The sequence below is a fragment of the Pedobacter sp. genome (assembly GCF_035317785.1).
Taxonomy (GTDB): Bacteria; Bacteroidota; Bacteroidia; order Sphingobacteriales; family Sphingobacteriaceae; genus Pedobacter.
Genome location: NZ_DATHGC010000382.1, coordinates 1 through 57,671, shown reverse-complemented (window position 1 = coordinate 57,671; position 57,671 = coordinate 1). Strand labels below are relative to the sequence as shown.

The window sequence follows — 57,671 nt, the reverse complement described above, 5'->3', positions numbered from 1 at the left end:
ACAGACCATCACGGTTTATCCTATTCCATTGGCAAACTATACCAGGGATGTATTTATTTATGCAGGAGAAAAAAAACAGCTGGACCTCTCGGCAACAGGCGCTGACCTCACCTACAAGTGGGAGCCGGCGATCAACCTGGATAAAGACAATGTTCAAAATCCTGTGGTCACCGCAGACAGGGAGCGAACCTATACGGTGACCATCCGCTCATCACAGGGTTGTGTCATCATAGAGAAAATTTATGTGCATGTGATACCCGAGGTCGACACCCATAATGCCTTCAGTCCAAACGGAGACGGTATAAACGATACCTGGGTATTAAAAAATATTGAGATCTATCTCAATTCTACCGTAGAGATCTTTAACAGATACGGGCATAGGGTATACTACAGCAAGGGCTTCTACAAACCATTCGACGGAAATTATAAAGATCAGGCTTTATCTGTCGGAACTTATTACTATATTATCAATCCAAATAACGGAAGGAAAATTTTAACCGGCTCTTTAACACTAATCAGATAACGTGAGAACACCTGTATACCTAACTTTGGCGCTTTTAATACTGGGATTATCAATAAAGGCCCAGCAAAGGCCACAGTACACACAATATATATTTAATAATTACCTCTTAAACCCGGCCTTGAGCGGGATAGAAAATTATACCGATGTGAAAATTGGATTCAGAAAACAATGGACGGGGATCAAAGATGCGCCTCAAACCTCTTTTATTTCTGCCAACTGGAAATTTGGTGATGATTATTTATGGAGAAACCCCCTTTCACTGCCAGACCACGGAGATGACCCCATGAGCAGGAACTATATGCAAAATTACACCGCTTCCCCTGCGCATCATGGAATGGGCGTTACAGCCGTTGTCGACGATGTTGGACCGCTCTCCAGAGTAGATGCTAATTTAACGTACGCCTATCACCTGCAGATGGCCAGTCAGCTGAATTTGTCAGTGGGCGTAGCCGCCGGAATATCCCGTATAGGACTGGATCTGAATGCACTTGACTTCGGAACGGACAATCCCAATGATCCGTCTATCCAAAACACGATTGTGAGCCAGGTCAAGCCTGATCTGAGTTTAGGGATCTGGCTATACGGAGCGAATTTTTTTGCAGGAACATCGGTTCAGCAGATTCTTCCGCAGAAACTAAAGTTTACAACTGATCCTCAATACAATACCGGTAAGAATGTACCCCATTGGTTTATGACTGCCGGATACCGCTTCTTCGTGTCTGATGAGATAGCGGCTACGCCCTCCGTAATGTTTAAACAAGTCAGTCCTGCGCCGCTGTCATTTGACGCCAATTTGAAGTTTGCTTTCAAGGACAGATTTTGGGTAGGAGGCAGTTACCGCAGAAACGATTCTTTTTCTGCAATGGCAGGAGTAAATATCAGCAAACTGATCAACCTTACCTATTCTTATGATTTTGTGACCTCCGAACTGAATACAGTAAGCAACGGGAGTCATGAGATTGTGCTTGGTTTGCAGCTGAACAATTTTTATGAAGTATGGAGTACGACCAGAATGTGGTGATGGATCTACAATTCTTTTCTTAACCTGGCTACCGGAATATTCATTTGTTCCCTGTATTTGGCCACGGTTCGTCTTGCAATGTTATATCCGCGTTCCTTCAGGATTTCAGTAAGTTTTTCATCAGCCAGCGGTTTACGCTTGTCTTCATTGCCTATACAGTCTTCCAGTATCTTTTTTACCTCCTTGTTAGACACTTCTTCGCCGCTTTCAGTCTGGATGGCTTCAGAAAAGAATGATTTCAATAAAAATGTTCCAAACTCTGTTTGTACATATTTAGAATTCGCCACACGCGACACCGTAGATATATCCATGTCGATTTTATCTGCAATGTCCTTGAGGATCATAGGACGCATTTTGCGTTCATCTCCGGTCAGCAGGTATTCGTACTGGTATTGCATGATGGCATTCATCGTTTTAAGCAGCGTTTGCTGCCTCTGTTTTATGGCATCAATGAACCACTTTGCGGAGTCAAGCTTTTGCTTTACAAATTGAACCGCCTCCTTCATTTTTTTATCTTTTTGAGCGGTCTTGTCATAATGATCAAACATGTCGATGTATGAACGGCTAACCCTCAGCTCAGGAGCATTTTTTGAATTTAAAGTCAGTATCAATACGCCGTCATTATTAGATACATGAAAGTCAGGAATGATCTGTAATTGTTTGGTGGTCACCTGGTTTGAATCGCCGGGTTTAGGGTTTAACCGCAGAATCTCGGCGATGATCTCCTTCAGGTCTTCACTGTTCAGACCTAAACTCTTTTCGAGCTTATCGTAATGCTTTCGGGTAAACTCGTCCAGGTAATCTGCGACTATTTCAATGGCTTTCTGTATAATCGGATTGGCGGGGTCTTTGCGTTTTAACTGTAAGGTTAGGCACTCCTGCAAATCTCTTGCTGCGATTCCGGGAGGATCAAAGCTTTGTATCACCTTGAGCATTTCCAGTACATCTTCCTCCTCAACCATTACATTCTGAGAAAAGGCCAGATCATCGATCATTGAGGTGATCGGACGACGCAAATAGCCATCATCGTCCAAACTGCCGATGATTTGTTTTCCTATGATAAAATCCGAATCCGAAAGCGGTACCAGGTCGAGCTGTTCCTGTAAACTTTCGAAAAAAGTACTTTCAATAGCTATTGGGGTCTCTTTCTTCTCTTCGTCATCATCATTGTTGTTGTATGATGTGCTGTAATCATTTACACTGTCATCTTGTAAATAGTCATCAACATTAAACTCATCTGTGCTTTCTTCCTTTGATCCTGCGTCATAGTCTTCCGGTGTATCATTCAGGTCATCATACTCACTTCTGGGTTCTTCAGCTATCATTAGACTAGGGTCTTCAAGCGCTGGATTTTCCTCCAGTTCTTCTTTGATCCGGGTATCTAATGCAACGGTTGGCACCTGCAGCAATTTGATGAATTGTATTTGCTGTGGCGATAGTTTTTGAAGTAACTTTTGTTGTAAATGTTGTTTCAGCATAAGGAAGCTCGCAGGTATTTTATATACACGTCTCAAAAATACATAATTTGTATGTATAAGTAGTAATAACGGAAATACATTCTGGCAATTGCTTGCAGTTCAATAAGGAAAAAGTGATTAATCCGATCAATTCGGATTCACTATCGCAGTACACTGCGTCTATATTTGTGCTAATATCAGTCCTTGTAAAATACAACTAAAGTGAATGTTTAGTCCATATTTTTCTAACAAAAGCTGGACTAATGTTGGACTAATCCTGGACTAATGTTGGACTTTAAGTTCCGACACCTACCAGGCAGGAGCACGGGATAAGTTCAACAGGGGCTGGTGCTATAATCAGGATCTTGCCTGACGACTTAATGTACAGTCGCTATGTATGACCGGTATGTCTTGAGGATTCGAAAACTTCCCTGGCTGCTTTTAACCATTCAACACATTGCTGGTGCAAAAAGAAGATGGTGAAGGGGTCCTCAGGGCCATTTGGATTTTTATCGGTGAAGCATTTACGCTTAGAAAGCAGTTGAAAGTGACTTTCGTCTGCCGGGGTTTTACGGGGAAAAATACTTTCGAGTTGATTTGATAAAATATTACAAAGCGGCAGAAGATAAGTCAGGTCACTGCGTTTTGGCTGATAATCGAGGCAAGCCTGAAGTAAGCCGGTGCAGGCATGTTCAAGGCTTTCAATGATCAGGTAAAGGGAAGCAGAATTGTCGTCTATTCCGAGCAGGTTACCTGCTGATTCCTGAAATGCGGTGGCTTTTTGGTAGTGGTCCTGCCAAAGCATCAGTGCATTTGCAGGGTCGGCGACCGGGGAATTACAAAATTGCGTTTTAAAATGCGAATGCAGGTACATTTGATCTGCTTTTTGAAATATTTTGTGAAAGAACCGGCTGCCGGCAGCCAGGGCGTGTGCGATTTCATCTTCTGTATGAACCAGCAAACTAATGGAAACAGATTTGTCCATCTGGCCGTTAAGCTCGTCCTGCAATTGCAGGATGTCCCTGACCTCTGTTTCACTAATGACCGTCAAATAGTAATGCTGCCTGCTTTGAATGAGTGCTGTTTGCTGAAAAATACTATCGTTCACGGACCTCCAGGAGCGTTCGCCAAAACAGAGGATGTTATCAACTTTTAGGAGTCTATTAATTATTTTTGAGGCGTCCTGTAAATTTTTGTCTTTGTTTAATTCCATTATGATCAGTTAGTTTTAATTAGCTGATATTATGGAATTTGTAAATCCATCAGGTATTCCAGGTAGTGCACCCTGGAATTTTTTTCGTTATGTAGTTGAAATTCAGCAAAACCCTAATATTAGCCTCTTGTTTTTATAATGCTGCAAATATATACAGGTTTTGATGCCCAACGTTAAACCCTTTGCTGATTTTAATTTAAAATGCTGTAATCGTGAATGTTAGGTTAAATGAAGTTGTGTTTTCTTTATTCAGGCCAGACAATTCGTTTGAAATGTATATTGTTTTACTTAATTTTAAGTGAATCTTAACTATGATATTATGGGCTTTGTAAAAGAATTTAAAGAATTTGCCGTTAAAGGAAGCGTGATGGACCTTGCTGTCGGTGTGATCATTGGAGGTGCATTTGGTAAGATCATTGACAGTGTGGTAAAGGATCTGATCATGCCGCTGATCTCAGCAGTGATCGGTTCTGTAGATTTTAGTAACCTCTATGTGGTGCTAAAAGGAAATGTAGAGGCAAAGCTGGCGCTCGAAGAGGCTAGAAAAATACCGGATACCGTGATTTTTGCTTATGGAAATTTCATTTCTGTAGCCATCAATTTCCTGTTGCTTGCTTTTGCTGTATTTCTGCTGGTAAAAGGCATCAACGCGATGAAACGTAAGCAGGAAGCAGAACCGGCAGCTCCGGCGGGACCGTCTAAAGAAGAGGTGCTGCTCGCCGAGATCAGGGACCTGCTAAAAGCAAAATAACATTCAGTTTATATAGCAGCTAAATTAATTTGAAAAGCATCCGGACGAGAATCGTCCGGATGCTTTTTTTTACCGATAAAAAGATGTGGTTTGCCGACCTTTTTCTGATACACGGGCTGTTTGGGTTGATAGGAGAAGGGAATCTGTATACATTTGATCATGCAATTCGTGTAGCGTTTTGCTGTATGACAACGATTTAGAAATAACACAAATGGAAAACTGTAAAAATAAACATAACAATACCAGCAGGATTTGGAGCGGGTTGATCATTTTGGGTGTGGGATTGGTGTTTTTCCTGAGAAATGTGGGGATACATATTCCCGGATGGGTGATCAGCTGGCACACTTTGCTGATCGTGATTGGTTTACTGGTCGGTTACAAACGTAATTTTAATGGCGGTGGCTGGCTGATCATGGTACTGATTGGCGGTTTTTTTACTATGGAGGATATCACAAACAGTGATTTTTCGAAATATTATTTTGCGATAGGATTCATTGTCCTGGGGTTGTTTGTAATTTTTAAACCTAAGAATACCCATCACAGGTGGCATGGTAAATGGAAAGCAAAGCTTCGTGACCGGGATAATTTTAGTAAATCTGCTGATTTTGATGATGCCTCCTCAAAGGCCGAAGATACTGGCTATAATTATACGGACAAGGAAGATAACGATGTACTGGATTCGGTAAATGTATTTGGCGGCAGTCATCAGAATGTATACTCTAAAAACTTCAAAGGAGGAGATGTGATTGCAATATTCGGAGGCTCGGACGTCAACTTAACCCAGGCAGATTTTCAGGGCACTGTTACACTGGATGTCGTGGCGATTTTCGGTGGTATGAAGATCATTATTCCGCCGAGCTGGGAAATAAAATCGGAAATAACGGCCATTTTTGGCGGTATGGATGATAAAAGGGCAGTCAGCCCGGTAGCCGATGCTGAGCGCAAAATATTGGTCATCAAAGGAGTCGCTTTGTTTGGAGGTGTAGATATCAGAAATTTTTAAACCCTATGTTATGAAATGGTTCTTAGTAAAATATATTTATCAGATCGTTAGCGGAGAAGGAAACTATAACGCTCAGTTTGATGAGCAGCTAAGGCTGATGCAGGCGGCTAACGTCAACGATGCACTCAAAAAAGCAGAAGAACAGGCTGATGGCTTTCAGCCTCCATTTAAAAACTGTATGGGGGAAGTGGTGAGCTGGAAATTCATCTGTATTGCAGATCTCCATGAGATACAGATGCCGGAGGATGGTGCTGAGATAACTTCCATATTGCATGAACCCAATGATGTGCCCGCTTTTTTAAATACGATTGAGCAGCGTAAGCTCTTTTTACAGCAGCATATTCAGTGTGAAAATGAAACTATTGAGATCCAATAAATAAAAACTTTTGACAACCAGGCCCTTATCCATCCCCAAAATACAAAACATTGCCTCAGTGATACTGCTGGTATGGGTATGCGTGTTCGTGTTTTTATATTATTATTCACTGAATTTCAGTATCCAGGTTTCAGTAGCTGATAGTGTGATCACAAGCGCCCTGCTGGCGGCAGGATGCATCTGTCTGAGCAACCTGTTAGGCTATTATCAGCCCAAGAACGAGACCATATTATTTATACTGGTGCTCACGGTGATGCTCGCACTGATCATTACTTTCATCAGCAAATTCATGCTGCACCTGCTGTTTGCAGAAGACAAAACCTATATGAATTTTTTAAATCTTTCCTTATTGGTCCGGTTTATTATATTATTTGTTTTTTTAGGCTGGTGTGCACTGGCCAATATTTTATGGTACAGGCTTGAAGAGCAGTCTGCAACTCAGGACCGGCTCCTGGCTGCTCAAAATTTATCTAAAGAAGCTGAGCTAAATAAGCTAAGACATCAGCTGCAACCGCATTTTTTGTTTAATAGTTTAAACTCAGTTTATGCCCTTACGATTGTAAATCCTAAGGAAGCAGGCACGATGATCACTAAGCTGGCTGCTTTTCTGAGGGGAACGCTAAAAAGAGATGACGAGGTATGGGTGAGTGTAGAAGAAGAGATGGAGTACATACAGCTTTATCTGGATATTGAAAAGGTAAGGTTTAGCCACAGGTTAAACATAGACGTGGCGATAGCCGCGGAAAGCCTGAAGATGAGTTTGCCGGGTACCCTCCTGCAGCCAATAGTCGAGAATGCCATTAAGTTTGGATTGTACAATACATCTGCTGCAATCACGATCACTATGCGGGTAACAGTGGACAATAACGTGCTGAAAATCTGCGTGCAGAATCCATATGATCCGGAGATGAAAGCTGCAGGCGGGACAGGATTTGGCTTGTCTGCCATTAAAAGAAGATTATATTTGTTATTTGCAGACGAAAGTCTTCTGCAGGCACAGGCCATTGAAGAAAATTTGTTTAGAACAACGCTGAAGATACCCCAAACCATACAAGGAAATGATAAGGACGATATTAATTGATGATGAATCCCTGGCCAGGGACATTGTAAAGCATTATTTAAATGATTTCCCCGATATAGAGATTGTAGCAGAATGCAGCGACGGTTTTGAAGGTATAAAAGCCATTACCCAGCACCAGCCCGATTTTATTTTTCTGGACATACAGATGCCAAAGATCAATGGATTTGAAATGCTGGAACTCGTGGAGAACCCACCTGCGGTGATATTTACTACAGCCTTTGATGAATATGCCATAAAAGCTTTTGAAGTAAACGCAATAGATTATCTGCTAAAGCCGATAGAAAAGAGCCGGTTTGACCAGGCAGTACAAAAAATTGCATCCAGACTCAGCAATCTTGAAGCGGTAACTACTCAGGAATTACTGGATTCAGCTGCGATGAGCCCGGCCCAGCACAATAGGGTAGTGGTGAAAAAGAACGGAGTGATCAAGATCATCGCAGTAGCGGATATTCATTACCTGGAGGCAGATGACGATTACGTGAAACTGAGCACGACGGAAGGAATATTTCATAAAAATAAGACCATGAGTTTTTTTGAGCGTACGCTCGATCCTGCACAATTCATCAGAATTCACCGTTCATATATCATAAATCTGGCCCAGGTCACGCGGATTGAGCTAAAAGAAAAAGACAGTTATATTGTACTTTTAAAATCAGATATTTGGTTGCCGGTAAGCAAAACCGGGTATGTAAAATTGAAAGCTGCACTGGGTATGTAGAAAAAACCAATATCTATTTGCAAATAGAAAAAAATCACACTATATTTGCACCTCTTAATTAAAAAAATAGTCTAAGATATAATACAGTTATGAAAAGAACATTCCAACCTTCGCAAAGAAAGAGAAGAAATAAACATGGCTTCCGCGAAAGAATGGCTACAGCAAACGGTAGAAGAGTATTAGCTTCACGCCGTGCAAAAGGAAGAAAAAGATTATCAGTTTCTGACGAGCGTCGTCATAAAGCATAATTTTTGATTGCAGCACTTTAAGTGTTAGCAGATCAGGACAGTCTGCAAATTTGCGATCAAAAAGATGAACACATTTAATAAAGAAGAACGGTTATGTAGCAGGAAGTTGATCGACTTGCTGTTTAAAGACGGTTCTTCTTTTTTATTATACCCTTTTCGGGTTTCTTATCTGCTTGCAGATACCCCATCTAAATTTCCTGCGCAGGTGGTCATTAACGTCTCTAAAAAAAGATATAAGCGTGCTGTGGACCGCAACCTGGTAAAAAGACGCTGTCGTGAGGCTTACCGCCTTCAGAAACAAATACAGCTCTATCCTTTTCTTTCCGGGCAAGAGAAGCTGCTGCTGCTCTCTGTGCAGTTTGTGGGTAAAAAGATCTATGAATATTCTTTTTTTGAAAAGAAGCTGGCTGCTGTCTTTACGAAGCTGGTTTCTGCTTTGGATACAGGACATAAAGGAGTTGAGGCAGATGATGGGGCTCATTAATACTTTCATTGGCTGGATATTCCTGGGTCTGATCAGGCTCTATCAATGGTTGCTGTCTCCATTGCTTGGTGCAAGCTGCAGATTTACACCTACCTGCTCTCAGTATGGCATAGAAGCCATAAAAAAACATGGTCCGTTTAAAGGAGGATGGCTAACTTTAAAACGTATCGGCAGGTGTCATCCCTGGGGAGCACACGGCCACGATCCTGTTCCCTGAATATTTAATTTATATAATGGCTACTATACTCCAAATCGAAACCGCTACACAGGTCTGCTCTGCTGCAATCTCAAAAGATGGTCATACCATAGCTTTAAAAGAGCTGATGGCAAGTAATATTCATGCAGGGAGCCTGACCTTATTTATCCAGGATGTAATGGCTCAGTCAGGATTGCAGTTTGCGGAGCTGGATGCTGTTGCGGTAAGTAAAGGACCCGGCTCTTATACGGGTTTGCGCATTGGCGTGTCTACTGCCAAAGGACTTTGTTATGCACTTGATAAGCCTTTAATTGGCATTGATACGCTGCAAATGATGGCAGCTGGTTACCTGTCTTCAAATCCTGATTGCACCGGATTGATTTGCCCCATGATAGATGCACGGAGGATGGAAGTCTTTACTGCTGTGTTTGATCAGGAACTGACCGAAGTTGCACCTACTGACGCAAAGATAATTGATCCTGAAAGTTTTAAAGACCTCCTCTCTAAAAATGAGCTTGTTTTTATTGGTGATGGCGCCTCAAAATGCGCTGATATGCTCAGGAATAAAAATGCGGTATTTTCTGATCTGAATTTCAACTCTGCTGCGCATATGAGCAGGCTGGCAGATGTAGCATTTGCTGCAGGCAGATTTGAAGATGTGGCTTATTTTGAGCCCTTTTACCTGAAGGACTTTGTACTGACCAGTCCGAAAAAGAAATAATTTACTTTTTACCGTTCTTGAAAAGACTGAACATTCGCTTGAAGAAGCTTTGTTCGTCATCGCCCACACCCGGCATATAGCTGCTGTTTTGCGGATGTTCTACCACATAACCAAATTTTATGCTTGCGCCCAGGTAAACAGACGCACTGTTATAGGCTTTACTGACTCCGCTATTCGAATCATTCTTTCCTACCAGGAGAGAAGTTGTCTTAAACAGGTTGTCTGACCCAAGAAAGACCTCAAAATTGGGCGTTTGGTACATTCCCTGCATTCCCACCTGCAGGAAGTTGTAGAGGTTATATGCGGGTACGACATTAACCGAGAAGTTTCTGTTATAAAATCTGTTCACCATGGCCACTTCACCTCCTTTATGGAAGATGTTTTTTGAGACAATCAAACCCGGTGTATAAAAGCCATAGGTTTTGGAGATCATAAAGTCGGCCTTTGCGTTAGTAGCAGAATAAAATGCATAGTTCTTGCTCCCTTTGGTTAAAACTCCGGTGATTGCATTTTCAATATCTCCGGGAGCCATTTCATCAAGGCTATCCAAAACAAGAGGATCATTGAGGTTGTTGAAGTTATTTACATAAGAACTTTTGCTCCACCTGATCAAACCCAGGTCTTTAATGTTGGCCATGATAAATATCCCGCTTTTTGCGCTATACGAAGTGCCCAGGCTAATTGCCGCACCGGGATTTTTGAAGAACGGAGCAATACTTTTGCCCAATTGTTTTCCGGTTTGAAAATTGGTGGCATAGCTGCCTTTAAGGCCTACGATCATAGGACCGTTTCCTGATTCCAGGGTAAGAAAAGAATTGTCAATATTGATCTTATTGTAGCTTATCCCGCTTAGTAGACTGAGTTTGACGCCAAATGCCAGCTTTTTGTTGTAGTTTTCCCTGTAACTCAGACTAAACTGGTGATAGGACTGGGAATAACCCCTGTCGTTCAAAGCATTGTTGAAGTTCTTGTTGTTTTCGTCATAAAAGCGCAGGTAATTGTCAAAGATTGCTAAGGTCTCATTGGTGTAATCTACCTGTGCATCGGCGCGTAGCTGCCAGGAAAGACCAATTTCCTTATGGTATTTATAAGATTTAAAAAGCTTGAAGTTGAGCAAATAGATATTGGTGTGCTGAAAGAGGCTATTGACTTTTCCGGTGTTCAGAGGAACATCGGCTGTGGTATAGACTCCCTCTTTTAATAAAGTGCGCAGGACATTCTCGTTGCCTCTGACTACCGCATGAATACCAAAATAAGGCAATAGAAAGTTTGAAGCAAATTGCCTGGACGAATCCAGAACAAAGGTCTTTTGCGCCGGGTTTTCAAAGCCATCAAACAGCGTTTTGGTATTGAATAAGCCGTATTGCTGCGCTTTAAGCTGATTAAAACAGAGCAGTAAAAAACAAATTGTTAAACATTTTCTGATCATCATACACATAAACGACTAAATCTAATGATTTTAATTTGTTTGTCGGAGGCCGATTGTTAAAGAATCAGCATCAATCTCCAATGAATCAGGTTTAAGTGCTTCTTCCTTTTTATTGAGCAGAATATTGGTCTGGAACTTTCCCTGTTCGGCGCTCAGCTGATAAATAAAAGAACTGTAATCCCTAAGGCCTTTTTCACCCGTAATGTGTCTGTAGTAAGGCAAGTATACATTTTGCAGCAGCAGGTCTGAAGAATTTTTGAAATTTATAAAAAAAGTAATGCCTGAGGTATTTGGGAGCTGACCAACAGAATAAATATAGTCTGTGTTGTTGATCAGTAAACGGTTGCCCTTATAACTGTTTAGAAATGATTGCACAGTACTTGCATTATTGGCGAATACCATGTAATTGTCAATGATGGCATAGTATGGCTTCCTGAATTTTTTAAAAGGTTCGCCAAAATAGCAGTAAAGCAGATCTGGCTCATAGAAAGCTTTTATGTCATCACTATAATTTGAGCTGAGGTCCAAAAGCAGTTGCTTGAGTTTATCGCCATTAGTCAGTTCAAGGGCGCCGATCTTTTCAGCTGTACTGAGCTGAAAAGTTATGAGCTGATTTTTAAAGTATCTGGGGAATGTTTGTTCAGGGTCCAGGTGATATTTCGTGTTGATGTGGTTAATTATCTTGTTTATTTTTCCGGATTCTTTCTTTGAGTTGAACCAGGTGCTCAGTGATTTTCTCCAATTCTCATAATCTGCTATGGTATAAATTGTATAACTGGCAGTGTTTTGAGGCAATATCCTATTGATGGTGACCTTTTGAGCAGAAAAACCCACAAATAGCTGGTAATAACTTGCCGGATCATTGATCTGGGTGTTGCCGTTAAACAGTATTTTTTCAGCGCTGTAGTTATATACCAGCGATGCAAAAGCATTTTGATGGTTCAGCACTGAAAGTTCTCCGTTCAGGTTTCCCGGCATGGCAGCCTGCAGGAGTTTGGGCAGTTTTGAATAATTGATATATATTTCTGCAAGACTGGTTTTGCTTAGTCTGCTCGTAGACTCAATGTATTCCGTAAATCTGTCATCCTTTCCCGGTACTGCTGATAATCCGTTCTGAACAAGATTGGCAGCGCTTGAAAGCAGCAGCAGGTTGTCTTTGAGCGCAAGATAAAAAACCGTGCTGTCTGCCAAAATCAATTTGCTGAGACTTTGACCAGAGCTGGTACTGATCCCCGCAGACTTTAATGCATTCATCAACTGACCTGGTCCGGATCCGGTATTGAGCTGTGTGCTGTAAAGAAAATCGATACCGTGACCTGCTCCGGGGTACAGACTGACATAAATATTTTGTTTATCTGCAAGCGTGCTGATCGCCGGTTTACTGAGCAGGTACTGGTACAATATCCGGAGTTGTTCAGATTTTTCGTCTCCAATGATCTCTTTGAGCAGGCTCTGGCTGCTGAGAATGTCCAAAATGCTCTTTTCGTTCTGGAACGCGAAGATGAAAGCTGAACCGGACGCTGCCGCGTACAGGGCATTGTCATTATTTTTTTTATCTGCTTTGAGGCCAGTAAAATAGAGGTAAGCCATTGTTACAATGGCAGTAAGCAAAACAATAATTAAGACGAGAATCCTTTTCATTTGATGTATGTACAAACTTAGATAAAACTGGCTAAGCATTCACACATAGCAGTAAAAAAATGTTAATTTTGTTGTAATAAAAAGCTGGTCTAATATGAATAAACGGATATTGATAACTGCATCTTTACTTGGAGCCATAGCTGTAATACTTGGTGCTTTTGGGGCGCACGGGCTAAAAAAAGCAGTGGGTGCGGGAGACCTTGAAATATGGGCGAAAGGAGTAGAGTACCAGTTTTATCATGTGTTTGCCTTACTTTTTCTGGCCCGGTTCAAGATTGGGAACAGGCTGGTCAAACTGTCTTATGGCTTTTTTACATTTGGTATCCTGCTGTTTTCCGGTTCCCTGTATCTGCTTGCCACCCGAAGTCTTCTGAATGCCGGCTTTGTGGATTACATTGGTCCTGTTACTCCCATAGGCGGTCTGCTGTTAATACTCGGTTGGTTATCTATGTTTTTAGCTGCCTTAAAAGAATAGCTGATGCTTGATTTTCATCCTGTGGATTTCGAGGAAAGGGAAACCCTCTTTATAGAAGTGGTATTGCCGCTTTCTCTGGCTAAAAACTATAGCTATCGTGTACCTTTTGACCTGAATGATCAGGTAGAGGTCGGAAAACGCGTGGTGGTTCAGTTTGGGAAAAATAAGATCTATACGGCGCTGATTAAAAATATCAGTACCCATGCCCCTGAAGTGTACGAGGCAAAGTACATTATTGATGTGGTTGATGTGCATCCTGTAATTACAGAAGAGCAGCTTGCCCTATGGGAATGGATGACCACGTATTATTTATGCAATGAAGGTGATGTCATGTCAGCTGCTCTGCCGGCGGGATTAAAACTGGCCAGTGAGACCATTGTTGTGCTGAAGGAAGACGCAAATCCCGGCGGAGAAATTTTTACAGAAAAAGAACAAACTATTCTGGATGCCCTGCGCAGCAGGCCAAGACTTACTATAGATGATGTATCGGCATTACTGGGACAGAAAAGGGTATATCCGGTCATCAATTCCCTGCTCAGTAAGGGCATGCTTTACATCGCTGAGGAAGTAGTTGAAAAATATAAACCCCTGTTGAAATCGTTCATCGGACTGAATCCCTTTTATAAGGAGGAGGGGCACCTGAGAGAACTGTTTGAGATTCTCGAAAGAGCACCTAAACAGCTCAATGCGTTTTTAGCCTATTTAAAGCTTTCTAAGCAGCAAACTTTAATTTCTAAACAGCAACTGCTGGAAGAGAGCGGCTGCGGCGCAGCTGCGCTGAAAACCCTCGTGGATAAAGAAATATTTACAGTATCCAAAAGGCCTGTAAGCAGGCTGCAGGACAATAATGATGAGTTTATCCTCAATTTTGAACTCAGCCGGGGGCAGCAGGGGGCGCTTGCTCAGATAGAAGAAAGGCTGAAAGAGAAAGATGTCGTATTGCTGCACGGTGTCACGGCATCGGGTAAGACCCAGATCTATATTAAACTGATCGAACAGGCAATTGAAAAAGGCGGGCAGGTTTTGTTCCTGCTGCCTGAGATTGCCCTGACGACACAAATAGTGGAGCGGATACAAAGATATTTTGGAGATGCAATTGGTGTATACCACAGTAAGTTTAATAATAATGAGCGGGTGGAAATCTGGAATAAGGTGCTGACCGGGCAATACCGGGTGGTACTTGGAGCCAGATCTGCAGTATTCCTGCCTTTTAAAGAACTCAGGCTGATCGTAGTTGATGAAGAACACGAGTCTTCCTACAAGCAGCAGGAACCTCCGCCAAGGTACCAGGCAAGGGATGCCGCCATTTACCTTGCTCATTTGCACCGGGCAAAGGTAGTTTTGGGATCGGCTACGCCTTCTATAGAAAGTTATTTCAACGCCACAACCGGAGGTAAATATGGTTTGGTGACCTTAAATGAGCGCTATGGCGGTGTTACACTCCCCGTACAGGAGGTGATCAGTATCTCGGAGGAAACCAAGAGAAAGAAAATGGTCTCTTATTTTTCTGGTAAGCTGGTCGACGAGATCGCGCTGACACTGGAAAACAAAGAGCAGGTGATCCTGTTTCAGAACAGGAGAGGCTATGCTACTATTTTGATCTGTGGTACCTGCGGCTACGCGCCAAAATGTGTGAACTGTGACGTCAGTCTTACCTACCATAAAACAAGCGGTAAACTCCATTGCCATTATTGCGGCTACCATCAGAGCAGCATCAACATTTGTCCGGCCTGCGGCTCAGTGCATATTGAGCAAAAGGGATTCGGGACGGAAAGGGTAGAGGAGGAACTGAAACTGATCTTTCCTGATGCGGTAATAGCCAGGCTGGATGTGGACAGTACAAGGACTAAAAACGGGCTGCAGCAGATCATTTCCGAATTCCAGGATAAGAAGACAGACATCCTTATCGGTACGCAGATGGTGGCTAAAGGTCTTGATTTTGATAATGTAACATTAATTGGGGTGATCAACGCAGATACCCTGCTGAACTACCCCGATTTCAGGGCATTCGAAAGGAGCTATCAGCTCCTTGCGCAGGTAGCCGGCCGGGCTGGCAGAAGGGACAAGCAGGGCAAAGTGATCATACAGGCTTATGATGATCACCACAGGATCATTAACCAGGTCATAGAAAACAAATACCTGGAGATGTATAACGAAGAACTGGCCGAGCGTAAGCAGTTTCATTACCCGCCTTTCACACGGCTGATTTTTATCAACATCAAGCACAAAGATCCGGATGTATTAAATGTTGCCGCACAACGGTTTGCAGCAATGCTAAGAGCGCAGCTCGGTAGCCGTGTTCTCGGTCCGGAACAGCCACTGGTGTCGCGCATCAGGAATTACTATATCAAACAGGTCATTATTAAAAGCGATAAGAACACTTCTATTGTAAAAGTAAAATCGGTTTTAAAGGAGGTAATGCTGGACTTTCAGACAGAAAAGGATTTCAGGAGTGTGATCCTGCAGGCTGATGTGGATCCTTATTAATTTATTGCAATTGATTCAGTGTTTGTTAGCAGCTTTTTATTTAATGTCAGCAGTTTGTTCAGTATATTAAGATTCAAAAAGCTATTTTTGGGGTAGTATGGCATATAAGTTTGTTGACAATTACAGGGAGCAGGGCGCAAGAAAGAAGCTGGTGGTACATTTGGAGGCCAGGGGGATTGCAGATAAAAATGTGCTTAAAGCAATTGGAAAGGTACCCCGTCACTTCTTTTTTGATGAAACCTTCTGGAACCAGGCCTATAAAGATATCGCCTTTCCGATAGGTGACGGGCAGACCATCTCCCAACCTTATACTGTGGCTTATCAAAGCGAGCTGCTGCACATCAAAAAGGGCGATAAAGTTTTAGAAATCGGCACCGGATCGGGTTATCAGACCTGCATACTGATGGAACTGGGTGCCAATGTTTATACCATAGAAAGACAGGAAAGCATTTACAGACATACCATAAGGGTATTGCCGGGAATGGGTTACAACGCACATTTCTTTTTTGGTGATGGTTCCAAAGGCATTCCAGCACATGCGCCCTATGACAAAATCATTGTAACTGCCGGTGCACCTTTTGTGCCTGAGGTACTGTTGAAGCAGTTGAAAATAGGCGGCATTCTCGTGATTCCTGTTGGTGATGAGCATTCACAAAAGATGATTACGGTAATCCGCGCCAGTGAAACAGATTTTGAACGGATAGAACTGGATACATTCAGGTTTGTACCCTTGGTGGGTGATCAGGCCTGGTAGCTTATTGATCCGGATGTTATACCTTCATCGCCCGGTCCATCTCTCTTTTGGATTCACGGTCTTTAATGCTGTCTCTTTTGTCAAACTCTTTCTTGCCCTGGGCCAGTGCGATCTCTATCTTGGCAAAACCGCGCTCATTGGTGAAAATCCGAAGCGGAACTATCGTATAGCCCTTCTCCTCGCTTTTTGCTTTTAGTTTTTTGAGTTCCTTTTTTTGCAATAGCAGCACCCTGTCGCGCTTGATGTCGTGATGGAAAAAGGAACTGTGGCTGTATTCGGAAATATGAAGGTTTCTAACGTAAAGAATATTGCCGATGAACATACAAAATGCATCAGACATATTTGCTTTGCCCTGTCTGATGGCTTTTATTTCGGTACCCAGCAAAGCGATACCGGCGTTGAAATTTTCAACGATGTGGTAGTCAAAAAAGGCCCTTTTATTTTTTATCTGGATGTCGTTCTTCATAAGAATCGGCTAATATCTCAATTTTATCTTACAATAAGTACAGGAATAGCTACTTTGTGACGTACAGAATTGACCGTAGTTCCAAGGATCAGGTCTTTTAATCCCTTGTGTCCGTGCGCCCCCATGACCAGCAGTTCGAGCCTGTTTTCTTCGGTGATGTCTACAATTGCCTTGACAGTTCCGCCGTAGCCGATGTGAGCAGTGGATTCGTAACCAAGCTCTTTGAGATTGGCCCGGTATTTTTCCAGGTTCTCTGCGTCGCTCAGTGTTTCATAGTCCAGCGCAGAATTGCCATGATAACGGGCTACTGCCGTCTCTACCACATGGATCAGGTAATAATGCGCGTTCTTACCTCCCTGTATCAGTGCATGCCTGATGGTGTTCCGGTCGTTCTTTGAAAAGTCTACGGTAATGCCAATACGGGTATAATTGATCTTCTCAACTTCCTGAATGTTGAGTGCGTTGCCATGCGGGGCAGCATTGACCTCTCTTTTACGGGAGTTGATGAGCGGATAAATAAAAATGAACAGCAGCAACAAGCCAATCATTATAGTAAGCGGAACGATGATGGTGTATACGTACCAGCCCCCGCCGGCGCCCCAGCTGCTGATCTCTTCAATGACCAGCTTTACATTTAGCGAAACGATGACCACTGAACTGATCCAAGCCAGAATTTTAACCCATGGTTTTATGGCAAAACCTTTCATGGTCTTTTTATCGGAGGTGAAATGGATCAAAGGGATGACAGCAAATCCAAGCTGCAGGCTGAGTACGACCTGGCTCAATATCAACAGGCCTCCAAGTGCCTCATTGCCAAAATACAGGATTGTAAAAAACGCAGGAATGATGGCGAGCAGACGGGTAATAAGGCGGCGGAGCCAGGGTTGGATACGCAGTTTAATGTGACCTTCCATTACAATTTGTCCTGCCAGGGTTCCTGTCACTGTTGAGCTTTGGCCTGCGGCAATTAGCGCTATCGCAAATAATGCAGGGGCAACGCTCCCAAATATATTCTGAAGCAGCTGGTGGGCATCCTGTATTTCTGCAACTTCATACAGCCCGTTCTTAAAAAAGGCTGCAGCCGCAAGGATCAGGATTGCTGCATTTACGAAAAAAGCAAGGTTAAGTGCAACCGCAGTGTCTATGAAATTAAATTTTATAGCTTCTTTGATGCCTTTGTCATCCCTTTCGAATTTCCTGGTCTGCACCAGAGAGGAGTGGAGATAGAGATTATGCGGCATCACAGTGGCACCGATGATTCCTATGGCAATATATAAAGCATCTCCGGATAATATAGACGGCTCAAATCCGGCGGCAATCTCTTTTAATGAAGGTTCGACGATAAACATCTCTATTAAAAAAGAAACCCCGACAATAAAAACCATAGAGACGATAAAGCTTTCCATTTTACGCATCCCCTTGTTGAGCAGGAAAAGCAGCAGTACCGTGTCAAATATGGTAATGCTGATCCCCCATATCAAGGGCAGCCCGAATAAAAGGTTCAGCCCTATGGCCATCCCAATGACCTCTGCCAGATCGCAGGCGACGATAGCAGTTTGGGCCAAAACAAACAATGGGAAGTTCACCCAGCGCGGGTAGCCGTTTCGCGATGCCTGCGCAAGGTCCAGACCCCGCACTATTCCAAGACGCGCGCTTAGTGACTGCAGGAGCAGGGCAATGAGGTTGGACATCAGCAGGATCCAGATCAGCTGGTAGCCAAACTTACTTCCTCCCGCTATATCCGTAGCCCAGTTGCCGGGATCCATATAGCCCACACTAACCAGGTAGGCCGGACCGATAAATGAAAGTATCCGCTTCCATCCTGTGCGCTTGCTGGTATCCACACTTTGGTGGACTTCGCTTAGTGACTGCGCCTGCTTATTGTAATCATTTTGCTTCATGTTATGCTTTAATGAGGATATGTTTGGCCACTTCACGGCTGAGGTTTATTTTTTTGCTTTCCACCAATAGTTCGATAGACCCGTCAAAATCGGTGATGTCTGTCACTTTTACCAGTTTTCCAAGTGTAAGACCAAGTTTTTCAAGGTGTTTTAAGAAAGCAGAAGAATGTTCGCTTACACCCATCACGAGTCCCTGGTCATTGATCTTTAACTTGTTGAGTTTAATAAAAGAGGCGGAATCAAATTTACCTTCTTTATCAGGTATCGGGTCGCCGTGAGGGTCGTTTTTGGGGAACGCCAGGAATTCATCCAGCCTTTCAATCAGTTCAGCGGAATTAATGTGTTCCAGTTCTTCTGCAATATCATGGACCTCGTCCCATTTAAAGCTGAGTTTTTCCACCAGAAAGACCTCCCAGAGCCTGTGTTTGCGGACAATGTTTATTGCAGTTCGCCTGCCCGTATCCGTTAACTTTACACCCTGGTACTTTTGATAAATAATCAATTGTTTATCAGCTAGTTTTTTTATCATATCAGTTACCGATGCGGCTTTTGTACCCATTCTTTCCGCAATGGCATTGGTCTGTACAGGGGCGTCTGTGTCGCTGGACAGATGGTAAATGATTTTAAGATAATTCTCCTCTGTGAATGACTGCATTTTATTTATCTAACTAAAAGTTTAGACAAATCTAAAAAACATTTTGTAAAATAAGCTATAAAAAAACACAGATATTATAGAATAAAATTTGGCAAAGTGTGCGCCTATACGTTATCTTTGACCCGATATAAAAATTTACCATGGCTGGAGAACTAGATAAAACAGATTTTAAGATCTTAAAACTACTACAGGAAAATGGTCGGATGACCAACTTATTGCTATCACAGGAGATCGGATTATCGCCGGCACCTACACTGGAGCGGGTACGTAAACTGGAAACTTCCGGTTTTATTAAGAGTTATCATGCCCTGGTTGATGAAGAAAAACTAGGTCTGGGAATTAAAACTTTTATACAGGTTCAGCTGGATTTCCACAAAAACAACACCATACAGATCTTTTTAGATGAGGTGAACCAGATCAAAGAAATTACAGAATGTCACCATGTGACCGGTCAGGCAGATTTTCTCCTCAAGGTCTATGTAAATGACATTAAAGCATACGAGCGATTGATTATGGATAAAATCAGCAAGATTTCAGTAGTAAAGACCTTTCAGACCATGATGATCATGTCAACCACCAAGAAAGAGCCGATAGTACCCCTGGAATATTAAGTGATTTGCCAGTCTACCGGACTTTTTCCTTCTTTAAGTAAGATCTCATTGGTCCTGGAAAAATGGGCGCAGCCAAAAAAGCCATTATAGGCAGAGAACGGAGAAGGGTGGGCAGCCTTTAGCACCGTGTGCTTTTTCCCATCTATCAGTTCCGATTTGTTTTGGGCATACCTGCCCCAAAGTAAGAAAACCAGACCTTCACGCTGTTCAGATAATTTGCTGATGACCATATCTGTAAATATTTCCCAGCCCTTGCCCTGATGTGAGCCCGCCTCATGCGCCCGCACGGTTAGCGTAGCATTTAAAAGTAAAACACCCTCATCCGCCCATTTTGTCAAATCTCCATGCGCCGGAGCTTTAAAACCCGGTATGTCCTCAGACAGTTCTTTATAGATATTCTTTAATGAGGGCGGGATGGCTATTCCTTTTTGTACGGAAAAGGAAAGCCCGTGTGCCTGACCAGTGCCATGATAAGGGTCTTGTCCGAGGATGACCACTTTGACTTTATCAAAAGGGGTATGGTCCAGCGCGTTAAAAATATCTGCGTTTTTTGGGTATACCGTGGCTCCGCTTTGTTTTTCTTCCAGCAAAAAAGCCTTAAGGGTTTTCATATAAGCCTTGTCAAATTCATCACCCAATAAGCGCAGCCAGCTTTGTTCTAATTTTACGGACATGCTATTTCTTTAAGGGGTCTATTCATAATGTATACTTATTTTTTTCTGAAAGCAGCCGGGTCTGTTTTAAAAACCACGGACTTAAAAGACAATTACATTGATTTCTTTTTTTGCTGAAATTATAATTTTAAATCTGCTTTTTGGTATTTAAACACGATATTTGCAAAAAAAATTACAGAGAGATATGCCAAATATTGTTCGTCTTATTATAGGTTTTGTGGTGTTGGGAGCTTCCATTGCTATATTTTTTACCAGCTTTTGGGGCTGGGGCATCCTGGGTGTGTTTTTAAGTCTCCTGGTATTTGTTACTTATTTCTTTAATGAGAACATGCTGCTTGCCCAGTGGTTCCTGAGAAAAGACAATATGCCAAAAGCTGAGGCTTTTTTGAACAAGATCACCAACTATGAAAAACAGCTGATCAGGGTGCAGCACGGTTACTATAATTTACTGATCGGACTGATAGAATCCAGAAGGGCACCAATGCAATCGGAGAAATATTTTAAGAAATCAATTTCTTTAGGCCTGCACATGGACCATAACATTGCTCTGGCTAAATTAAGCCTGGCCGGTATTGCGATGGCCAAAAGAAATAAAAGGGAAGCTCAGATGTATTTAACTGAAGCTAAAAAGGCAGATAAAAATAAATTACTTGCTGATCAGATTAAACAAATGAAGGACCAGCTGGGAATGCTGGACAAACAGCAACAGGTGAGGTACCGCTAAGGTTATTTTTCATTTAAATCATCAAAGTTGTCGTTTCCGTCATAGCTTGATGTTCTGCTGATGATGTCATCGTCTTCCATATAGGTCTTCTTTTTACTGAAGAACAACTGTTCTGATTGAATTCTGGTGATGAGCTGGCGTACAAGAGTCAAATCAAATGTGTCTTTGCTCAATTTTATACAGTATTCTTTTTCGTTTATTTCAAGGCATGAACTGTTCATAATATTTCATTTTTAATATGCCGTAAAATTAACAAGGCTTGCTATCAGTTTATGTAGCAAGCCTTTAACTTTATGTTATATTATTGTTAACCGGACAGATCGGCCTTTTTGACGGTTGGAAGGGCTTTTAAGCGAACCAGGCGGTTACTTCTTCTTTTGAGGGCATGGCCAGTTCCAGTTTTAACTTTTTGCGCATCCCGCCCAGGTCATTGAAGACCTTATTTGGATTTGCAGCTTTCAGATCTTCGATGGTATTGATACCCATTTTCCTGATCACCTGAACCCATTCAGCGGGGACTCCGGCATTTACAAAATCTTCATCTGTTACGGCCTTTGCTTTTTTCTCCGGTCTCATCTGCGGGAAGAACAAGACCTCCTGTATGGTAGACTGGTTGGTCATCAGCATCACCAGACGGTCTATGCCTATGCCCAGGCCTGATGTAGGCGGCATACCATATTCCAGGGCGCGGATAAAATCCTCATCCATTGCCATCGCTTCAGCATCGCCTCTGGCAGCGAGTTTTAATTGATCTTCAAACCTTTCTCTTTGATCGATAGGATCGTTGAGCTCGGAATAAGCGTTCCCAATTTCTTTGCCCAATACAAAAAGCTCAAACCTTTCAACAAGACCTTCTTCGCTGCGATGTTTCTTCGCCAAAGGCGTCATTTCCAGGGGATAATCTGTGATATAAGTTGGCTGAATCAGGTTTGCTTCTACTTTTTCGCTGAATAATTCATCGACAAGTTTTCCGCGTCCCATGCTGGAATCTATTTCGATGTTAAGACTTTTGCAGGTTTCCTGCAACTGTTCTTCAGTCATTTTAGAAACATCAATTCCTGTATATTTCTCAATAGACTCATACATGGTCAGTTTTGCATACGGACCTTCAAAGTTTAACTGATGTTCTCCAACGGTTACAATAGCAGAACCGTGTATGGCAATAGCTATTTTTTCAAAACATTCCTCTACCATGGCCATCATCCAGATATAATCTTTATAAGCTACATAGATTTCCATTGACGTATACTCCGGATTGTGCGTCCTGTCCATTCCTTCATTGCGGAACATCTTGCCAAACTCATACACTCCGTCAAAACCCGCAACGATCAAACGCTTTAAATAAAGTTCATTTGCGATGCGCAGGTATAGCGGCATATCCAGTGTATTGTGATGGGTAGCAAACGGACGTGCTGCGGCACCACCGTGAATAGGCTGAAGGATTGGTGTTTCTACCTCCATCCAGCCCTGCTCATCAAAGTAATTCCTCATGGTGTTGATCACCTTTGAGCGGTTGATAAAGATCTGTTTGAAGCCCGGATTTACGGTAAGATCGACATAACGCTGTCTGTAGCGCAGTTCAGGATCGGTAAATGCATCATAAATGTTTCCCTCTTCATCACGCCTTACCACGGGTAATGGTCTCAGTGATTTTGCCAATACCTTTAAATCAGTAACGTGTAAAGAGATCTCACCGGTCTGGGTGGTAAACATATAACCTTTTACGCCAATGAAGTCACCAAGATCAAGCAGCTTCTTAAAAACAGTGTTGTATAGTGTCTTATCTTCATGAGGGCAAAGATCATCCCTTTTCAGATAGATCTGAAGGCGTCCTGTTGAATCCTGCAGCTCCACAAAAGAAGCACTTCCCATGATCCTGCGGGACATGATCCTGCCGGCGATGCTGATGTTCTTGTATGCGGTCTTGTCCCTGTCATAATTTGCTAAAATGTCTGCAGCGTTGGCATTGATGTCAAATGCCTCAGCAGGATAAGGGTCGATACCCAATTCACGGAGTTGATTTAGCGAATTTCTGCGCAATAACTCTAGTTCTGATAGTCCTGTACTCATATCGTATATATACGGCCGGACCGTATACGTTTATTTGTGTATAATTAAAATTTTGGCAAAAATAGGCATTTTTCTGATTTAAATCAGCTTAATCTGCCTCAACACTTTCCGTGTACATTTGGTTGATGGTCTCCGCATATTTGCTTTCAATCACCTTTCTTTTTGCTTTAAGCGTAGGTGTGATTTCCCCTTCTTCCATGCTAAATGGATTGCGCTTTACCTTGAAATTCTTTATCCTTTCAAATTTGGCAAGTTCATTGGAGAGTCTTTTGATGTCCAGGCCGATCCAGTCGATGACCTCCTGGTTGTCAATAAAAACATCAGGTTGCTGAAAAAAGGATTCAGGCAGCTGGAACGCCTCCTGCAGGTTCTCTTTATTAGGGACCACTATTGCAGTCAGGTATTCTCTTTTGTCACCGATCAGGAACAACTGATCTATTTTAAGGCTTTTCAAATAGATGTTTTCAACAGGGGTTGGATAAACATTCTTGCCATAAGCATTTACGATCATATTTTTAAGCCTGTCAGTGATCTGAAGATTGCCCTTGTAAAAACGGCCGATATCCCCGGTATGAAACCAGTCATCCTTATCGATCGCCTCCGCAGTTTCGGCAGGTTTGTTGAAATACCCCTGCATGACACAATGGCCCCTTACGATGATCTCACCTTCAGCACATTCAAAGTTTTCGTCAAAGGATTCGTGGGTCTGGATGCTGACCATTTCTTTGGTCTCTACATTCTGAATGCCGATCTCAATCCCCGGTATTACCCGGCCAACCGTTCCATATACCTGTCTGTGATATTCAGTCACGGCCATTACCGGAGAGGTTTCCGTAAGTCCGAATCCTTCCAGGATCTTAATGCCCAGGTTGCCAAAGAACTCGCCTACATTTTTAGGCAATGCTGCTCCGCCTGAGATCATGAACTTTAACCGGCCGCCAGTCTTCTCTTTGATCTTGCTGAAGACCAGTTTCTCCGCCAAAGCCTTTTTTGCCGATAAAATTAATCCCGGAGTTCCGCCATTGGCTGCCTTACGCCGGTAGTTTTGCCCGGTCTCCAGTGCCCAGAGAAATATTTTTGACTTTAATCCGCCTCCTGAAGTTCCGCTTTTTATGGCCTTGTCATGAATCTTTTCCAGTAAGCGTGGTACACAGTTCATCACCGTAGGCCTGATCTCTCCCATATTTTTAGCCAGCAGTTCCAGGCTTTGGGCAAAAGCAATCTTGCAGCCCTGGGCACAGCATACGTGATAGGTAGCGGTGCGCTCAAACACGTGGGATAGCGGCAAGAAAGAGAGGAATGTTTCCGTCTCATCGATGACAGGTATTTGCTGCAGACACACTTTTACATTTTCTACAAAATTGTAGTGAGAAAGCATGGTGCCTTTTGGAATTCCTGTTGTACCCGATGTATAAATCAGAGAAGAAGTGTCTGAAGGTCGAAGTGATTGCCGGATACTGTCGATCTGTGCGGTTTTTTCGCCATTTAAAAGATTTTTATAGTTCAGTACTTCCTCAAAGCTGATGATCTCCTGCTTCAGATCTTCAGGAATGGTAGTTTTGGTATATTCCTCGAAAGCGGGAATGATGTAACGCAGCTCCCTGCAGTTTGCAGCTATTTTAAGGATTTTTTTGAAAAGGAATGTATTTCCGATCAGGATGGATTTAATGCCGGAATCATTGATGATGTATTCTACCTCATGTTCTGAAAGGGTGGGGTATATGGATACATTTATGGCACCTATTTGCTGAATACCCTGATCATAGTATACATATTCAGGGGAATTTTCTATCATCAGACCCATTCTGTCACCTTTCAAAATTCCTTTATCAAGGAAAAATGCCGATACCGCATCTGCGTTTTCAAGGGTCTCTTTAAAAGAGATCTCTTCCCATTCTGACTTCTTTTTATCAATTAAAAAAGTCTCTTCCGGTTTATGGATATTTTCTACTACGTTCCTGAGTAAGCTGGGAACCGTAGAAAACTCGTTGAATGATACCATATGGTGTTCGTTGGTTAGCTGTATATAAAAAAAGGACGCTTTTAGCGTCCTCTTACAAATATATGAGAATATCTATTAAACTGAAAAACTCTCTCCGCAACCGCAGGAACGGCTTGCATTCGGATTGTGAAAATTAAATCCTTTGCCGTTCAATCCATCAGAAAAGTCAAGTTCAGTGCCGGCCAGATATAGGAAGGACTTCATGTCCAGCGCTATCCTGATGCCCCGGTCTTCAAAAAACTGATCGCCTTTCTGCTCTTCATTATCAAAATCTAAATTGTATGACAAACCTGAACAGCCGCCGCCTTTAACGGAAACACGCAAAAAATAGCTTTCGTCCATAGCTGCGTCCTGCATCAGGTGGTCAATTTTGCTTTTTGCTTTATCTGTTATTGTGATCATGACGTTTTTATTGTCTTCTTAGTGATGTGATTTAGCCAGTTCAATTGGTTCTAAACCGTTTTTAACGCGGTAATCGTTGATTGCTGATTTAATAGCATCCTCTGCCAAAACTGAACAGTGGATCTTTACCGGCGGTAAAGCCAGTTCCTCAACAATATCCATATTGTCGATGGTCATCGCCTCATCAATACTTTTACCTTTTAACCATTCTGTCGCCAGTGAAGATGATGCAATTGCCGAACCACAACCAAATGTTTTAAATTTAGCGTCAGTGATCATGTTGTTTTCATCAACTTCAATTTGAAGGCGCATTACATCGCCGCACTCCGGTGCGCCGACCAATCCTGTACCAACCGATTTGCTGTCTTTATTTAAAGTACCAACATTTCTTGGGTTGGTATAGTGTTCCATTACTTTCTCTGAATATGCCATTTTTTCTATTTCTTTAGTGTTCTGCCCACTCAATTTTACTCAAGTCAATTCCTTCTTTAAACATTTCCCACAGCGGAGAAAGGTCCCTCAGGTGATTAACTGCTTTTTTAGTATTTTCTATTGCGTAATCAATTTCTTCTTCAGTAGTAAAACGACCCAATCCAAAACGTATCGAAGAGTGTGCCAAATCATCAGAAAGACCCAAACTTTTTAATACATAAGAAGGCTCTAATGAGGCTGATGTACAGGCAGATCCCGATGATACAGCCAGATCTTTCATTGCCATCATCAGACCTTCTCCCTCAACATACTTGAAAGAGATGTTGGCCACATGCGGCAAACGATGCTGTGTATTGCCATTCACATAACTTTCTTCCATCTGGCTCAATGCACCTTCGAGTTTATCTCTCAGGCCTGATAAACGTTTTGCTTCTTCATCCATTTCCAAACGGCAAAGCTCACAAGCTTTACCCAGGCCAACGATACCAGGTACGTTTAAAGTGCCCGAACGCATGCCGCGCTCATGGCCGCCACCGTCCATTTGGGCAGTTACTTTAACCCTTGGGTTTTTACGGCGAACATATAATACACCAACACCTTTAGGGCCATACATTTTGTGGGCAGAAAAGGCCATCAGGTCAATTCCGTCCTCATTTACATTTACCGGTATTTTACCAACTGCCTGCGTGGCATCTGTCATGAACAGGGCGCCAAACTTATGGGCAATCGCTGATATTTCTTTAATTGGCTGAACTACACCGATCTCGTTGTTGCCATACATGATGGTTACCAGGATGGTTTGCTCCGTCATTGCTGCTTCAAGCTCAGCAAGATCAATTAATCCATCTTCTTTTACGTTCAGATAGGTAACTTTTGCACCCAGTTTTTCCAGGTGTTTGCAAGTGTCAAGCACTGCTTTATGTTCAGTAGTGGCCGTAATGATATGGTTACCCTTATCCTGATACATTTCATAAACACCTTTAATACCCAGATTGTCGGCCTCTGTTGCACCTGAAGTGAAAATAATTTCTTTTTCGGTACAGCCTATCAGTTTGGCTACTTGCTCACGTGAATAATCTACAGCTTCTTCAGCAACCCATCCAAACGCATGATTACGGCTGGCAGCATTACCAAATTTATTGGTGAAATAAGGCAGCATTGCTTCTAATACCCTTGGATCCAGAGGTGTAGTCGCATTATTATCTAAGTAAATAGGAAGTTCCATCGTTTTGTTATATCTTATTGATAGACAAAGATACGAAAAAAGATTCCCAATAATTATAGATATTAGCGATCAGCGTATGGCTAAAACCAGCATTTTTACATTAGTTTAACCTTTTAACCCGTTTATGAAGAATATAGAGCATATAGGTATCGCAGTCAAAGACCTTGAACAGTCAGGAGGGCTCTACGAAAGGCTGCTCGGCAGCCCTTGTTACAAAACAGAAGAGGTGCCATCCGAAGGTGTAAATACAGCTTTTTTTAAGGTTGGAGAAAATAAAATTGAATTGCTGGCTGCTACACATGATGAGAGTCCAATCGCCAGGTTCCTTGAAAAAAGAGGTGAGGGCATCCATCACATTGCTTTTAAAGTAGCGGACATTTTATCGGAAATGGAGCGCTTAAAAAGTGAGGGTTTTGTATTGCTCAATGAGGTGCCAAAACAGGGAGCTGACCAAAAGCTCGTCTGCTTTGTGCATCCGAAGGAGACAGGTGGTGTGCTGATAGAGCTTTGTCAGGATCTGTTGCTATATTAAACAGGGTATCGCTGGGAATTTTCAGGGGGGCTGAATGGGTCGGGGGTCATGCAACCCCCTAGCAACCCCCTTGGGGAGGTTGAGAAGGGGTTATGAAAAGATGGAAACAAGAACCTGCCGGGAAGGTAAGGGTATGCAGCGGTCAGGAGTTTTCCACATCTACTGAATTTTATTTGCATACTACTTGTTTCTAAAAAATAAAAGTCCGATATTTGCATCCTTAAAAATAAGCGACAAATAAGTTATATAATCATATGAAAAAAGATCTTCATCCATCAAGCTATAGATTTGTAGTGTTTAAAGATATGTCTAACGAATATTCTTTTTTAACAAAATCTTGCGTAGATACTAAAGAAACTATTCAATGGGAAGATGGAAATGAGTATCCTCTTTATAAATTAGAGATCTCACACACTTCACACCCTTTTTATACTGGTAAAATGAAACTGGTTGATACTGCAGGCCGTATCGATAAGTTCAAAACCCGTTACGCCAAAAAGTAATTATACCAATAATAGAAATTATTTTAAGTCCCGTTGCTGTTGCTTCGGGACTTTTTTTATTTTTGTAGCTTATGACAATCAATTTATTTGATGATGGCGCATGGCTTACGCTCCGTCCACTCTCTCTTACCAGGCCGGTTGCCGATCTGAGAATAGGAATTTTAACTATTGCTCAGAAATGGGAAAAATACCTGGGCACAGGTCAGGCGGGTTTCAGGACCATTTCTTATCTGGCACCAAAATATGTTTTAGCAAAGGATGCAGGTTTGTTCATCAATGGCTCTGTCTGCCCTGACCAGAAGCTCGCTGAAGCTGTTTCCGGTTTAAATCCGGGAGAGTCATTAAAAAAGTCAGACCTCATCATTGCCTATAAAGCTGAGGCCGGTGAAATTCCGGAAGATGCAGCCATTGGTCTTTTCACATCAAAAAATTACGATGCTGAATTGATCAGGATAAGTTTTCCTGAAGATATTTTTAAATACAATGATACTGAGCTGAAAAAAGATTTTGCCCTGCTCACCAAAGGGCGCAGCTCTGCAAAATTAAGTAGCACCAATACTTTTATCGGCGACAATATTTTTGCTGAGGAAGGGTCGGAAGCGGAATGTTCCACTTTCAACAGTAAAAACGGGCCTGTTTATTTGGGCTATAATTCGCAGGTTTGGGAAGGCTGCCACATCAGGGGGTCTTTTGCGCTTTGCGACAACTCCCAGATAAAAATGGGTGCTAAAATATATGGACAAACTACAATTGGTCCGCATAGCCGAGTAGGCGGGGAGATCAATAACGCAGTAATATGGGGTTATTCTTCAAAAGGCCACGAAGGTTATCTTGGCAATTCTGTGATGGGGCAGTGGTGCAACATCGGTGCCGACAGCAATAATTCTAACCTGAAGAACAATTACGCAGAAGTAAAATTATGGGATTATTCGACTGAACACTTTCGCAAGACCGGCTTGCAGTTTTGTGGTCTCATTATGGCAGATCACGCGAAATGCGGTATCAATACCATGTTCAATACGGGTACTGTAGCCGGAGTAAGCGCCAATATCTTTGGCGCAGGTTTTCCAAGAAACTTTATACCCGATTTTGCATGGGGCGGTGCTCATGGCTTTGAAACTTACAGTCTCCATAAAATGTTTGAGACCACTGAAAAAGTTTATGAACGCAGGAACATGGTATTTAACCAGATTGAAAAAGACATTTTAACTCAGATTTTTGAGGACACCAAAACACACAGACACTTTTAAACCAGGCATAAGGTTAGCCCTTAACAGCCTAAATAAATTATATTATGAGAAAGAAAATAGTTGCAGGAAACTGGAAAATGAATTTGGATTATGCAGAAGGCATATCTTTGTTTTCGGAAATTGTCAATATGATAAGAGATGAGAAACAGGGAGAGCAGCTGGCCATCATCTGTGCGCCATCTATCCACTTAAACAGTCTTGCGAAATTAGGCGGCAATATTGTGAGTGTTGGTGCTCAAAACTGTCATCAGAAGGAAAGCGGTGCGTATACCGGGGAGATCTCTGCAAAGATGATCAAATCTGTAGGATGTGGGTATGTAATTATAGGACATTCAGAGCGTCGTCAGTATTTTGCGGAAAGTAATCAGCTATTGGCAGAGAAAACAATCATTGCCCTGCAAAACGGTTTAACTCCTATTTTCTGCATCGGTGAGACCCTGGACGAAAGGAACAACGGAAGCTATTTTGAGGTGTTAAAATCTCAGCTGGAAGAAGGTGTTTTCGGTTTGCCTGCTGAGGACTTTGGTAAAATAGTGATCGCTTATGAACCGGTTTGGGCAATCGGGACCGGCTTAACGGCTACATCTGAACAGGCACAGGAAGTTCATGCGTTTATCCGTAAGGAAATTGCCGGTAAATATGATTCGGCAGTTGCAGACCATACAAGCATACTTTATGGTGGCAGCTGTAATCCTAAAAATGCCGGGGAGCTTTTTGCTCAGGCAGACATTGACGGTGGCCTTATAGGAGGTGCATCATTGAAATCAAGAGATTTCGTAGACATCGTTAAAACTTTTAATGCTTAATGCAGTACATACAGGTTACTTTCAGCTTTGCCGGAATTGAGGAGTATCAAAAGGACCTATTGATTGCGGAACTCGCGGACATAGGTTTCAATACATTTGAAGATACACCTGATGGGTTTGCCGGGTTTATCGACCAGGCAGGTTTCGATGAAACCCGGCTCACATCGGCAATGCTGCAGTTTGAAGGGGAGTTTGAATATCAGTACACTGTTGCTGAAATAGCGGCAGAAAACTGGAACGAGGAATGGGAGAAGAATTTTGAACCGCTGATCATTGATAACCAATGCTATGTAAGGGCCACATTTCATCCTTCGCAGCCCCAATATGCTTATGAGATCGTCATTGATCCTAAGATGGCATTTGGCACCGGCCACCACCAAACTACAACCATGATGATGGAGTACATCCTGGCTGCGGATGTAAAAGATAAAATCGTTCTGGATATGGGTTGCGGTACAGGCATACTGGCTATCCTGGCAGCAAAAAGGGGTGCGGGCTCATTGGTTGCAATAGACAATGATGAGGTTTGCTATCTGAGCGCTCTGGAAAATTCGGATCTGAACAATATTAGTAATATTGAAGCATCATGCGGAGGTAAGGAAGTTATACCGGATACCAGTTTTGACATCATTTTTGCAAATATAAACCGAAATATCCTGCTGGACCAGATATCAGATTATAGTAAAGTACTGAAAGCTGGTGGAAGTATTTTCTTTAGCGGATTTTATGAATCTCCGGATCTTGATATGATCCGCAAGGAATGTGAATCTTTCGGGATCAGGTTCATTGATCGTAAGAAAAATGGGGAATGGGTAGCCGCCCGCTTTAAGAAAGACTGACAGGTCCTTATTTAATTCAGAATATATGCGTATACATTTTATTGCCATAGGCGGCAGTGCCATGCACAATCTCGCCATAGCCCTGCACAAAAAGGGATATCAGGTGACAGGTTCAGACGATGTCATTTTTGAGCCTTCCAGCAGTCGGCTCGACAAATATGGCCTGCTTCCAAGGCAGATGGGCTGGGACGAAAACAACATTACAGCAGATCTGGATGCGGTCATTCTGGGGATGCACGCCCTTAAAGACAATTCTGAGCTGTTAAAGGCGCAACAAATGGGCTTAAAGATCTATTCTTATCCTGAATACATTTATGAACAGACCAAGGACAAACTCAGGGTAGTAATCGGCGGGAGCCATGGCAAGACCACGATCACTTCTATGATCCTTCATGTGCTGAATTATTATAAAAGAGACTTTGATTACCTGGTGGGCGCACAGCTGGCGGGTTTTGATACCATGGTCAAGGTTACGGAGTCTGCTCCGCTGATTGTCATAGAAGGGGATGAGTATCTGGCTTCTCCGATAGACAGAAGACCAAAATTTCATCTTTATAAGGCCAATATTGCCGTCATAAGTGGGATTGCATGGGACCATATCAATGTATTTCCAACTTACCAGGATTATACCAGGCAGTTTGAGCTTTTTATAGAAACCATACAGCCGGGGGGAAAGTTAATTTACTGCAATGCAGATCAGGATTTGAATGACCTGGTGAAAGATTCAAGTGCGCCTGCTGAGCCGATTGGCTATGGTATTCCTGAACATAAGGTAAAAAATGGAATTACCTATCTCTTACCTGATGAAACCGCTTTAAAAGTATTTGGAGACCATAACCTTATGAATTTGAATGCGGCCAAACTCGTATGTCTGCAACTGGGTATTGACGGGGCACAATTTAACATTGCGATCTCCTCTTTTACTGGAGCGGCAAAGCGGCTTGAATTATTGAATGGCGAAAATGAGACTAATGTTTATAAAGATTTCGCACATTCTCCATCCAAATTAAAAGCAACTATAGAAGCTGTCAAAGCACAATTTACAACCCGACAACTTGTCGCCTGTATAGAGTTGCATACATTCAGCAGCCTCAATAAAACCTTCCTCGAACAATATGCCAATACTATGACAAAAGCTGATATCGCAATTGTTTACATCGATGAAAAAACTTTTGTACAAAAGAAAATGGAACCGTTCACACAATATGATGTTCAAACAGCGTTTAACAGTAAAGAAATACTATTTTTTAATAATTCAGCGTTATTGGAAGATTACTTATTAAATATTAATTTTTACCGTACCAACCTGTTGCTGATGAGTTCCGGAAACTTTGGTGGGCTGGACCTTACTAAATTGGCACGTGAGTTGAATACAATTTCACCGAAAGAATAATAAATAACACATAAACCTAATTTTAAATTATGAACATTATAGGTAAAAACATTAGACAATTGCGCCAAAAAAATGGGTGGAGTCAGGGAGAAGTGGCAAAACGTCTGAGCATTTCTATTCCTGCATTTTCTAAAATTGAAACCGGTATAACTGATATTAACATATCCAGATTAGCCCAAATTGCCAATTTATTTGAAGTCTCAACTATGGATATCATTTCTAAAGAAGGAGAAAATCCTCAATCTCTTAATTTTGAGGAGATCAGTAATCTAAAAGAAAAACTTTCTCAAAGGGAAGAAGAGATCATCAAACTTCAAAAGAAGGTGATTGATCTTTATGAGGAAATCAGAGAGAAATAGGTTCTGCCGATTAAAATATTTTACGCATGGTCAGGTGCCGCTTTCCAAAAGTGGCACCTGTTGCATGATGTATCGACAACATCTTGTCATTAAAGTCCCCGACCCAGGAAAGTTCCAGCTCGTCATACTGATCTAAGGGCAGCACATATTCCTTGAGTTTAATGAACAATGCCGATTCCAAGCCATGTTTTTGATAGGCACTTTTAGTACCCATTACAATAGCCCTCATCCTGCTGACACCGACCCACCTCCTGTAAACAAATTTAAGTTTCTCCAATAAGCCCAGTTTGCCGTTAAATCCTTTGATCATTTGATTTGCATCCGGAATAATCACCACAAAAGAGGCAGGTTCTCCATTTATGTAGGCAAACCAGATCAGCTTTTCGTCCATGATGGCCTCCATCTTCTTAAATGATTCTTCCAGCGTTTCTTTTTTGATCGGAACAAAGTTCTCAAAGCCCTTCCAGCCGTCGTTGTAGATCTCCATCAGGTCAGCTACATATTTCTGCGCATTCTTTTTAGAGAAATGCTCAAAAGTATATCCTGGTTTATTTGCTACCCAATTGGCGATCTTTGTAAACCTTTCAGGGAATGGATTTCTGACTGCAAGATGATTGGTGATCTGTTCGTATTCTTTTTTAAAACCGTAGGTCTGAAAAAAATTATAATAGTAATCGGGATTATAATTCATGCCGAAAGAGGGAGGAGTGAAACCTTCTACAAGAAGACCCCAGAATGAGTCGTTTTCTCCAAAATTGATGGGACCGTCCATGGCAGTCATTCCATTTTGCTGCAACCATTCCTTGGCGGTATCAAATAACAAAAATGCCGCAGTTTGATCATTGTTGCACTCAAAATAACCCATACCGCCTGTCGGCTGTTCATACTGATAAGCTTTTTTTTCATTGATGAAAGCTGCAACTCTGCCAATGGTTACGCCCTGATCATTGTTCAATACCCACCTGGTACACCTGCCATGTTTAAAGAACGGGTTTTTATTGACATCAAAAACACCTTCTATATCCTGATCAAGGGGGCGGATCCAGTTGTGGTCATCCTGGTAAATGAGATCTGTAACGTCTAAAAATTTTCTTGCAGTTTTTGTATCTGATACCGGTATTATCGTCATTCTGAGATTGGGCATGGAATTAAAATAAAAAGCATCCCAATATATGGAATGCTTTTTACACTAGTCTATAGTATATGGGTTTTAATAATCGTCGTCGTCGTCATCCGCACCATAGGTGTCAAATGTGTCCAGATCATCTAACGGCAAATCAAAATCATCGTCGTCATCATCATCGTACTTGTTACCGTTAGTTGTTTCATCCTGCACATCTTCCATTTCATCATCTGGATCAACTTGTGGACTTTGATTGATTGGTTTTTTCGGAGTTTTCATTACAAAAGTATAATTCCCTAAGTTTTTTATTTATAATTTAAATTTACAAAAATCTTTTTGAATAGATCTTTGTTACTCCAAAAATAGTATAAAAATCAATTTTACGGAAAAGATTGTTTGCAAAAAATATTCCTGGCTAATCCGGCTGTAAGCTTATAGGAAGAAATGAGCGTTCTCTAAAAAGAAGGCAAAAAAAAATGGTAAAGCTATGAACTTTACCATTTTTTAACACACAAATGAAACCTGAATTGAGATATAGTTTTAGGTTAGGTAAAATATCTGTATCAATTCTATAAGAACGCTTTTTACAAACTATGTTTGTTTTAATATCTATAACAAGTTTAATGCAAATTTGTAAACGATTTCTTTTTAATTAGTAAGTGGTATGAAATATTGAGTAAACGGTACTTAGCTACCGTAAAGGGATCACAATGGATACAAAAGTGCCCGATTTTCCATTTTGCCGAATCTCCATTTGTATAGGATTGGGTTCAACCTGGTTCAGTAAATTGATCCTTTCTTTGGTGAGATCCATCCCCTTACTCACGTGCTGTCCCTTTTTCTCTTTAAGTGAATTGTCTATTCCGATGCCATTGTCTATAATTTGAATGACCAGATGCCCGCTGTCCTTCAGATTGATGTCAATGTCAATTTTACCACCCTCTTCCCTCGGCATTATACCATGCCATATTGCGTTTTCAATGTATGGCTGAAGGATCATCGAAGGGATGGTTGTTTCTTCTTTATCAATGGCATTGTCAACGGTAATGGTATAATTGAATTTTTCACCAAATCTTTTTTTCTCCAGGCTGAGGTATAACTCCAGGTATTCCAGTTCTTCTTCGAGCGTTACATAGCTTTTGGTACAGATTTCCAGGTTCTTTCTGATCAGCCTGGCAAAGCCGGTCAGGATCTTATTGGCCGAGGTGGTGTCTTTGGTGTTGATATAATGCTGTATGGAGTTCATTACGTTAAAAACAAAGTGCGGGTTCATCATGGCCTGCAATGCACGTTGCTCCAGCATCAGAATTTTATTTTTTAGCAGGAGCTGTTCCTGTTCTTTGTTCTTTTGACGTTTTGTTACCATTACAGCAAGCTTATATAGCGCCAGCCCTGATAGGGTGAGGATGATCATGAAAAACCATGGTGTCTGCCAGAAATGCCGTTCCATGATAAAACTTACTCTTGCCGGACTGCTCCATACACTATTGCTGGATTTTGCACTCAGCTCAAAAGTATATTCTCCTGGTTCGAGAGATGAAAATTCAAGCCTTCTGTTTTTCGTTTCGGTCCACACCGCGTCTGATTTAAGACGATACCTGTAGGTTACGTTCTTGTTCTGAAAATCTATGGCACTATAATAGAAGGTAATGTTATTGCTGTAGGGGTTCAGCAGATGATTTTTCTCACTAAGGCTCAGCTTCACTTTATTGTTGACGATAGAAGAAATAAAGACCTGAGGGGCCTCGCTGATCACCTGGGTTTTATTGATAGAAAAGAAAACGAGCCCGTTGTTGGTTGCAAAATAGGCATTGCGCTCGTCAATATACATGCCGTTTACCCCTTCAGCAAGCAGCGCACTGGTATACTCAAAACTTTCTATATAAGCATCCCTGCCTTTAAGAGAAATCCTGTTGATGCCATTATTGGTGATCGTCCACACCTCATTTCCCTTTACAAATAGCTTCTTGCAAATGTTATCTACCAGGCCGTCTCTCTGGGTGATTACTTTAGTAATCTTCTTGTCTTTAATATAGATGATCCCATATCCATCCGTGGCGAGAACAATCGTGCCGTCGTTTAATTCCTGGATGTCATTTATCCTCCTGGTGAGCAGCGGGCTCTTTTCATAATAGTTATAAAGCTTTTCGGCTGAAAACTCCGACAATCCATTGATATTGGAAAACCAGAGGCTTTTATTTTTGTCATAAAATACGCTGTATGATCTGTTGTTAAAAAAATCTGCCTGTTGTTTGAAATACAATGAGCTGTACTCAAACTTATTGATACGGTCAGGCAGAATAACTACTCCGGATGAAAGTGCCATTGCCAGACTTCTATCGCTGCCGAGGCTAAAACTCTTGATGACAAACATCAGATTATTTGCTTCTTTCAGATAGTCAATGGTCTGATTTTTATGAATGTCCCCGATCCTTCCCAGCCCATAGTCAGATGCGAAATATACAGAGTTGTCAGTGGTGTCAAAAGTAAGCTGTTTGATCATGTTAAATTTTCCTTTATCAGGAACCAGGAATTCATTGACAGTGAAAGTATGACCGTCGACAATATTAATTCCTGCATAGTCAAGTCCCAGCCAGATCTGGTTTTTATCGTCTTTTGTAATACTTTTTACCACATCACTGCTCAGTCCGTCAGACCTGTTGATGATGTACAGCCTTTCATCTTTTTTTGGCAGCATATAAATGCCGTTATTGGTTGTAAACCACATGTTACCCTTCGAGTCCTTGATCACCTGGCTTGATAATATGTTTTGGAGATAACTGCTTACTTTTCCCGACCTGTCTATCAAATGAATACCTGAGTTGTTGCTTAACCAGAGTCCTTCATTGGGATCAAAATAGAAGTAACCCGGATCATTCTGCAAAAGATCAGGATCAATACTCAGCCTGAGTGGTTGTTCATTTCCACTTTTTATGTTCAATCCCAGCTGGTCAATATATGCGATGGACTTGTCGGGCATGTTCAAAGCAGTTTTGTAAGAAAGCGGTAAAGAGCTGTGCGGTATTACTTTAAAATTGCCCTTGTCCAGTATCCTTACACACCTGTTGCTATAGGCCCAAATCTTGCCGCTGCGATCTTCATGCACAAAGGTATTGATGAACTGGCGGTCGCTGCTGGCCGAAATAAATTTCATGATAGATTTTCCGTCCCACATGACCAGCACATTTTTGTTGGTGCCCAGCCAGATCCTGCCTTTGGAATCCTGGAAGAAAGAGACAATTACCGCATTAAATTTTAGCAGTTTCAGCAACCTGTTATTGGTCTCATTGTAGATTTTTCCATTGGAGAAATAACTGAGCTGACCGTTTAACGCCAAAAACCAGATTCTCCCGTTTCTGTCCTCTTTAAGCTGCAGGATCTGATTGTCGGGCAATCCGTCATCTACCGAAAAATTTTCAAATACCTTTCCGTCAAATCTGCTTACTCCGGCATCTGTGGCTACCCAAATGTAGCCTTTGGAATCCTGCAGGGTATAAAAGCAATTGTTACTTGGCAGTCCGTTTTTGGTATTGAAATGTTGGAGATAGGTTGTCTGGCCAAACGCATTTATGCCGCTGAAAAATAGAATGATCAGCAGGATAAAAGACCGGATTAAGTTCTGGGCATTATTTTTCACTGTCAAAACTGGTATAAGACCTTACCTTTTCGGCTAAATCACTGGCCCGTCTTCTTGATACCGCAATTTTTTCTCCATTTTTTAACAGGACCTCATAGCCGTTGCGGTAATTATATTCTTTAAGGTAATTCAGATTTATGATACTGGATTTATGAATTCTTACAAACTGATGCTCCGGCAATATTTCTTCGTATTCTTTCAATACTTTAGATACGGTTATTTTTTCCCTGTTTGCCAGGTGAAAAACTGAGTAATTGCTGTCTGCTTCTATGTGTACAATATCTTCGATACTGATCAGGCTGTAGCCTTGTCCGTTGGGCAAACTGATTTTTCGGATCTCATTTCGGTCGGACAGATTCACAGCCAGGTTCTGCAGGCTTTCAGCTCTGCTCTGCTCTGTCTTATTCAGTAAAATATGTTTTGAGGCTTTGTCTACAGCTGCCTTGAGTTCATCTATGTCTATAGGCTTGAGCAGATAATCCAGCGCGTTCGCCTTTATCGCTTTCAGCGCATATTGGTCATATGCAGTAGTAAAGATTACATGGGCTTTGCTGTGTTGTACGCTTGGAATCAGTTCAAAGCCATTTTCACCGGGCATAGCGATGTCCAGGAAAATCACATCTATAGTATTCTGCGACAAGAGGGACCTTGCTTCGGCAACAGATTTTGCAATTCCGGAAATATGGATCTGCTCACAATTTTCCTGCAGCAGGAAATATAATGATGAGCGGGCGAACTCTTCGTCGTCGACTATAATGGCATTTAACACGCTGATTGGGTTTTATTCTGGTGAATTTATTAAAAAAATGAATGATCCGTGAATATTTCTTCTAAACTCCTAAAACCGTTCTGTTTTTTCCTTCGTATGTGCTGATATAAGCATTGAAAAAACTTAAATAACTAAAACTTAATTTAAACCCTTATGAAACCTGCTTGATGTGAGTTTCATAACCTTAAAACCCAAATTCTAGTATTATGAAAAACTTACAAGAACAAAACACGCAAGTGGAGCAAAGCGTTTTTACTGCTCAATTGCAACGCCGTTCCTTTCTGCAATATGCAGGGGCTGGCGCAGCTGGTATCGCTCTTATCGCAGCCGGATGCAAAAAAAGAGACAGAGGTATCCCTGAGTATGAGGGCGTTGTTTTAGATTTTAAAGATGACTTCGGCGTATTAAATTATGCTTATGCATTGGAGCAATTAGAAGCTGCGTTTTATATCCAGGTAGCTTCAGCGCCGCCTTCGGGTTTTAGTGCTGCTGAAAAAGCTTATTTCCAGGACATCCAGTTTCATGAAATTGCACACAGGGAATACTTAAAAAAGGCTTTAGGTGCGGCTGCTATTGGTAGTTTGGAAGTTAATTTTTCAAGTATAAATTTCACCGACAGAACGAGCGTTTTGGCTACGGCTAAAGCTTTTGAAGACCTTGGTGTTGCGGCATATAATGGTGCAGGTGTACGTTTGACTACAGACGCCTATCTGGTAGCTGCCGGAAAAATTGTTTCAGTTGAGGCACGTCATGCTGCGTATATCCGTGATTTGATTTCCAACGGAAGTTTTGCGAATGCAGAGGTCGTTGACGCTAACGGACTGGATGTGGCACTTACTCCCGATAAAGTACTTCCAATAGCTGCTAATTATGTCAAAACCAAAATTAACGTAATCAATTTATAACCCTTAATCTTAGAAAACATGAATATTGTAAACATAATAGAAGAAATAGAAAAAGTTGATGGCGAGATATATGAGCGTCTAAACCCGAGAAGGGCAGCCATGAAAGATTTTTATAGTATGGGCAAGAAAATAGCCTTGGCAGCAATGCCGCTGGCTATGGGTTCTATGTTCAAAAAAGCATATGGACAAAGTACGCCAACTGCTATTACTGATGTTTTGAATTTTGCATTGACACTGGAATACCTGGAGTATCATTTTTACAATCACTCACTTTTGGCTGCGCCAGGATTGCTTACTCCAGGTACACCTGCGCATGGTGCGATTACTACAATCCGCGACCACGAATTGGCCCATGTAAATTTGCTTAAAGGGGCACTGGGTGGCGCTGCGGGAAAAGTCTATGCTTACGCTGATTTTGATTTTACAGCTAAAGGCACGTTCCCGACGGTATATACAGATTATAAAACATTTCTCGCTGTTGCTCAGGCATTTGAAGATACAGGGGTAAGGGCTTATAAAGGTCAGGCAACTGTACTAAAAGGAAATGCAGTATTGACGACCGCGTTACAGATCCACTCTGTTGAAGCACGTCATGCTTCGCACATCCGTCAGATGCGCGCTGCTCCCGCCGGTGGTGGTGTTGCCATTAAACCATGGATCAGTCTTGGTGCAGGTGGCGGAGCAAATGATTCTGGTGTTCCTCAGGTAGATCCTGTATATGCCGGTGAAGCCTTAGATGTACAGACCGGTGTGACCATCACAGGCATTGCAACAGGTGTCACTAAAGCTGCTGCAGTAGAATCTTTTGACGAACCACTGGCTAAAGCAGATGTACTTACCATTGCGAGCTTATTTATCAAATAATAAGCCTTAAAAATTAAGTTTGTTTAAGTTTAGGATAGGGGAAGGAGACGAAAGTCTTCTTCCTTTTTTTATGCTAATAAGTAATCACCTGTTCTTCCAGATGTTCGGGCAGGTCACGGTAGTTGTATTGCTGTCCGCGCAACTGGGGCTCAAAACCTGCTTCTTTGATCGCTGTTTGAATTCCCTGAGCGGTAAAGCGGTGTGGTGCACCGGCAGCAGAAACCACATTTTCCTCGATCATGATCGAGCCAAAATCATTGGCACCGGCATGGAGACAAAGCTGTGCAGTGTTCTTTCCTACAGTTAGCCAGGATGCCTGGATGTTCAGCACGTTTGGCAGCATGATGCGGCTCAAAGCGATCATTCTGATGTATTCGTCACCTGATACATTGTTGCTGATGCCCCTAAGCCTTTTTAATAAAGTGCCGTCATCCTGAAAAGGCCAGGGGATAAAGGCCAGAAACCCTTTTGCATGTACTGGTTTTTCACTTTGTACTTCCCTGATCCAGACCAGGTGTTCAAACCGCTCTTCTATTGTTTCCACATGGCCAAACATCATGGTCGCCGAGGTGGTGATGTCCAGCTGGTGTGCTGCGCGCATCACATCCAGCCATTCCTGGCCGCCGCACTTGCCTTTAGAGATCAGCCTGCGTACCCTGTCATTGAGTATTTCTGCGCCAGCTCCGGGCAGTGAATCCATGCCTGCTGCTTTAAGTGCTTTCAGTACTTCTGTATGAGATATTCCTTCCAGTTTTGCTACGTGGGCTATTTCGGGCGGTCCCAAAGCATGCAGCTTAAGGTCTGGATACAATTCTTTGAGCTGTTTAAAAAGATCGGCGTAAAACTGCAGCCCGAGGTCAGGGTGATGGCCGCCCTGCAGCAGGAGCTGGTCACCGCCCAATCTGAATGTTTCTTCGATTTTTACCTTATAGGTTTCAATATCAGTAATGTAGCTTTCGTCATGCCCTGGTCTCCTGAAGAAATTACAGAATTTACAGTTGGCGATGCAAACATTGGTGGTATTGACATTGCGGTCGATCTGCCAGGTTACTTTTCCGCTGGTTACCTGCTTCTTTCTCAGTTCATTTCCAACAAATGCGAGGTCGGCAGTTGCTGCGTTATGGTAAAGAAAAACACCCTCTTCCTTCGTCAGGAAGTCGAAATGCAAGGCCCTTTGTAATAAATCGGCAGTATTCATAGTGCAAACTTAGATAAAATTGCCCCGCAGAACAAATTTATCAATCGCTCCTTTGTCATAAAAAACAATACATTATTATCACAATTCCCCCTTTCATAATTCCTATATTCGCAATTATTTTTCAACCTATGGTAGATTTTCACCGTTTTAGTTTGGCTAATGGACTCCGTGTACTGGTACATGAGGATGCAACCACGCCGATGGCTGTTTTAAATATCTTATATGATGTCGGCTCACGCGACGAAGAACAGGATAAGACCGGCTTTGCCCATTTATTTGAACACCTCATGTTTGGCGGATCAGTTAATATTCCCAGCTATGATGAGCCGCTGCAAAGGGTAGGGGGCGAGAACAATGCGTTTACCAGCAATGACATCACCAATTATTACATTACCCTGCCTGCTGTAAATCTGGAAACTGCCTTTTGGCTGGAGAGTGACCGAATGCTGAGTCTTGCTTTTTCAGAAAAAAGTCTGGAGACACAGCGCAATGTAGTTTGCGAGGAGTTTAAACAGCGGTATTTGAACCAGCCTTATGGAGACGTATGGCTGAAATTAAGACCGCTCGCCTATAAAACGCATCCATACCAATGGGCAACTATAGGTCAGGACCTCAAGCAGATTGAAGATGCTAAGATGGAAGATGTAAAGGCATTCTTCAAAAAGCATTACAATCCGCAGAATGCGATCATGGTTGTAGGTGGTAATGTAAAAACAGCGGACGTGAAAACTCTCGCTGAAAAGTGGTTTGAGCCTATTCCTGCAGGGGGAAAATACCATAGAAACCTACCAAAAGAGCCAGTACAGACAGCAGCGCGAAGAGAATCTGTACATGCCGAGGTCCCCCTTAATTCTATTTATATGGCCTTTAAAATGCCAGCGAGATCAGACCCTGAATACCAGGCATATGATCTGATGGCAGATGTGCTTTCGCAGGGTCAGTCCTCCAGATTATACAACAGCCTTTTAAAAGAGCAGCAGCTGTTTAGCGATATTCATGCCTACATCACCAGCAGTATAGACGAAGGGTTGTTTGTCATAGAAGGCAAACTCGTACAGGGCGTTCCTGTAGGCACGGCAGAGGAAGCCATCTGGACAGAACTTAAGAAAATGACCCATCAGGAGGTGAGCGGCCATGAGCTGACTAAAGTCAAAAATAAATCAGAATCTATCATGGTGTTTGCTGAAATGAGTCTGCTCGATAAAGCCATGAACCTTGCTTATTATGAATTGCTGGGCAATGCTGAAGGACTGAATACAGAGATTGACAAATATCTTTCTGTGACTCCTCAGCGAATTATGCAGGCTGCTAAAGCAACCTTTGTAGAAGAGCAATGTTCCATTTTATATTATTTAACAGCAAAAGATGCTTAACCGTACACTAGCCCCGGAATCAAAACAGGTTGATGAGATCAGTTTCATTGAGCCTTTAAAACAGACACTGGACAATGGCATACCGGTATTTACGATAAATGCCGGTCAGCAGGAGCTGGTACGGATTGAGTTTATATTTGAGAATGTAAACTGGGATCCGGCAAAGCCTTTACAGGCCGTTGCGGCAAACCATCTGATCAATAATGGCACAGCGCAGCTCACAGCGATGGAGATTGCAGATAAAGTAGATTATTACGGTGCTTTTTTGCAAACGGAATATGGTGCAGATCAGTCGAGCCTCAAGCTATATACATTAAACAAGCACCTGGCTTCAGTGCTGCCAATTTTACATGCTATCTTAAATGAAAGCATTTTTCCGGACCAGGAATTGGGTATATTCATCCAGAACCAAAAGCAATCACTTCAGGTCAATCTGCAAAAGAATGATTTTCTTGCCAAGAAGGATTTTGCCAATGCGTTATTCGGTGAAACGACTTATGGTTCCAACATCGGGCCGGCTGACTATGATGAACTGAACCGGCTCGACCTGCTCCATTATTTTAAGGCAGCCTATAAACCCGGAAATTGTACCATAATTGTGGCGGGTAAGTTTGAAGATACAGAGTTCCGCACATTAAACCAGATTATGGGCAGGGGATGGGATAACAATGATGCTGCTGAAATCAATAAATTTATTTTTGATAACCGGGCCGGAAGTGATATTTTCATAGAGAAACCAGATGCCATTCAGTCCGCAATAAGAATGGGCGCACTGGCCATCACCAGGAGTCACGCTGATTTCCCGGGACTTCAGGTATTAAACTGTCTTTTAGGCGGGTACTTCGGCTCGAGACTAATGGCTAACATCCGGGAAGACAAAGGCTATACTTACGGCATCGGCTCAGCAGTATCTTCTTTAAAAGATGCCGGTTATTTCTTTTTGGCAACGGAGGTTGGTGCAGATGTGTGCCAGCTTGCGCTGATAGAAATTGAAAAAGAAATTGGTCTGCTGAAAACTGAGCTGGTTGGAGACGAGGAACTGGATCTTGTACGCAATTACATGCTGGGCGCTATGCTGGGCAGTCTTGAAAATGCGTTTTCCCATGCAGATAAATTTAAAAACGTGTACTTCTCAGGTTTGGATTATTCTTATTACGACAATTACATCAAAACAGTAAAAATCATTAGTGCTGAGCAATTAAAAGATCTGGCCAACCGCTATTTAAATACTTCAGACTTCACGAAGGTTGTTGTCGGCAAAATGTAGCTAGCTTTTTTTGACGACAATCTGTTCTGATTGTTTCCTGACGATGTGATTAAACAACTCCTTCAGATCGTGATATTCCTGAACAGAATAGACAGACTTTTTGAAGGAGATCCTGCTGACTACAGAAATCTTATTTTCTTCCTGGATCACCACGAAAGAAAATGCTGCTGCATCTTCAAGCAGGCTGATCTTTTCGTTTTGTGGAAGTTTGTCAAAAGTGTATCCCTTAGGGATCTCTATGGTCAGCCGGTAGACTTCTTCATTTGGATGGCCAAAATCTACAGGATACTTTCTGTCGTCAATCTTAAAGGGATTTTCTTTTGTTCTTTCAAACAATAAAGGCATGAAGTAAACCAGGTTGCCAGCCTCTTCTACATTGTCTTCGATGATCACATCCATTGACTCGCCGAAGGATTCATTTGGATTGTCAATATTTTCGGTTTTATATTCGCTAATTCCCAGGCCTGGCTTATCACCTTTAAAGGATTTCAGGTATTCCGCTTCGTTTAGCGAATTAAGGTACCTGTTCCTTCGCTCTAATGCGGTGTAGTCTGTACTGAACATCTGCAGCTTACCGGTTAGCTTATTTTCCTTGTCCAGCGCTAAATAGCCACTGACATTTTTTTTGCTGATTTTGAATTCATCAGTATTGATCCAGCTCCCCGTATTGGTTTTGAAATCAACCCGGTAACCTTCATGGTTCAGGTTTTGAAAAGCAACTATATCCGGTGTATGGTTCTTATTTGTTGCATCAAAAAAAATGTGACGTTCCCCAATTTTTACATCGATGATTATATTGTCGAATTTGGACAGTACAGGGTATTTGGGATGTTTCCCATTTCCTCTTGTGCTCAGTATGATGGGGGAGGCTTCAACCTTGGCTTCATTAAACAATGCAAGCAGGCTGAGGTTTATATCTGCAGAATTACCTGTCTTTTTTTCGAAGACCTGCTGGGCGCTTATGCTTGAGCCATAAATACCTGTTTGATTGTTCCACTTGATGTTGTTTTTTACATAATCAAAGATCAGAAAGGCAATACTATCTGGCTTAGTATCTGGTTTTACGATTTTGGCAACCGTAGTTTTTACAAAATCACTGGGCGCAAGAAATCCACCAAAGTTATTGTAGCCTCTGAGTTTGGCAATGATTTTAGGCCAGGTCATCATATAGTCCATAAAGGACTGGTTGGGCATCTTTATAGAAGTAAGTTCAAAATCTACCTTACTGATGTATTCGTCCATAGTAGGTACATACTTTTCCAATGTAAGGGCAGGTACATTCTCTATCCTGAACTGTGTTCTGGCAATCTGTACTATTCCCGCGCCATAATAAGAAGCCATGTTTTGCTGACCCAGTTCTCGCTTTGATGCTGCTTTGATCAAACCGCTCTGGTTCATATTGTACTTAAGAAACTGGGGAATGCTTACGTCGTACTCTGAATATAAGGTAGGGATATCTTTTTGGAAATGCCAGCTCAGCGTCCCCAGGAAATCCGATTTTATTTTGTACTTAAATTCTATTATTGAACCTTCTTTGACATTGGGCAATGCAAATTTTTTGATGGTAAAATTTTTGTCTCTTTTTTCGGTAAACTTGGAACTCTTGCTGATCTTGCTGATTACTACTTTGCCATTCTCCATGTTATAAGTTGCGCCCTCCATGTCATCAAGATACGATTCATTTTCGCCGACATTGAAGAGCGGGATTTCCAGGTTTGCAAAATCATAGCCCGCTTTACTGATGATCTTATACCTGATATGACGTTCCAGAACATATACGAAGCTCGCCTTTCTTCCACCCAGTTCAAATATGGCCTTTCCCACGTCAAAGAGTACTACTGCTGACGCCGCCGAGTCTGCGCCGCTTACTTTGGTCTCAAATTCTTCCGGAGTAATCTTTCCATATTTGAATATTCGCTGGGCTACTTCCTTTTGTACGGACACGACTTTATCCTGGGCAAAGGAGATAAAGCCAAATCCAATTAATGTGACAAAAAGAATAAATCTCAAGTGACTCATGGGCGCATAATTTGTGATGATATTGTATTATTCCATTTTGGCCAGAATGCTTTTTTGCTTGTCAGCCTGGTATATTTTTTTATAAAAAGCAGCAAAGTCGTTGTATTTTTCCGGCGGATATTTTTTACTGATCATCATTTTAGTTCGGTTATATACCAGTTTATCATCTTTTGCAGTAAATTTTGCGCTGTACTTTCCAAATTCTGATTCTATGAAAATGTCTTTGGGTATGAATTCAATTTTATATCCCTTAGGTATGGTATAAATAATTTCATCTTCATCCTTGAAACTGTAATTTACAGCAAAGGGTGTTTTGCGATCTTCAATAGCGGTCACAGCCGATTCCTGCCTGTTGAGAAGGTTTAAAGTAAGAAAGAGTTTGTCACCTCCTTTTGTCAGTAACTGTGAGGCTTTCAAACTGATCTTTTCCGTTAACATCGCGGCATTTTTATCGGGCTGGAAATAACTCAGAGTACCGATCTGCATGTTTGGAATACTTAAAGAATTCATCAGGCTTTTGCGCTGCTCGGTTGGATCTATGATCAGCATTCTTAAGTTTTCCTCAAACTGCGCGTATCCGTATTGCGTCTCTATTTGGATATCGGCGTTGCCTTCTTCGTTTAAATCTACTATGGCTGATCGTTTTTGATAATTGTCTGCGGGGCTGTAAACCGGAGTCTGGGCAAGTTTTCCGCCATTCTCAGTGACCAGCAAAACAGTTCTGTTTGAATTGTCATTACCTATATATCCCAATGGCACATATTGGCTTGTGCATTCCAGCCAGGTGGTGTCTTTTTCCAAAGGCACGCAAAGGATCATATGGTTGGCCTGATTTACGCTGGCAAAATTCTTGTTTAAAGACGGCATACCGTTGCCTATGACCACCAGATTTGATTTTATACCAGCTACTTCCAACATGGCTTTCATGTAATTGGACAATGCTTTGCAATCCCCGTAATTTACAGAAAACACTTTTTCTGCCGCTATGGGTTTATAGCCGCCAATTCCAAGCTGCACACCCACATACCGTGTATTTGACTGCAGGTACTTGTAAAGTAAACTTATTTTTTCGGCTGGTGTTTTAGCCTCTTTTATAAGATTCAGGATTTTCACTTTTGCCGCTTCGGGAAGCTCCTGCATGCCATTGCTCAGATTATACATCCAGGAGCCAAGATTTGTCCAGTTTTCAATATTGGCTTTAGAATTGTCATACTCAAACTGGTTTGGTGCCAGGGTCACCCATGGCATCACGTTCCGCATTCCGATGCTCATTGGTTCATATTCCAGTGCCTTCACATTCTGGCAACTCCATTTGTACTGTAATTTATCCTTGACCTTGCTGGAGTCGGTTGTTATTCCCTTACTTTTTAAGTATTTAAAAGTCATTCCCTGGGGAATCTTAAACACAAAGCTGGACGCTTCAACAGCATGGTTCCATGTATTTGCAGGATACCAGTCGGGGTAGTTCCTGATGCCGCTGTATGCTATGGTATAACTGTATTCAATGGTGTATGGATAGCTGTTATGAGAAAATTCCAGGTATTTTACCCGGTCATCCTGGTACATGGTGCCATCAGATACAGCACTTCTGTCCCTAAAGTCTGAAGCTTTATAGTCTTTGATTTTTTTGCCGGCAGCGTCATATATGGAAGCTTTCAAATCAGATATGCTGGAGAATTTGTTGTAAAACTCATGCATATTAGACGCACCCTCCCCACTTTTATTCAAAATAGTGACAGCCGTCTTATACGCCATCGCAGCACTCCCCGGATTCCTGACTTCATAGATCTGTTCTTCATTCCTGATCACCACAGATGCATTTTTTAGCAATTCTCCTGGAATTTTACTGACATCATATGGTGCCTGTGCATTTGCTTTTATAAAACAGGAAAAACCGATGACAAAAAGTACGCATGCTTTCATGTTAAATCTTTTTAAGTACGATTTGTTCGGATTGCTTTCTAACAATATTCTTAAAGAGTTCCCTTAGATAGATATACTCTTCATTTGTATAAACAGGTTTTTTAACAGTAATTTTGCTGGTGATCATCATTTTGTTGCCCTCAGAAGCGAAGATGAAACTGAATGAAGCGGATTCGTCAGGCAATATCACCTTTTCATTCTTCGGTGCCTTATCCAGCTGATAATTCTTTGGGAGATCTATGGTCAAACGATAGATCTCTTCCGTCGCATAACCGAAGTCTACCGGGAATTTTCTGTCTTCCAGTTTGAAGGGGTTTTCTTTGGTCCTTTCAAACAACAGAGGCGTAAAATAAGCCAGGTTACCGGCTTCTTCTACATTGTCTTCAATGATCACATCCATGGTCTCTGTTAGTGGCTCAGTCAGGTTATCCAAATTACCTATCTGATAATTCTTAATTGCCAGTCCGGTTTTTCCGGTTTTGTAAGTCTTTAGAAAGTCTTCCTGATCGGTGGCCGACAGATACTTATTCCGCCGGTTAAGCCCTTCGTAACTTGTAGAACTCATGTAGAGCTTACCGGTCATTTTATTTTCATCGGTCATCGATAAAGCATAAGTAATCACTTTTCTGCTCAGGCTATTGTCATCCAAAGAGATCCATTTTCCATTTTCCTGTGCCAGATCAATCTGGAAACCCTCATGATTCAGGTCATCATAGGAGATAAGTCCCGGAAAATGATTCTTATCAGTCGCATCGAGGAGTATTTGTTTGTCACCGACGCTCGCCAGCACAATAACATTGTTAAATACGGACAGCATGGGAAGACCGGGATGAATTCCGTTATCCCTGGTACTTAGCAGAACCGGAGAGGCAGTTATTCCTGCTTCTGTAAGCAGCATGTACAGACTAAGGTTGATGTCTGCAGAGTTGCCTGTTTTTTTTTCGAAAATTGTCTTTGGGTTTACATCCGAGCTATAAAAGTGATGGTCATCATTCCATTTGATATTGTTCTTGACGTAATTAAATATCAGTTTTAAGGTCGTATCCGGATTGGCGTTTTCCTTTACTATTGATTTGACAAGTGTCTTTATATAGCTTTTTCTATTGATGAAGCCTCCAAAATTCTCGTCACTTTTAAGGCCTTTGATTAACTGCGGCCAGGTATTCGTGAATTCCCGGTAAACTTGTCCCGGAACGGTAACGGATGTCAACTCAAATCCAACTCTGCTGATGTGGTCACGCATGGTGGTTACGAAACTTTCCGTCTTTAGTGCCGGAACAGAATCTGCGTGATAGTTCATTTTCAAGCACGTAAGTGATACCGAACCGCCTGAAGTCATGAAATTCTGATTAACAAGTTCCTGTTTAGGATTTAAAAATACATAGCCCCCGCCTGTTACCCTGTATTTATACCATTCCGGAATGGTGATCTCATATTCTGAATGAAGCGTAGGTATTTCTCTTTGAAAATTCCATGACCTTAAAGTAAAGATAAAGTCAGATTTCAAACGGTACTTATATTCTATAATGGAGCCCTCTTTGACATTAGGCAATGCAAATTTCTTAATGGTGTAGTTCTTGTCCTGCTTTTCCGTAAACTTAGATTCCTTATTTATCTTGTCAACTGTCATTTTGCCGTTTTCCATACTATAGGTGGCTCCATCCATTTGATCCAATGCAGTTTCAAAACTATTTTTTTTATAAAGCTCCAGTTCAAGATTTGCGTAATCGTATCCATTTTTATTGAAGATCTTATACCTGACATGTCTTTCCATGACATACATGAAGTCGCCCGTCTTCGGATTTAATTCGAACCGGCCTCTTCCCACGTCAAATAAAACAACAGCACTGGCCGCTGAATCGGCCCCACTTGCTCTTATTTCAAACTCTTCTGGGCTGATCTTTCCATATTTAAAATCTTTGGGTTTCGCCTTTTTTTCCTGGGCGCAGGTGAACAACGCAGCTGTAAGCAGCCAGCATAAGAGAGCCGTTATCTTGGTATTCATTGAGCTTTAATTTAGATAGACAATAATAACATATATACTGGCAAGTAAAAAATTTATTAGCCAAATAATTGCCTTTGTTCTATTGTTTTAATCTTATTTCGTCGCCGTTACCATTTCCAGCAAACTATCCAGCAAGGAAACTTCCAAATTGACCTCGTCATATACTTTGATCACCTGATCATCCCCATGCACATCATATCCCTTCCAGTTGATGCTCAGACTTTTGGTGCGGATAGGTTTAATTGGAAATACCGGGTCTTTTTGCTCCATTTTCTTCAGGACATAATCTTCCATTTTTTTTCTTTGTCTTTCAGTGACGATCACCAGATCAAAATAACCGTCTTCTGAATCAGCATCTTCACTCAGTTTAAGATGAGGCCCCAGGCTTGAAATATTCATGATCTCTATCATGATGGCCCGGCCTTCAATCACCTTATCATTTACCTCAATTCTAAATGGGACTGGCAGATAGTTTCTGGTAATCTCCAGCAGCGCTTTCAAGGCCATTTCAAATTCCCCCTCTGCACTGTTTATGTGGTCCCTGTTCATCTTCTTCAGTGTTTTCATGAGCCTTGGAAACAAACCGAAACCAAATGATTCAATAAAATAAGACGCCTTTTGAAGGCCCGTAACCTGGCCTACATCAAATTTTTTCAGATGATAACCGGCCCAGGAACTGATATTCCTGGTATTGTCTTCAGGAATATTAAGTGACGTGGCAATATTATTGGCCGTACCAAAAGGAAGCAGGGCAATAGGACGCTTGTATTTTAGTTTTTTGTTCAGCAAACGCATAATGGTCTTCCTGATCGTGCCGTCACCTCCGGCAATCACAATAAATGCTGTCTCAGGCTCTATCATTTTGAGCAGCTTCTTTTTAGAAGATGAATAAGCACAGCGGTAACCATGCGATTCTATCAGCTCGATGATCCTTTCCTTAGAGTACTCACCTTCGCCGGCAGTAGGGTTGTGCACCAATCTGACCAGTTTACCGTTTTTTTTCATATTAGCTGAACAATATGAGGGCAAATAAGGTTTTAAACATACTAAATAATCTACTATGAAAATCATGATCACCAATGACGACGGTATCTATAGTCCCGGAATAGCTGCACTTGCAAAAATTGCCCTGCGTTTTGGCGAGGTCCGGATTGTGGCCCCGGATGTAGAACAATCATCAATGGGGCATGCCATAACGCATTCCCGGCCCTTGTCCATTAAAAAATCTCCTATTGTATTTGAAGGTATAGATGCTTACAGGGTGAACGGTACACCCGCAGATTGCGTGGCATTAGGCCTGCACATTTATCCGGATACCAATATTGTATTGTCGGGGATCAATATGGGGCCAAACCTTGGGAATTCTATGTGGCATTCAGGAACACTGGCAGCCGCAAAGCAGGCCGTTTTATTGGGAGTAAGGGGAGTTGCCCTAAGCACACCGGTAGGCAAGACCGGACCGGATTTTAATGGACTTGACGCTTATGTAGCACAGGCTTTGGCAGAATTGTTAAGCAGTACGGCACTGGGGCTGTACAATGTGAATTTCCCTCCGAACCCCACTGGAGTCAGATGGACAAAACAATCTGTCCGGCTTTATGACGGTAAAGTAGTACCAGGAATAGATCCCATGCAAAGAAAACATTACTGGATCACCGTCATCCCTTTGGAAGCAGCAGAAGAAGGCACAGACCGCTGGGCCATCGAAAATAACCTGGTGTCCATCACACCCTTAAGGCTGGATCTCACCAATGAAGCAGAACTGGCTCAAAAATTCCATAAATTATTATAATCCAGCCGATGGTCCCTGAACACGGTATGGTAATGCGGCTGTTTGGAATATACACCCGGCTGACAGGCAAATTCAATCCAAACCCCCGGACCATCTATACGAACGTAATCTGCGATTACTTTTAAGAAAGAATTCTGATCTCCGCTGATACCGACAGCATTCCCGGAATAAGCCACATAAGTGTCCGAAAGTTCCCTGCTGTAAACTTTTAGCAGCCTGGCCCTGATGTCCGCGTCTATATCATTGAGCCATGGCATCATGGCGTTTAGGACTTTTGCTTTAGAGGCTGCACTGAGCTCACTTACCTTAATGCCGGATTTTATAGCCGGAAATTTGCCGTCCTTAGTGGTTCCCAGCAGCACGTCTCCAAACTTTTCGTCAACCTTTGCTTTTGTCAGTTCATCTGCAGTAAATGAAGCCAGCAAAGCAGCCATACCATCATGCTCTTGCTTCAGCGGTGCATATTTGATATCGTCTGTCGTCCATTCTCTGGGATCGCCACCCTGAAAAATAGGTGTGGCGCTTGCAGTCGTCCCTTTACTGTAGACAATATTCTGTGCATAGTGATGACCGCCAAACTGAAGCATCCAGGTTCCGGTCAAAGCCGGAGTACCCAAAAAAGCGATGATGTATTCGCCGGGACCATACCCGGATCTACCGCTTTTGCCAATTACGCCGTCTGCCAGACCGATCTGCAGAAACTCGTCATAACCTTCATTGGCAGCAGTGCCCGATGCTGCTTTGATCACTGCTTTTGCCGCATTCAACTGTTCCGGACTAAGGGTGCTGAATTGCAGTCCGTTCCTGTTAGATGCCCCTCCGGGAATATTGGTCCATTTGACCGACGCCGTTTTGGTTAGCGGAATCTCCAGCTTAGCGATCTGTTCGGGGGTTAGCGTAGCTTTAAAGGCATTGGCCAGACGCACGACGTTAGCCGCAACCCCGGATTTAGCGCGGATTGATTTTTTAGGGGCAGGGGTAAAGCTTACAGCAATACAGGCGATCACTGCAATGAGTACAGCATTATATGGATTTTTCAAACCGGACATGTGGTTAAATTTAAAGGCTTATATTAAGTTGTTTAAATTTATAACATTCCTTCATAATAAGAAAGTATCTTTTCTGTGCTGTAAGTATTTTCTGTTTTCTGCAACTTATTGATAAATGACATCATATGAATATTTCAATTACCAAAAAATATGGATGAGCAGGCATTCTTAGCACTGATGGGAACACACCAGGGAATCGTCCATAAAATTTGCCGCATGTACCGCGATGGAGCTGAAGACCGCGAAGATCTGTTTCAGGAGATTACCTATCAGCTCTGGAAAGCATTCCCCTCATTTAAAGGGACAGCAAAGGTAAGTACCTGGATGTACCGCATCGCCCTCAATACTGCAATTGCTTCCTTTCGGAAGAAAAGACCGGCTGTGGAATATCATCCTGTATTGCCAGATCATGCTGATGACCTGCAGGATGAAAATTTAGCAATCCGGCAGGAACAGCTGTTTCTGGCATTAAAACGACTGGACGATGGAGAAAAGGCCATCATTACACTGTACCTCGAAGATCTGAGTTACCGGCAGATCGCAGAAGTTACCGGTATTAGCGAAAGCAATGTCGGGGTAAAATTAAACCGCATCAAACATAAAATTCAAAAACTTTTAAACTTATAAAGATGGAACTTGATCAATTGAAATCGACCTGGAATAAAGCAGAGACTCCTGCTAAGACAAACGAGGAACTAAAAGCAATGCTGCTGGAAAGCCGGCATCCCGTATTAAAAGAGATCAGAAAACAATTTATCATAGAAATCACGGGCTGGTCTGCTTTTTTGCTTTGCTATTATACGATGTTTGACGGCGATCAGAAACCGATGCTGGTCAATCTGATACTGGTGATCGCTGTTCTTTGTTCGCTGATCCATAACCTCAGCGGGTATAGTTTTTCCAGATACCTGATTAACGGCAGCGACATTAAGGCTTCACTTGGGCGCTATCTTTCAAAAATAAAAACCTTTGCTGTGATTTCTGTATGCACAAGGTTGCTGTTTATGGCGGGCTTTCTTTTATTCTTCACCTATAACATACAGTTTAATGCCACCAAATACCTCTTGCTGACGGCATTGCTGCTGGTGTTTTTAGGTCAGCTGATATGGCTTGGCAATTTGTGGGCTAAGCGGGTCAGGACTTTAGCGAAGACAATCGGGGATTTTTAAAAATGCCTGTCAGGTATCAGCTGTGATGTATTTTTTAATCTCTGATTCAATTTTACTGCAGGATACAAGAAAGGGCTTATTGGTAACTTCAACAGCTACTTGATCACCTGCAATGGTATAGTTTCCCCTGAAAGAAAAGCCCATAGTTGAAAATGAAAATTCTCCGCCAGCTTCATCCCCCTGAAAAGATCCGTGCTGGCCCAAAATAGCTGCTTCAAGTTTACTGACCATTTCTGTTTTGGGTTTGGTGTATTCAAATGTGAAATTACATGCCATAATTTAAATCAATTAATAGGTATCGCTTTGAGATTTCGGCTGTCGTTGTCAAAACCCTCCTATGAATAACCAGTTTTAAGCGTTTTTGTTTGTTCTGTATGCCCCGGCAGCGGCCCGGTGCCCAATGAACAGAACGGCTTTCTGAATTGCTATTGTTCCAGCAAGATGTAATAAGCATCTTCAGGCAGGTTTAAGTGTAGATTATCGCCTGTGATTTTAAGGCTCAGTTTCTTAATCCCGTATCCTGCGGCATCCAGTTGCGTCGCTTTCTTAATCAACCGGTTTTTAATACTGACACTTCCTTTTGCCGGCATACCCATCCATGGCAGACTGCCTGTATTGGTAATTTTAAATCCATTGACCTTCTGGTTGTTGTGATCAAATGTGGCGGGCTCTTCCTTCCAGTTGGAGGGCCTGAAAATAGTACCCACCTGCAGCAGTATCTTCTTAGATTTATCCAGTTTTTTTCCGTCCATGCTTACCAGCTCTATGGTTGCATATTCATTGTCCGAGCGGATCTCCACGTTATCCAGGTCAAATATCTTCTGTGTGTTTAAAAAGCCGGATACCGCTTTGGCTTTAGGAGAATTGAGTACAAAAATGCCCTTCCCATAATCGAGCTTTTGTTCGCCCGTAACCGACATTACCTGCATTTTCCTAGCGTCAATCAGCTTGCCGGGTTCCCCAGTCAGTTTTATCGTGTCCTTTTTAACACCGTATTCCGTAGATACACCGCCCGTTAAAAACACAAGCGGGGATAAAACAGCCTTTCCTTCATTATTTTTATCCGCTATGACAAAATCACGGTTCGGATCAAAAGATTGCTCTTCAAAGACCTGCGGCACCGACCTGCTGAGCATGCTGTTCATGCTGCGCTGCTCTTTTACCGCGGCGCCCTCCCGGATATAACCGAGCCTTTGAATCAAAGCATTCGCAGGAAACATCCCCATTTCACCGGGCGTAGATGTGCTCCACCTGTTCATCGGATGCTGGCCCGCTATATTCAAGAAAGAAAAATGAAGCTGTTTGGCAAAGGTCACCGCCGTAGGACAGAACCAAAAGAAAGCATCCAGACCCGTAAGCCCGCCGTACGCGGCCATTAGCAAGGGACCTTCAGTCTGGTATTTATTGGGCAGGTTCCATCCGCTTTCCGTAACCATCATCGGATGCCCGGCCACATGCTTAATGTTTGAAGGAAGAGCAGCCGGGTTTTTCAGCGCAGAAGGCGCGCCATAAAAATCCCCCGGATCTATCCGCCAGCCATCATTAGGCCCCTTATGCTGCGGATCAAAATACTTATTGGCAGCAAGCACATCCACACCGCTGTTGGTCCACCTTTCCAGATCCAGCAAACGGCTCTGAGAGGCTGTCCGCCAGTTATTTCCGTTGATCAGCTGTTTGCAGCCCAGTTCACGGTAGTAGCCCGCCATGCCGTCATAAAAAGAACGCTGTTTATACGCATAGAATTCTGTCTGGTCCCTCAGCCGGTTTGCAACCGCCTCCTTTGCCGGGACCGTCAGTTCATAGATGTGGTACAAGCCAAAAATTTCCTCCTGAAAGTTATCTTCTTTAAGGACAGCATTGCCCCAGCGCTGCTTTACCGCATCAAGCGAACCATATTTCCGTTTGAGCCACCCGGCGAACTGCCTGCCCGCCATTTTCGCAAGCGCAGGTTTTATTGCGCCCATCGTCCAGAAGAAGACGGCATCCTCATTTTCGATCTGTATGACCGCGACCGCCGGTTCATCTTTCAGCGCTACTCCTGTGTAGGGATTTGGTGTCGTGTACAGGTATTTTACCCAGGAACGATACCCTTCCTGAAGTTTTTCATTGAAATAGAGCACCGCCCAAAGGTCATCTTTACCAGAATACCCCTCAATGCCCCATTCTTCAGGTACCCACCCACCCATATGGCCATTATGCGGCCAGAATGGAGAAATTACCGTATAAATCCCATGCTTTTTCATCGCCGCAACGCAGCGCCAGATGTCCGTGATCTCCTTGGTGTTGACGTCCGTGATCTTCGTGTTTTTTCCTCTCGGGTTGATGGCACCGTGGTACCGGACCACATTGACCCCCATCTTTGCCAGGAATCTGCCCAGGCTGTCCAGCTGCGCGTCATTAAATTCACTGGCAAGGCTGCCGCCATTACAGGCCCAGAACCGGACTTCTCCCTTGTTGTTTCTAAAAGAATTTCCATCACTATTGAGGCGGATAAAGCCGTTTTTTCCTGCAAACTCCTCATTCAAAAACCTCAGGTTCAGCAAACCGCTGTCCAGCGATTTATCAGGATAGACAAAGGTCCACCAGCTTTTATCAGGCACCTGTGCTTTACAAAATGCAAACGTGAGCAGTATAACTGCCGACAGCAATGTTTTTTTCATAACAGTCCAAATGCGAAGAGAGAAAGTGTTAAAGTAGTAAAAAAAGTTAATTTTACGAGCTATGATGATTCCCGGCGGAACCGCTTATTTTTTAGTCCCTGCTTTACTGACAGTAATGATGGTGGTTTGTGTCAGGGCAAAAAAGCTGACCATAGCCGCCGCCCTTACCGCCGGGATGATTGGCTGCGTTGTTTACCTCGCTGCACAGTTTCAGGGTTTGCTGATGTTATGCGGCTTTTTTATCCTGAGTGTATTGGCCACCGCTCATCAGAAAGGATTTAAGGCACGACTGGTTGATTCAGGAGCGCATGCACAGATCAGGGATGCAGGACAAGTATTTGCCAATGGTGGTGTAGCGGCGATAATGGCGCTGACAGCCGTCATTGATCCCGTTCACAGCAAATTGTACCTGCTCATGATGGCCTGCAGTCTGGCATCAGCCCTGGCTGATACATTATCGTCTGAACTGGGCATAGTTTATGGACGGCGGTTTTAC

57 protein-coding genes (1 of these 57 running past the window's edge) are annotated in these 57,671 nt (G+C 42.4%); 31 read left to right on the top strand and 26 right to left on the bottom strand.

Annotation, left to right across the window (positions count from 1 at the left end):
- Both VK541_RS24280 and VK541_RS24275 read left to right on the top strand, forming a co-directional pair.
- A protein-coding gene (locus tag VK541_RS24280; protein WP_324373200.1) for a PKD domain-containing protein crosses the window boundary here: on the top strand, nt 1-523 show its 3' portion. The gene continues 2,945 nt to the left of window position 1, outside the view; only the last 523 of its 3,468 coding nucleotides appear in the window; its start codon lies off the left edge, out of view; its stop codon occupies nt 521-523.
- Nucleotide 524: 1 nt separating this feature from the next.
- Nucleotides 525-1,544 carry a type IX secretion system membrane protein PorP/SprF gene (locus VK541_RS24275; protein WP_324373199.1) on the top strand — a complete coding sequence of 340 codons (1,020 nt, stop codon included), beginning with the start codon at nt 525-527 and terminating at the stop codon, nt 1,542-1,544.
- A 5-nt stretch (nt 1,545-1,549) separates the two neighbouring features.
- On the opposite strand, the gene rpoN is transcribed toward VK541_RS24275, so the two are convergent.
- Both rpoN and VK541_RS24265 read right to left on the bottom strand, forming a co-directional pair.
- Nucleotides 1,550-3,022, bottom strand: coding sequence for an RNA polymerase factor sigma-54 (rpoN, locus tag VK541_RS24270; RefSeq protein WP_324373197.1), 1,473 nt, complete (start codon nt 3,020-3,022; stop codon nt 1,550-1,552).
- Nucleotides 3,023-3,392: 370 nt separating this feature from the next.
- On the bottom strand, nt 3,393-4,214 hold the full coding sequence (locus tag VK541_RS24265) for a hypothetical protein (protein WP_324373196.1): 822 nt from the start codon (nt 4,212-4,214) through the stop codon (nt 3,393-3,395).
- Nucleotides 4,215-4,533: 319 nt separating this feature from the next.
- On the opposite strand from VK541_RS24265, the gene mscL reads away from it, so the two are divergent.
- The 9 genes from mscL to tsaB all read left to right on the top strand — a co-directional run bounded on the left by mscL (nt 4,534) and on the right by tsaB (nt 9,792).
- Entirely contained in the window at nt 4,534-4,965 is a 432-nt protein-coding gene (gene mscL, locus VK541_RS24260; protein ID WP_324373195.1) for a large conductance mechanosensitive channel protein MscL, read from the top strand.
- Nucleotides 4,966-5,176: 211 nt separating this feature from the next.
- Complete coding sequence (locus VK541_RS24255; protein WP_324373194.1) at nt 5,177-5,968, top strand: LiaF transmembrane domain-containing protein; 792 nt, start codon at nt 5,177-5,179, stop codon at nt 5,966-5,968.
- 10 nt (nt 5,969-5,978) lie between these two features.
- Nucleotides 5,979-6,344, top strand: a complete 366-nt coding sequence (locus tag VK541_RS24250) for a DUF4288 domain-containing protein (protein WP_324373193.1) — start codon at nt 5,979-5,981, stop codon at nt 6,342-6,344.
- Nucleotides 6,345-6,354: 10 nt separating this feature from the next.
- Nucleotides 6,355-7,425: a sensor histidine kinase gene (locus VK541_RS24245; protein WP_324373192.1), complete on the top strand. Its 1,071-nt coding sequence runs from the start codon at nt 6,355-6,357 to the stop codon at nt 7,423-7,425.
- On the top strand, nt 7,403-8,143 hold the full coding sequence (locus tag VK541_RS24240) for a LytR/AlgR family response regulator transcription factor (RefSeq protein ID WP_324373191.1): 741 nt from the start codon (nt 7,403-7,405) through the stop codon (nt 8,141-8,143). The genes VK541_RS24245 and VK541_RS24240 overlap by 23 nt, the downstream gene beginning before the upstream one ends.
- Nucleotides 8,144-8,232: 89 nt before the next feature.
- Complete coding sequence (gene rpmH / locus VK541_RS24235; protein ID WP_055133745.1) at nt 8,233-8,391, top strand: 50S ribosomal protein L34; 159 nt, start codon at nt 8,233-8,235, stop codon at nt 8,389-8,391.
- A gap of 64 nt (nt 8,392-8,455) precedes the next feature.
- Nucleotides 8,456-8,875, top strand: coding sequence for a ribonuclease P protein component (locus VK541_RS24230; protein ID WP_324373189.1), 420 nt, complete (start codon nt 8,456-8,458; stop codon nt 8,873-8,875).
- Nucleotides 8,862-9,092, top strand: coding sequence for a membrane protein insertion efficiency factor YidD (gene yidD, locus VK541_RS24225; protein ID WP_324373249.1), 231 nt, complete (start codon nt 8,862-8,864; stop codon nt 9,090-9,092). Before VK541_RS24230 ends, yidD begins: the two co-directional genes overlap by 14 nt.
- Nucleotides 9,093-9,108: 16 nt before the next feature.
- Nucleotides 9,109-9,792 (top strand): tRNA (adenosine(37)-N6)-threonylcarbamoyltransferase complex dimerization subunit type 1 TsaB, encoded by a 684-nt coding sequence (tsaB, locus tag VK541_RS24220; RefSeq protein WP_324373187.1) that lies wholly within the window; start codon nt 9,109-9,111, stop codon nt 9,790-9,792.
- A gap of 1 nt (nt 9,793) precedes the next feature.
- Here tsaB and VK541_RS24215 read toward each other — a convergent pair whose 3' ends face one another.
- Both VK541_RS24215 and VK541_RS24210 read right to left on the bottom strand, forming a co-directional pair.
- A complete protein-coding gene (locus VK541_RS24215; protein WP_324373186.1) occupies nt 9,794-11,224 on the bottom strand; it encodes a DUF5723 family protein in 1,431 nt (476 codons plus the stop codon).
- Nucleotides 11,225-11,251: 27 nt separating this feature from the next.
- On the bottom strand, nt 11,252-12,862 hold the full coding sequence (locus VK541_RS24210) for a hypothetical protein (protein WP_324373185.1): 1,611 nt from the start codon (nt 12,860-12,862) through the stop codon (nt 11,252-11,254).
- A gap of 94 nt (nt 12,863-12,956) precedes the next feature.
- Between VK541_RS24210 and VK541_RS24205 the strand changes: the two genes are divergently transcribed.
- The 3 genes from VK541_RS24205 to VK541_RS24195 all read left to right on the top strand — a co-directional run bounded on the left by VK541_RS24205 (nt 12,957) and on the right by VK541_RS24195 (nt 16,578).
- Nucleotides 12,957-13,337 carry a DUF423 domain-containing protein gene (locus VK541_RS24205; RefSeq protein ID WP_324373183.1) on the top strand — a complete coding sequence of 127 codons (381 nt, stop codon included), beginning with the start codon at nt 12,957-12,959 and terminating at the stop codon, nt 13,335-13,337.
- A 3-nt stretch (nt 13,338-13,340) separates the two neighbouring features.
- Nucleotides 13,341-15,824, top strand: a complete 2,484-nt coding sequence (gene priA / locus VK541_RS24200; RefSeq protein ID WP_324373182.1) for a replication restart helicase PriA — start codon at nt 13,341-13,343, stop codon at nt 15,822-15,824.
- A 97-nt stretch (nt 15,825-15,921) separates the two neighbouring features.
- Complete coding sequence (locus tag VK541_RS24195) at nt 15,922-16,578, top strand: protein-L-isoaspartate(D-aspartate) O-methyltransferase (protein ID WP_324373181.1); 657 nt, start codon at nt 15,922-15,924, stop codon at nt 16,576-16,578.
- 16 nt (nt 16,579-16,594) lie between these two features.
- On the opposite strand, the gene smpB is transcribed toward VK541_RS24195, so the two are convergent.
- The 3 genes from smpB to VK541_RS24180 are packed head-to-tail and all read right to left on the bottom strand — an operon-like array spanning nt 16,595 to nt 19,600.
- A complete protein-coding gene (gene smpB / locus VK541_RS24190) occupies nt 16,595-17,044 on the bottom strand; it encodes an SsrA-binding protein SmpB (RefSeq protein ID WP_324373180.1) in 450 nt (149 codons plus the stop codon).
- Between the two features lie 23 nt (nt 17,045-17,067).
- Nucleotides 17,068-18,945, bottom strand: a complete 1,878-nt coding sequence (locus tag VK541_RS24185; protein ID WP_324373179.1) for an Nramp family divalent metal transporter — start codon at nt 18,943-18,945, stop codon at nt 17,068-17,070.
- Between the two features lies 1 nt (nt 18,946).
- A complete protein-coding gene (locus tag VK541_RS24180; protein ID WP_324373178.1) occupies nt 18,947-19,600 on the bottom strand; it encodes a metal-dependent transcriptional regulator in 654 nt (217 codons plus the stop codon).
- 140 nt (nt 19,601-19,740) lie between these two features.
- Between VK541_RS24180 and VK541_RS24175 the strand changes: the two genes are divergently transcribed.
- A complete protein-coding gene (locus VK541_RS24175; protein ID WP_285055869.1) occupies nt 19,741-20,211 on the top strand; it encodes an Lrp/AsnC family transcriptional regulator in 471 nt (156 codons plus the stop codon).
- On the opposite strand, the gene ung is transcribed toward VK541_RS24175, so the two are convergent.
- Complete coding sequence (gene ung, locus VK541_RS24170; RefSeq protein WP_324373176.1) at nt 20,208-20,885, bottom strand: uracil-DNA glycosylase; 678 nt, start codon at nt 20,883-20,885, stop codon at nt 20,208-20,210. The genes VK541_RS24175 and ung overlap by 4 nt on opposite strands.
- Before the next feature lie 184 nt (nt 20,886-21,069).
- Between ung and VK541_RS24165 the strand changes: the two genes are divergently transcribed.
- The gene (locus VK541_RS24165) at nt 21,070-21,609 is read left to right on the top strand and encodes a DUF2892 domain-containing protein (protein ID WP_324373248.1); all 540 of its coding nucleotides are present in this window, start codon (nt 21,070-21,072) and stop codon (nt 21,607-21,609) included.
- Nucleotides 21,610-21,611: 2 nt separating this feature from the next.
- Here the strand turns inward: VK541_RS24165 and VK541_RS24160 are convergent, their stop codons facing one another.
- The 6 genes from VK541_RS24160 to VK541_RS24135 form a co-directional block, all read right to left on the bottom strand.
- Complete coding sequence (locus VK541_RS24160; protein ID WP_324373174.1) at nt 21,612-21,830, bottom strand: hypothetical protein; 219 nt, start codon at nt 21,828-21,830, stop codon at nt 21,612-21,614.
- A gap of 127 nt (nt 21,831-21,957) precedes the next feature.
- Entirely contained in the window at nt 21,958-23,679 is a 1,722-nt protein-coding gene (gene lysS / locus VK541_RS24155; RefSeq protein WP_324373172.1) for a lysine--tRNA ligase, read from the bottom strand.
- 88 nt (nt 23,680-23,767) lie between these two features.
- Nucleotides 23,768-25,681 carry a long-chain fatty acid--CoA ligase gene (locus VK541_RS24150; RefSeq protein WP_324373171.1) on the bottom strand — a complete coding sequence of 638 codons (1,914 nt, stop codon included), beginning with the start codon at nt 25,679-25,681 and terminating at the stop codon, nt 23,768-23,770.
- Between the two features lie 75 nt (nt 25,682-25,756).
- Complete coding sequence (locus VK541_RS24145) at nt 25,757-26,083, bottom strand: HesB/IscA family protein (protein ID WP_324373169.1); 327 nt, start codon at nt 26,081-26,083, stop codon at nt 25,757-25,759.
- A gap of 18 nt (nt 26,084-26,101) precedes the next feature.
- On the bottom strand, nt 26,102-26,515 hold the full coding sequence (gene iscU, locus VK541_RS24140) for a Fe-S cluster assembly scaffold IscU (protein ID WP_285055881.1): 414 nt from the start codon (nt 26,513-26,515) through the stop codon (nt 26,102-26,104).
- Between the two features lie 13 nt (nt 26,516-26,528).
- Nucleotides 26,529-27,740, bottom strand: a complete 1,212-nt coding sequence (locus VK541_RS24135) for an IscS subfamily cysteine desulfurase (RefSeq protein WP_324373167.1) — start codon at nt 27,738-27,740, stop codon at nt 26,529-26,531.
- A gap of 124 nt (nt 27,741-27,864) precedes the next feature.
- On the opposite strand from VK541_RS24135, the gene mce reads away from it, so the two are divergent.
- The 7 genes from mce to VK541_RS24100 all read left to right on the top strand — a co-directional run bounded on the left by mce (nt 27,865) and on the right by VK541_RS24100 (nt 33,422).
- A complete protein-coding gene (gene mce, locus VK541_RS24130; protein WP_324373166.1) occupies nt 27,865-28,272 on the top strand; it encodes a methylmalonyl-CoA epimerase in 408 nt (135 codons plus the stop codon).
- Between the two features lie 254 nt (nt 28,273-28,526).
- Nucleotides 28,527-28,775, top strand: coding sequence for a type B 50S ribosomal protein L31 (locus VK541_RS24125; protein WP_285055887.1), 249 nt, complete (start codon nt 28,527-28,529; stop codon nt 28,773-28,775).
- 71 nt (nt 28,776-28,846) lie between these two features.
- Nucleotides 28,847-30,025: a putative sugar nucleotidyl transferase gene (locus tag VK541_RS24120; protein ID WP_324373165.1), complete on the top strand. Its 1,179-nt coding sequence runs from the start codon at nt 28,847-28,849 to the stop codon at nt 30,023-30,025.
- A gap of 44 nt (nt 30,026-30,069) precedes the next feature.
- Nucleotides 30,070-30,831: a triose-phosphate isomerase gene (gene tpiA, locus VK541_RS24115; protein ID WP_324373164.1), complete on the top strand. Its 762-nt coding sequence runs from the start codon at nt 30,070-30,072 to the stop codon at nt 30,829-30,831.
- The gene (prmA, locus tag VK541_RS24110) at nt 30,831-31,670 is read left to right on the top strand and encodes a 50S ribosomal protein L11 methyltransferase (RefSeq protein ID WP_324373163.1); all 840 of its coding nucleotides are present in this window, start codon (nt 30,831-30,833) and stop codon (nt 31,668-31,670) included. Before tpiA ends, prmA begins: the two co-directional genes overlap by 1 nt.
- Nucleotides 31,671-31,695: 25 nt before the next feature.
- On the top strand, nt 31,696-33,063 hold the full coding sequence (locus VK541_RS24105) for a UDP-N-acetylmuramate--L-alanine ligase (RefSeq protein ID WP_324373162.1): 1,368 nt from the start codon (nt 31,696-31,698) through the stop codon (nt 33,061-33,063).
- A gap of 29 nt (nt 33,064-33,092) precedes the next feature.
- Nucleotides 33,093-33,422 carry a helix-turn-helix domain-containing protein gene (locus tag VK541_RS24100; RefSeq protein WP_324373161.1) on the top strand — a complete coding sequence of 110 codons (330 nt, stop codon included), beginning with the start codon at nt 33,093-33,095 and terminating at the stop codon, nt 33,420-33,422.
- 10 nt (nt 33,423-33,432) lie between these two features.
- Here VK541_RS24100 and VK541_RS24095 read toward each other — a convergent pair whose 3' ends face one another.
- From VK541_RS24095 to VK541_RS24080, 4 genes are all read right to left on the bottom strand, one after another.
- On the bottom strand, nt 33,433-34,551 hold the full coding sequence (locus tag VK541_RS24095; RefSeq protein WP_324373247.1) for a GNAT family N-acetyltransferase: 1,119 nt from the start codon (nt 34,549-34,551) through the stop codon (nt 33,433-33,435).
- A gap of 81 nt (nt 34,552-34,632) precedes the next feature.
- Complete coding sequence (locus VK541_RS24090) at nt 34,633-34,824, bottom strand: hypothetical protein (RefSeq protein ID WP_324373160.1); 192 nt, start codon at nt 34,822-34,824, stop codon at nt 34,633-34,635.
- A 412-nt stretch (nt 34,825-35,236) separates the two neighbouring features.
- Nucleotides 35,237-38,182: a ligand-binding sensor domain-containing protein gene (locus VK541_RS24085; protein ID WP_324373159.1), complete on the bottom strand. Its 2,946-nt coding sequence runs from the start codon at nt 38,180-38,182 to the stop codon at nt 35,237-35,239.
- Nucleotides 38,172-38,951 carry a LytTR family DNA-binding domain-containing protein gene (locus VK541_RS24080; RefSeq protein WP_324373158.1) on the bottom strand — a complete coding sequence of 260 codons (780 nt, stop codon included), beginning with the start codon at nt 38,949-38,951 and terminating at the stop codon, nt 38,172-38,174. The genes VK541_RS24085 and VK541_RS24080 overlap by 11 nt, the downstream gene beginning before the upstream one ends.
- A gap of 206 nt (nt 38,952-39,157) precedes the next feature.
- On the opposite strand from VK541_RS24080, the gene VK541_RS24075 reads away from it, so the two are divergent.
- Entirely contained in the window at nt 39,158-39,856 is a 699-nt protein-coding gene (locus VK541_RS24075; RefSeq protein ID WP_324373157.1) for a ferritin-like domain-containing protein, read from the top strand.
- Between the two features lie 18 nt (nt 39,857-39,874).
- Nucleotides 39,875-40,720, top strand: a complete 846-nt coding sequence (locus VK541_RS24070) for a ferritin-like domain-containing protein (RefSeq protein ID WP_324373156.1) — start codon at nt 39,875-39,877, stop codon at nt 40,718-40,720.
- 73 nt (nt 40,721-40,793) lie between these two features.
- Here VK541_RS24070 and VK541_RS24065 read toward each other — a convergent pair whose 3' ends face one another.
- Nucleotides 40,794-41,918, bottom strand: coding sequence for a CofH family radical SAM protein (locus VK541_RS24065; RefSeq protein ID WP_324373155.1), 1,125 nt, complete (start codon nt 41,916-41,918; stop codon nt 40,794-40,796).
- A 128-nt stretch (nt 41,919-42,046) separates the two neighbouring features.
- Here VK541_RS24065 and VK541_RS24060 point away from each other — a divergent pair, with 128 nt between their 5' ends.
- A complete protein-coding gene (locus VK541_RS24060) occupies nt 42,047-43,291 on the top strand; it encodes a pitrilysin family protein (protein WP_324373154.1) in 1,245 nt (414 codons plus the stop codon).
- Entirely contained in the window at nt 43,284-44,558 is a 1,275-nt protein-coding gene (locus tag VK541_RS24055; RefSeq protein ID WP_324373153.1) for a pitrilysin family protein, read from the top strand. The genes VK541_RS24060 and VK541_RS24055 overlap by 8 nt, the downstream gene beginning before the upstream one ends.
- Here VK541_RS24055 and VK541_RS24050 read toward each other — a convergent pair whose 3' ends face one another.
- The 4 genes from VK541_RS24050 to VK541_RS24035 all read right to left on the bottom strand — a co-directional run bounded on the left by VK541_RS24050 (nt 44,559) and on the right by VK541_RS24035 (nt 51,510).
- The gene (locus tag VK541_RS24050; RefSeq protein ID WP_324373152.1) at nt 44,559-46,577 is read right to left on the bottom strand and encodes a DUF3858 domain-containing protein; all 2,019 of its coding nucleotides are present in this window, start codon (nt 46,575-46,577) and stop codon (nt 44,559-44,561) included.
- 27 nt (nt 46,578-46,604) lie between these two features.
- On the bottom strand, nt 46,605-48,500 hold the full coding sequence (locus VK541_RS24045; protein WP_324373151.1) for a DUF3857 domain-containing protein: 1,896 nt from the start codon (nt 48,498-48,500) through the stop codon (nt 46,605-46,607).
- Nucleotide 48,501: 1 nt separating this feature from the next.
- Nucleotides 48,502-50,505: a DUF3857 domain-containing protein gene (locus tag VK541_RS24040; RefSeq protein WP_324373150.1), complete on the bottom strand. Its 2,004-nt coding sequence runs from the start codon at nt 50,503-50,505 to the stop codon at nt 48,502-48,504.
- 93 nt (nt 50,506-50,598) lie between these two features.
- The gene (locus tag VK541_RS24035; protein ID WP_324373149.1) at nt 50,599-51,510 is read right to left on the bottom strand and encodes a diacylglycerol/lipid kinase family protein; all 912 of its coding nucleotides are present in this window, start codon (nt 51,508-51,510) and stop codon (nt 50,599-50,601) included.
- Nucleotides 51,511-51,565: 55 nt separating this feature from the next.
- Between VK541_RS24035 and surE the strand changes: the two genes are divergently transcribed.
- Nucleotides 51,566-52,297, top strand: a complete 732-nt coding sequence (gene surE, locus VK541_RS24030) for a 5'/3'-nucleotidase SurE (protein ID WP_324373148.1) — start codon at nt 51,566-51,568, stop codon at nt 52,295-52,297.
- On the opposite strand, the gene VK541_RS24025 is transcribed toward surE, so the two are convergent.
- Nucleotides 52,273-53,346: a DUF3500 domain-containing protein gene (locus tag VK541_RS24025; protein WP_324373147.1), complete on the bottom strand. Its 1,074-nt coding sequence runs from the start codon at nt 53,344-53,346 to the stop codon at nt 52,273-52,275. The two genes, surE and VK541_RS24025, sit on opposite strands and share 25 nt — an antisense overlap.
- Before the next feature lie 150 nt (nt 53,347-53,496).
- Here VK541_RS24025 and VK541_RS24020 point away from each other — a divergent pair, with 150 nt between their 5' ends.
- Both VK541_RS24020 and VK541_RS24015 read left to right on the top strand, forming a co-directional pair.
- Nucleotides 53,497-53,973 carry a sigma-70 family RNA polymerase sigma factor gene (locus tag VK541_RS24020; protein ID WP_324373146.1) on the top strand — a complete coding sequence of 159 codons (477 nt, stop codon included), beginning with the start codon at nt 53,497-53,499 and terminating at the stop codon, nt 53,971-53,973.
- Between the two features lie 2 nt (nt 53,974-53,975).
- Nucleotides 53,976-54,515, top strand: coding sequence for a hypothetical protein (locus VK541_RS24015; RefSeq protein WP_324373145.1), 540 nt, complete (start codon nt 53,976-53,978; stop codon nt 54,513-54,515).
- Between the two features lie 9 nt (nt 54,516-54,524).
- Here VK541_RS24015 and VK541_RS24010 read toward each other — a convergent pair whose 3' ends face one another.
- Nucleotides 54,525-54,791 (bottom strand): hypothetical protein, encoded by a 267-nt coding sequence (locus tag VK541_RS24010; protein WP_324373144.1) that lies wholly within the window; start codon nt 54,789-54,791, stop codon nt 54,525-54,527.
- Between the two features lie 149 nt (nt 54,792-54,940).
- Nucleotides 54,941-57,175, bottom strand: coding sequence for a beta-galactosidase (locus VK541_RS24005; protein WP_324373143.1), 2,235 nt, complete (start codon nt 57,173-57,175; stop codon nt 54,941-54,943).
- 61 nt (nt 57,176-57,236) lie between these two features.
- Between VK541_RS24005 and VK541_RS24000 the strand changes: the two genes are divergently transcribed.
- Nucleotides 57,237-57,671 (top strand): DUF92 domain-containing protein (locus VK541_RS24000; RefSeq protein ID WP_324373142.1); only part of this gene is annotated, 435 nt, incomplete at its 3' end.

What these genes read in the sequence shown, in the direction of transcription:
- VK541_RS24070 (WP_324373156.1), top strand. Translation starts at nt 39,875, where the DNA reads ATGAATATTGTAAACATAATAGAAGAAATAGAAAAAGTTGATGGCGAG.
- yidD (WP_324373249.1), top strand. Translation starts at nt 8,862, where the DNA reads ATGGGGCTCATTAATACTTTCATTGGCTGGATATTCCTGGGTCTGATC.
- VK541_RS24050 (WP_324373152.1), bottom strand. Translation starts at nt 46,577, where the DNA reads ATGAGTCACTTGAGATTTATTCTTTTTGTCACATTAATTGGATTTGGC.
- VK541_RS24075 (WP_324373157.1), top strand. Translation starts at nt 39,158, where the DNA reads ATGAAAAACTTACAAGAACAAAACACGCAAGTGGAGCAAAGCGTTTTT.
- iscU (WP_285055881.1), bottom strand. Translation starts at nt 26,515, where the DNA reads ATGGCATATTCAGAGAAAGTAATGGAACACTATACCAACCCAAGAAAT.
- priA (WP_324373182.1), top strand. Translation starts at nt 13,341, where the DNA reads ATGCTTGATTTTCATCCTGTGGATTTCGAGGAAAGGGAAACCCTCTTT.
- tsaB (WP_324373187.1), top strand. Translation starts at nt 9,109, where the DNA reads ATGGCTACTATACTCCAAATCGAAACCGCTACACAGGTCTGCTCTGCT.
- mce (WP_324373166.1), top strand. Translation starts at nt 27,865, where the DNA reads ATGAAGAATATAGAGCATATAGGTATCGCAGTCAAAGACCTTGAACAG.
- VK541_RS24195 (WP_324373181.1), top strand. Translation starts at nt 15,922, where the DNA reads ATGGCATATAAGTTTGTTGACAATTACAGGGAGCAGGGCGCAAGAAAG.
- VK541_RS24015 (WP_324373145.1), top strand. Translation starts at nt 53,976, where the DNA reads ATGGAACTTGATCAATTGAAATCGACCTGGAATAAAGCAGAGACTCCT.
- VK541_RS24065 (WP_324373155.1), bottom strand. Translation starts at nt 41,918, where the DNA reads ATGAATACTGCCGATTTATTACAAAGGGCCTTGCATTTCGACTTCCTG.
- ung (WP_324373176.1), bottom strand. Translation starts at nt 20,885, where the DNA reads ATGTCCGTAAAATTAGAACAAAGCTGGCTGCGCTTATTGGGTGATGAA.
- rpmH (WP_055133745.1), top strand. Translation starts at nt 8,233, where the DNA reads ATGAAAAGAACATTCCAACCTTCGCAAAGAAAGAGAAGAAATAAACAT.
- tpiA (WP_324373164.1), top strand. Translation starts at nt 30,070, where the DNA reads ATGAGAAAGAAAATAGTTGCAGGAAACTGGAAAATGAATTTGGATTAT.
- VK541_RS24165 (WP_324373248.1), top strand. Translation starts at nt 21,070, where the DNA reads ATGCCAAATATTGTTCGTCTTATTATAGGTTTTGTGGTGTTGGGAGCT.
- lysS (WP_324373172.1), bottom strand. Translation starts at nt 23,679, where the DNA reads ATGAGTACAGGACTATCAGAACTAGAGTTATTGCGCAGAAATTCGCTA.
- VK541_RS24145 (WP_324373169.1), bottom strand. Translation starts at nt 26,083, where the DNA reads ATGATCACAATAACAGATAAAGCAAAAAGCAAAATTGACCACCTGATG.
- smpB (WP_324373180.1), bottom strand. Translation starts at nt 17,044, where the DNA reads ATGAAGAACGACATCCAGATAAAAAATAAAAGGGCCTTTTTTGACTAC.
- VK541_RS24055 (WP_324373153.1), top strand. Translation starts at nt 43,284, where the DNA reads ATGCTTAACCGTACACTAGCCCCGGAATCAAAACAGGTTGATGAGATC.
- VK541_RS24120 (WP_324373165.1), top strand. Translation starts at nt 28,847, where the DNA reads ATGACAATCAATTTATTTGATGATGGCGCATGGCTTACGCTCCGTCCA.
- VK541_RS24010 (WP_324373144.1), bottom strand. Translation starts at nt 54,791, where the DNA reads ATGGCATGTAATTTCACATTTGAATACACCAAACCCAAAACAGAAATG.
- rpoN (WP_324373197.1), bottom strand. Translation starts at nt 3,022, where the DNA reads ATGCTGAAACAACATTTACAACAAAAGTTACTTCAAAAACTATCGCCA.
- VK541_RS24105 (WP_324373162.1), top strand. Translation starts at nt 31,696, where the DNA reads ATGCGTATACATTTTATTGCCATAGGCGGCAGTGCCATGCACAATCTC.
- mscL (WP_324373195.1), top strand. Translation starts at nt 4,534, where the DNA reads ATGGGCTTTGTAAAAGAATTTAAAGAATTTGCCGTTAAAGGAAGCGTG.
- VK541_RS24020 (WP_324373146.1), top strand. Translation starts at nt 53,497, where the DNA reads ATGGATGAGCAGGCATTCTTAGCACTGATGGGAACACACCAGGGAATC.
- VK541_RS24060 (WP_324373154.1), top strand. Translation starts at nt 42,047, where the DNA reads ATGGTAGATTTTCACCGTTTTAGTTTGGCTAATGGACTCCGTGTACTG.
- VK541_RS24135 (WP_324373167.1), bottom strand. Translation starts at nt 27,740, where the DNA reads ATGGAACTTCCTATTTACTTAGATAATAATGCGACTACACCTCTGGAT.
- VK541_RS24250 (WP_324373193.1), top strand. Translation starts at nt 5,979, where the DNA reads ATGAAATGGTTCTTAGTAAAATATATTTATCAGATCGTTAGCGGAGAA.
- VK541_RS24205 (WP_324373183.1), top strand. Translation starts at nt 12,957, where the DNA reads ATGAATAAACGGATATTGATAACTGCATCTTTACTTGGAGCCATAGCT.
- VK541_RS24185 (WP_324373179.1), bottom strand. Translation starts at nt 18,945, where the DNA reads ATGAAGCAAAATGATTACAATAAGCAGGCGCAGTCACTAAGCGAAGTC.
- VK541_RS24100 (WP_324373161.1), top strand. Translation starts at nt 33,093, where the DNA reads ATGAACATTATAGGTAAAAACATTAGACAATTGCGCCAAAAAAATGGG.
- VK541_RS24255 (WP_324373194.1), top strand. Translation starts at nt 5,177, where the DNA reads ATGGAAAACTGTAAAAATAAACATAACAATACCAGCAGGATTTGGAGC.
- VK541_RS24215 (WP_324373186.1), bottom strand. Translation starts at nt 11,224, where the DNA reads ATGATGATCAGAAAATGTTTAACAATTTGTTTTTTACTGCTCTGTTTT.
- VK541_RS24150 (WP_324373171.1), bottom strand. Translation starts at nt 25,681, where the DNA reads ATGGTATCATTCAACGAGTTTTCTACGGTTCCCAGCTTACTCAGGAAC.
- prmA (WP_324373163.1), top strand. Translation starts at nt 30,831, where the DNA reads ATGCAGTACATACAGGTTACTTTCAGCTTTGCCGGAATTGAGGAGTAT.
- VK541_RS24240 (WP_324373191.1), top strand. Translation starts at nt 7,403, where the DNA reads ATGATAAGGACGATATTAATTGATGATGAATCCCTGGCCAGGGACATT.
- VK541_RS24035 (WP_324373149.1), bottom strand. Translation starts at nt 51,510, where the DNA reads ATGAAAAAAAACGGTAAACTGGTCAGATTGGTGCACAACCCTACTGCC.
- VK541_RS24090 (WP_324373160.1), bottom strand. Translation starts at nt 34,824, where the DNA reads ATGAAAACTCCGAAAAAACCAATCAATCAAAGTCCACAAGTTGATCCA.
- VK541_RS24210 (WP_324373185.1), bottom strand. Translation starts at nt 12,862, where the DNA reads ATGAAAAGGATTCTCGTCTTAATTATTGTTTTGCTTACTGCCATTGTA.
- VK541_RS24045 (WP_324373151.1), bottom strand. Translation starts at nt 48,500, where the DNA reads ATGAAAGCATGCGTACTTTTTGTCATCGGTTTTTCCTGTTTTATAAAA.
- VK541_RS24040 (WP_324373150.1), bottom strand. Translation starts at nt 50,505, where the DNA reads ATGAATACCAAGATAACGGCTCTCTTATGCTGGCTGCTTACAGCTGCG.
- VK541_RS24230 (WP_324373189.1), top strand. Translation starts at nt 8,456, where the DNA reads ATGAACACATTTAATAAAGAAGAACGGTTATGTAGCAGGAAGTTGATC.
- VK541_RS24125 (WP_285055887.1), top strand. Translation starts at nt 28,527, where the DNA reads ATGAAAAAAGATCTTCATCCATCAAGCTATAGATTTGTAGTGTTTAAA.
- surE (WP_324373148.1), top strand. Translation starts at nt 51,566, where the DNA reads ATGAAAATCATGATCACCAATGACGACGGTATCTATAGTCCCGGAATA.
- VK541_RS24160 (WP_324373174.1), bottom strand. Translation starts at nt 21,830, where the DNA reads ATGAACAGTTCATGCCTTGAAATAAACGAAAAAGAATACTGTATAAAA.
- VK541_RS24025 (WP_324373147.1), bottom strand. Translation starts at nt 53,346, where the DNA reads ATGTCCGGTTTGAAAAATCCATATAATGCTGTACTCATTGCAGTGATC.
- VK541_RS24265 (WP_324373196.1), bottom strand. Translation starts at nt 4,214, where the DNA reads ATGGAATTAAACAAAGACAAAAATTTACAGGACGCCTCAAAAATAATT.
- VK541_RS24095 (WP_324373247.1), bottom strand. Translation starts at nt 34,551, where the DNA reads ATGACGATAATACCGGTATCAGATACAAAAACTGCAAGAAAATTTTTA.
- VK541_RS24005 (WP_324373143.1), bottom strand. Translation starts at nt 57,175, where the DNA reads ATGAAAAAAACATTGCTGTCGGCAGTTATACTGCTCACGTTTGCATTT.
- VK541_RS24180 (WP_324373178.1), bottom strand. Translation starts at nt 19,600, where the DNA reads ATGCAGTCATTCACAGAGGAGAATTATCTTAAAATCATTTACCATCTG.
- VK541_RS24175 (WP_285055869.1), top strand. Translation starts at nt 19,741, where the DNA reads ATGGCTGGAGAACTAGATAAAACAGATTTTAAGATCTTAAAACTACTA.